This is a genomic window from Agromyces sp. NPDC056523, assembly GCF_042794545.1.
In the GTDB taxonomy this organism is placed as follows: Bacteria; Actinomycetota; Actinomycetes; order Actinomycetales; family Microbacteriaceae; genus Agromyces.
The window spans coordinates 111418-166112 of the sequence record NZ_JBHTTM010000006.1 but is presented as its reverse complement, the minus strand read 5'-3'; the positions used below and the strand labels follow the sequence as shown (position 1 = coordinate 166112).

The window sequence follows — 54695 nt, the reverse complement described above, 5'->3', positions numbered from 1 at the left end:
CCCGAAGGTGCGCACCTCGTAGGTGCGGGCCGCGGCCGGTTCGGCGGCGCCGCCTGCGGGCACGGCGGTCGCCTCGTGGATGATGGTCATGATCGGACCAGTCTACGAAACGATGCGCGGACTCCTGCCCGGCTCAGTCGATGGGATCGCTCGCGAGCGCGCTGGTCACGGCACGGCGGACGAGCTCGCTCCCGTACCCACGTCGCAGGAGGAACGCGCTCAGCCGACGCTCTGCGGTCACGCGATCGAGGCCGGCGAGCTGCCGCGCGCGCCGGGCCGCCACCTCGGTGGCGTGCTCGAGCTCGACCTCGGGATCGAGCGCGTCGAGCGCGTCCCGTGCGAGCTCGGCGTCGATGCCCCGACGGCCGAGTTCGTGCAGGAGCGCACCGCTCCCCCGCCCGCGCCGCACGCCGTGGCTGTGCACGAGGTGCTCGGCGAGCCGGCGATCGTCGAGGTACCCGAGTCGCTCGTATCGCTCGATCCACTCCTCGACCTCGTTATCGTCGAGCCCGTGCTCGACGAGCGCCGCACGGACCTCGGCGATCGAGAGGGAGGATCGCCGCAACCGGGACACGATGAGCCGATCGATGCGTTCGTCGCGCTCGATGCCGGTCTCTGCGGACTCATCATCGCCGTCGCGCTCACGACCCAGCGCGACGAGCCGCGCCGGCCGACCCTCGCCGAAGGCACGCCCCGCGGGGTGCCGGCTCGAGCCCCGCACCGGAGTGGCGGCGTCGTCGGTCTGCTCCGACGACGGCGCCACCCACGGCAGGTAGGCGACGGGCGCGAGGCGCTCGTTGGGCTGGTCGCTCATCTGGCGTGCCGCCGGCTCAGGCGCCCTTGCGCTTCGCAGCGAGGGACTCGACCGGCGCCACGACCGGCGCGGCGGTCGCACCGCCGACGGGCTGCCCGATGCCGAGCTTCGAGAGGATCTTCTGCTCGATGTCGGCCGCGATGTCGGGGTTCTGGATGAGGAAGTTGCGGGCGTTCTCCTTGCCCTGGCCGAGCTGGTCGCCGTCGTACGTGTACCACGCGCCCGACTTCTTCACGATGCCCTGGTCGACGCCGTAGTCGATGAGGCTGCCCTCGCGCGAGATGCCGACGCCGTAGAGGATGTCGAACTCGGCCTGCTTGAACGGCGGCGCCATCTTGTTCTTGACGACCTTGACGCGGGTGCGGTTGCCGACCGCCTCGGTGCCGTCTTTCAACGTCTCGATGCGGCGGATGTCGAGGCGGACCGAGGCGTAGAACTTCAGCGCCTTGCCGCCCGCCGTGGTCTCGGGGCTGCCGAAGAACACGCCGATCTTCTCGCGGAGCTGGTTGATGAAGATGGCCGTGGTCTTCGTCTGGTTCAGGCCGCCGGTGAGCTTGCGGAGCGCCTGCGACATGAGGCGCGCCTGCAGGCCGACGTGCGAGTCGCCCATCTCGCCCTCGATCTCGGCGCGGGGCACGAGCGCCGCGACGGAGTCGATGACGACGAGGTCGATCGAGCCCGAGCGGATGAGCATGTCGGCGATCTCGAGCGCCTGCTCGCCGGTGTCGGGCTGCGACACGAGCAGCGAGTCGATGTCGACGCCGAGCTTCTTGGCGTAGTCGGGGTCGAGCGCGTGCTCGGCGTCGATGAACGCCGCGATGCCGCCGGCGCGCTGCACGTTGGCGATCGCGTGCAGGGTCAGCGTGGTCTTGCCGGAGGACTCGGGACCGTAGATCTCGATGATGCGGCCGCGGGGGAGGCCGCCGACGCCGAGCGCCACGTCGAGCGCGATGGAACCGGTGGGGATGACCTCGACCGGGGCGCGTTCCTCGCTGCCGAGGCGCATCACCGACCCCTTGCCGAACTGTCGGTCGATCTGCGCGAGTGCGGTCTCGAGGGCCTTCTCGCGGTCTGCGGGTGATGGCATCGGTGCTCCTTCGTGGTGGGTTCGGCTGCCTCTAGGCTGTCGTTCCGCGTGCCAGGCCGTGACCCGGCACGTCTCGCGACAAGGCGGTGGCGGTGTGTTCCGACGCTCCGACCGTATGGCCGGCCACCGACATCCGGAGCCGGACGACCCGCGGATGTGGATGGATGCGACATCCCTCCCGTTGTTGAGGAGCCTACTCCGCGACCCGAACGGATGTTCGACGCGACACGCGGCGTGTCGAACGGATCTTCGGCGACCTCACGCCTCGCCCCGCGGTGTCCGCAGTCCGGCGCCGTGCCGTCGCGACGCGGGCACGTCGGTCGCCTCGCAGATCGCGAGCCACACCGCGCGGGGCGCCACGCCGGCGGCGAGCGCCTGCCGGGCGGTGCGCCCGTCGAGCGCGCCGAGCACGAGATCGTCGACGACGACGCTCGCGTATCCCGCGCCGAACTCCTCCTCGACCGCGAGGTCGAACTCACTGCGCTTCACGGCATTTCCTCCGGACATGCGAACGGCCGGTCCGAGGACCGGCCGAGCGCTGCGACGGGTGGGTCAGCGGACCATCATGTCCGCGTCGAACTCCGCGACGAGCTCGTCGGGCAGGCTGTCGGGCACCGACGGTGCCGAGAGCCCCTCGAGGACCGCGATGCGGTCGCCGACCTCGTGCATGATCACCGAGATGGGCGTGTCGAGGGCATCGGCCACCGAGGCGAGGATCTCGCTCGAGGCCTCCTTCTGCCCGCGCTCGACCTCGCTGAGGTAGCCCAGCGCGACACTGGCCTTGCTCGCGACCTGACGGAGCGTGCGACCCTTCTGCAGGCGGAAGTCCCTCAGCACGTCGCCGATCTCCTGTCGAACCAGAACCATCGGAACCTCCCTCTCTCTGCCTGCGACCACCTCGCGGTGGCCGGTTCGGGGACGTCAGTCTAGCGCCTCATCCCGTTCACCGAGCCTATCGATGGTCACTGGAGTTTTCTTGTGAACCCGACACCTGTAACAGGGTGTTCACGTTGCCTATTCCCCACCCCGTGCGCCCCGCGCCGGCGGCTCGGCGGGCTCGGGCTCGGGCACGTCGATCGCGGCGATCGCGGCCGTCGGCACGAGCGTCGGCGACGCCTCGAGCCGCGCCTTGCGGCGCTTCAGCCAGATGCCGGTCACCACGATCACCGCGAGTGTGCCGTACGCGGCGATCGCGAACGGGCTGTGCACGAGGTAGGCGAGGTCGCCCTGGCTGATGGCCATCGACTTGCGCAGCTGCTCCTCCGCCATCGGGCCGAGGATTCCGCCGACCACCATGGGCGCGACCGGATAGCCGTAGCGGCGCATGAGGAATCCGACGACACCCACCACGAGCAGCGTCAGCGTGTCGAACACGTTGAAGTGCAGCGCGTAGGCCCCGAGTCCCGCGAAGGCGAGGATGCCGGCGTAGAGGTACGGCCGTGGGATCCGCAGGACCTTCACCCACATGCCCACGAGTGGCAGGTTGAGCACCAGCAGCAGTACGTTGCCGATGTAGAGGCTCGCGATGAGGGCCCACACGAGTCCCGACTGGTTCTCGAAGAGCAGCGGGCCCGGGCGGATGCCGTACGACTGGAACGCCGAGATGATGATCGCCGCGGTCGCCGTCGTCGGAAGGCCGAGCGTGAGCAGCGGGACGAGCACGCCCGCCGCCGCGGCGTTGTTCGCGGCCTCGGGCCCCGCGACGCCCTCGATCGCGCCGCGGCCGAACTGCGCGCGGGCAGGACCCCTGGCGAGCCGGCGCTCGCTCGCGTACGACAGGAAGGTCGCGACATCCGCCCCGCCTGCCGGGATGGTGCCGATGGGGAAGCCGATCGCGGTGCCGCGCAGCCACGGCTTCCAGGAGCGGCGGAGGTCCTCGCGAGTGAGCCAGCTGCGCCATCCGCCGGAGACCGGGATCACGCGCACCGGGCCGTGCCGCAGCCGCGCGGCGACGTACAGGGTCTCGCCCAGTGCGAAGAGTCCGACCGCGATGAGCACGACGTCGATGCCGTCGGCGAGGCTCGGGATGCCGAGCGTGTACCGCTGCTGGCCCGAGAGCACTTCGGTGCCCACGAGCCCGAGGAGCAGTCCGAGGCCGAGGGAGACGAGCCCGCGCGGCACGCTCGAGCCGAGCAGGGCGCCGACCGTGAGGAACGCCACGACGATGAGGGCGAAGTAGTCGGCGGGGCCGAGCTGCACCGCGAGCTTCGCGATGCCCGGCGCCAGGAAGGTCAGCAGCACGGTCGCGACGGTGCCCGCCACGAACGACCCGATGGCCGCGGTCGCGAGCGCGGCCGCGCCCCGGCCCGCCTTCGCCATCCGGTTCCCCTCGAGGGCCGTGACGATCGAGGACGACTCCCCCGGCGTGTTCAGCAGGATCGACGTCGTCGAACCGCCGTACATGCCTCCGTAGTAGATGCCGGCGAACAGGATGAGCGCGCCGGTCGGGTCGAGCGAGTACGTGAGGGGCAGCAGCAGCGCGACCGTCATGGCCGGGCCGATGCCGGGCAGCACGCCGACGGCGGTGCCGATGAACACGCCGAAGAGGGCGTAGAGCAGGTACTGGGGCTGCAGCGCCGTGGCGAAGCCCTCGAGGAGTGCGGTGAGGCTATCCATGGAAGATCGGGATCCAGTCCAGGAGCGGGCCGGCGGGCAGCGAGAGCCCGAGCCAGGCGCCGAAGACGAGTTGGGTGACGAGCCCGAGACCGAGCCCGACGAGCAGTGCCATCCACCACCGCGTCGCGCCGAGCACGATCGCGGCGCCGCCGAACACGACCGCGACCGCGAACGGCCAGCCGGCCCACTCGATGAGCACGAGCTGCGAGAGGAAGATCGCGATGAGCTTCGCGACCGTGAGCCAGTCGGTCGGGGCGTCGGGGTCGACGTCCTCGCCGTCGTCGGGCACGCCGCGACGGCCGCGTGCGATCTGCACCATGACGGCGACGGATGCCGCGACGAGCAGGAGCCCGACGGCGTACGGGAACACGCGGGGCCCCAGCACGCTCGCCGAGCCCGGCGGGACCCGGATAAAGCCGGCGCCAACGATCGCGTACACGCCGAGCGCGGCGCACACGGCCGCGAAGGCGACCTCCCCGATCGGGGCGCGAGCGCCGGCGCGACCGTCGCCCGAGGCGGGGGTTCCCCCCGACGCGGAGGCGTCGAGGGGAACCGGGGTGGGCTCGGTCACGGTGCGACCAGGCCGATCGACTGCAGCGTGTCGGCGACCTCGGCGATGTTCCCGTCGAGGAAGGACGCGAACTCCTCGCCCGTGAGGAACGCGTCGGCCCAGCCCTTCTCCTCGAGCGTGTCGGTCCAGGCGTCCGACTCGTGCAGGTCGGTCACGAGCGTACGCAGCGCCTCGGCGTCGGCCTCGTCGAGGTCGCCAGGGGCGAGCAGGCCGCGCCAGTTCGTGAGCGTGACGTCGTAGCCCTCATCCACGAGCGTGGGAGTGTCGGGCAGGAGCTCCACCGGCTCGGGCGACGAGACCGCGAGCGCGCGCAGCTCGCCGGCCTCGATCTGCTCGACGAACTCGCCGACGCCCGAGATGCCGGCCTGCACGGTGTTGCCGAGCAGCATCGTGACGGCCTCGCCGCCGCCCGAGTTCGGGATGTAGTTGAGCGTCGACGGGATGTCAGCCGGGTCGACTCCGGCCTCGGTCAGCAGCATGCCCGCGAGGATGTGGTCGGCGCCGCCCGCCGAGCCGCCCGTGACCGAGATCGCCGCGCCCTCCTCCACGATCGCGTCGACGAGGTCCTCGGCGGTCTCGTACGGCGAGGACGCCGGGACCACGAGCACGAGCGCCTCCTCGGTGAGCTTGGCGATCGGGGTCATGTCCTCGATCCGCACCTGCGACGCGTTCGTCTCGACCGCACCGACCATGACCAGGCCGGTGACCATGAGGGTCGCGGGGTCCTTCTCGTTCGCGAGTGCGGCGAGGCCCACGGTGCCGCCCGCACCGCCGATGTTCTCGACGGGAGCCGAGCCGACGAGGTCCTCGTCGGTCAGCACCTGCGAGAGCGCGCGGGCGGTCTGATCCCAGCCGCCGCCCGGGTCGGCGGGGGCGATGAGGCTGACGGCGTCGAGGGATGCCGCGGCTCCCGCGTCATCCGAGTCGCCGCCCGCGCTGGCGGACGTGCTGCATCCGGCGAGGCCGACCAGGGCGGTGACGCCCAGGCCCGCGAGCGCGGTGCGAAGGACCGCGGTCCGCATCCGGTCAGGGGTGGCCGAGGGGGTCGGCCGGCTGTGTGATCGCAATGCTCCTCCTTGAGTGCCCGGCTCCGTCGCCGGGCCGACGATCGTCGGTGCGGATGACGCTAGGTCGCCGGCGTGGGCCGCCGGAACGTTGCGGTCGCAAGGGTCGTACTGGTCGTATCGGTCGATTCGGTCGTATTGGTCACGGCCTTCTCGGCGACGGCATCGAGCGCGTGGGGCACACTTGACGGGTGAGCCGGTCGAGGATGACGCTGGGCATGCAGTTGCTGCTGCTTCAGGTCGCCATCGTGCTCACGACCGTCGTCGGCACCGGCGTGACCGCGATGCTGATCCAGGAGCGCCAGCTGCGCGAGGGCTACCAGGACCGCATGATCGCGGTCGCGCAGTCCGTGGCCGGGCTCCCCGTCATCCTCGAGGCGTTCGACGACGCGGACCCGTCCGAGACGATCCAGCCGGTCGCCGAAGTGATCCGCAAGGCGTCCGACGTGACGTACGTGGTGGTCGCGAACGACCTCGGGATCCGGTACTCGCACCCGAATCCGGCCCGCATCGGCGAGCGCGTCTCGACCGATCCCGCGATCCCCCTGTCGGGCGAGATCTACGTCGGCACGCAGACCGGCACGCTCGGCGAGTCGTGGCGCGTGAAGGTGCCGATCTTCGATGCGGACGGCGACGTCGTGGGCCAGGTCTCGGTCGGCATCCTCGAGGCCGAGCTGCGCGCCGACTTCCTCGGCGGCCTCGGCGGCCTGCTCGCGGCCCTCGCGGTCGCGGCGCTCGTCGGCGTCGTGGGCTCGGCGTGGATCGGCCGGGTCATCCGGCGTCGGATCTACGGCCTCGAGCCCGACGAGATCCGCGCCATGCTCGAGACCCGCGAGGCGATGCTGCACGGCATCCGCGAGGGCATCGTCGCCGTCGACGAGCACGGTCGGATCGTGCTCATGAACGACGCCGCCGCGCGGCTGCTCGCAATCCACGACCCGGAACAGGTCCTCGGCCGACCGGTCGCCGACGTGTTGGACCGCGAGCTCGCGCGATTCATCGCCTCCGGCGAGGACGCCGAGACGCCCGTGCTCTCCGGCGAGCGCGTCCTCCTCGTGCACGGCGACCGCGTCCGCGTCCAGGGCCGCGAGATCGGTTCGATCGCCATCCTGCGCGACCGGACCGAGCTGGAGACCACGCTTCGCGAGTTGGAGGGCGCGCAGGGCCTCGCGGAAGGGCTGCGCGCGCAGTCGCACGAGTTCTCCAACAAGCTGCACGTCGTGAGCGGCCTGCTCGAGCTCGGGCACGTCGACGCGGCGATCGGGTTCATCCAGCGCGTCGGCAGCGGCGGCGCGCTCTCGACGCTCGACGAGCACGACGGCATCGCCGACGTCGAGACGGCCGCGCTCGTGCTCGCGAAGCGCTCGCGCGCCCACGAACTCGGACTCACGCTCGAGGTCGAACCCGACTCGCACCTCGACGCGGCAGTGGATGCCCGCGAGCGCACCGACCTCGTCACGGTCGTCGGCAACCTGCTCGACAACGCGGTCGAGGCCTGCGTGCTCGGGGGGCGGATCTCGATCTCGATCCGCGACGACCTCGAGCCGGGAAAGGTCGACGTGCGCGTCGACGACGACGGGCCCGGCGTCCCGCCGGAACGCCGGGCGGCGATCTTCGAACCCGACGTCAGCGGCAAGACTCCGGCGCCCGGGAAGGCGAGACGCGGCATCGGCCTGACGATCGTGCAGCGCGTCGCGGCTCGCCTCGACGGCAGCGTCGAGGTCCACGAGTCGCCGATGGGCGGCGCGCGGTTCCTCGTCCGCCTGCCGTGGCACGGGTCCGGACCCGACAGGGCCGCACGCGCGGTCGCCGAGGACGGGAGCGCGCTCGCCGGAGATCGCCGATGAGCGACATCCGCGTGGTGATCGTGGACGACGACTTCGCCGTGGCCCAGGTCAACCGGGCGTTCGTCGACGCCCGGCCCGGCTTCACGGTCGTCGCCGAGGCGCACACCGGCGAGGCGGCGCTCGCGGCCATCGAACGACACCGGCCGCAACTCGTGCTGCTCGACGTCTACCTGCCCGACCTCGGCGGCCTCGACGTGCTGCGTCGCCTCCGCGCCGCCGGCGACGACGTCGAGGTCATCGCCGTCACCGCGGCGCGCGACCTGGACACCGTGCGCAGCGCGCGCCTGCTCGGCGTGCGTCACTACCTCGTCAAGCCCTTCTCGGGCGCGAGCCTCGCCGAACGGCTCGACGACGTGCGCCGCGGCATCGTCGCCGACCGCGCCGTGCCCGCCTCGCCGCTCGACCAGCACGGCGTCGACCGCCTGCTCGGCACGGCGTCGCCGCGTCGGGTCACCCTCCCCAAGGGCCTCTCGCAGGCGAGTCTCGAGCGGGTCGCGGCCGGACTCGCCTCACGTCCGGGCGACGCGTCGGCGGCCGAGGTCGCCGAGACGCTCGGGATGTCCCGAGTCAGCGCACGCCGCTACCTCGAGCACCTCGTGTCGAGCGGCGCCGCCGAGGTCGCGCCGCGGTACGGCGGCGCGGGCCGTCCCGAGCACCGGTATCGGATGCCGCGGCCCTGACGGCTGTCACCCGAGCGCGTTCCCGCGTCCACCGCGGCGCACGCGCGCCAGCGCCGCATCGATCGCCGCGCGCACGGTCGCCCGTCGGATCGCGTCGCGATCGCCCGCGAGCGCGAGGGCGACCACGTCGGAGCCGGACTCGTCGGCCATCCCGACGTACACCGTGCCCACTGGCCTGCCGTCCTGCGGATCGGGGCCGGCGACACCCGTGGTGGCGAGGCCCAGGTCGGCCGGTCGCCCGTCCACCACGAGCGCCTGCCGCACGCCCTCCGCCATCCGGCGGGCGACCTCGGGATGCACGGCCCCCTCGGCCGCCAGCAGGTCGGCGGGCACGCCGAGCACGGAGTGCTTCACGCCGGTGTCGTACGCCACGACGCCGCCGTTCACCGCGAGCGAGGCCCCGGGGATCCGCGTCAGCTCGCCGACCACCAGCCCGCCCGTGAGCGACTCGGCGACCGCGATGCGCAGGCCGCGGCGGGTCAGTTCGGCGATCAGCGCGGCTGTCGGATCGTCGCCGGCTTCAGCCTCGGCACGAGCCATCCGCTCGTCGCTCACTGCCCCTCGCGGCGGTGCTGCCGGGCCAGCTGGATCGCCTCGCGCACGTACAGGAGCCCCGACCAGACGGTCAGCACGAGCGCGATGGCCATGGCGGTCCAGTTCACCCAGTAGATCCAGTCGCCCACGATCGTCCAGAGCGGCGTGAGCGCGAGCGTGATCGCGATCGACTGCATGAGCGTCTTCAGCTTGCCGCCGGATGACGCGGGCACGACCGTGCCGCGGCCGAGCTCGACGAAGCGCCACACCGTGATGCCGACCTCGCGCACCACGATGATGATCGTGACCCACCACCAGAGCTCGCCGAGGATCGACAGGCAGATGAGGGCGCCGCTCGTGAGGAGCTTGTCGGCGATCGGATCGAGGATCTTGCCGAGGTCGGTCACGAGTCCGCGCGAGCGGGCGAGCCATCCGTCGAGCCCATCGGTCGAGATCGCGACGACGAACACCACCGCGGCCCACCACCGCATCGGCCCGTCGGCGCCGGCGTCGGCGAGAAGCAGCCAGAAGAACAGCGGCGCCATCAGGATCCGCACGACCGTGATCGCGTTCGGCAGGTTCCAGTTGTTCGCCGAGCGCGTGCGGCCCGCGGGTGAGGTCATGGCCACAGCCTACCGACGGGCCGATCCGCCGGCGCGGTCGATGGTCCCGCCGGTCAGTCGCGGCCGGTGAGTCCCCAGGCGTCCTCGTCGGAGTCGGCCTCGACCTCCTCGAGGTCCTCGGGCATGCGGCCGACCGGATCGTCGTAGCGGTCGTCCGCGGCCGTGGCCGGTGCGGGGGGCGCAGCCGGCCCGGGCTGCGCCGGTGCGGCGGATGCCGCGGCAGGAGGCGGCGCGGCCGGGCCGGCCGGCTCCTCGCCGCGCAGCTTGGCGAGCACGCCCGGCAGTTGCTCGGGCGTGACGAGCACGTCGCGCGCCTTCGACCCCTCGGACGGACCCACGATCTCGCGGGACTCGAGGAGGTCCATCAGGCGGCCCGCCTTCGCGAAGCCCACACGCAGCTTGCGCTGCAGCATCGAGGTCGAGCCGAACTGGGTCGAGACGACGAGCTCGGCCGCAGCGAGCAGCAGCTCGAGGTCGTCGCCGATGTCGGAGTCGATCTCCTTCCTCTCGACGGCGGCCGCGACATCCTGCCGGTACTCGGGCCGGGCCTGCCGGGTGACGTGCTTGACGACCTTCTCGATCTCGGCCTCGCTCACCCACGCGCCCTGCACGCGGATCGGCTTCGACGCGCCCATCGGCAGGAACAGCGCGTCGCCCTGGCCGATGAGCTTGTCGGCGCCGGGCTGGTCGAGGATGACCCGGGAGTCCGTGACGCTCGTGACCGCGAACGCGAGGCGCGACGGCACGTTCGCCTTGATGAGTCCCGTCACGACGTCGACCGACGGGCGCTGCGTGGCGAGCACGAGGTGGATGCCCGAGGCGCGCGCGAGCTGCGTGATGCGCACGATCGAGTCCTCGACATCGCGCGGAGCGACCATCATGAGGTCGGCGAGCTCGTCGACCACGACGAGGAGGTACGGGTACGGCTTGAGCTTGCGCTCGCTCCCCGACGGCAGCACGATCTCGTCGTTCACGACGGCCTTGTTGAAGTCGTCGATGTGGCGGAATCCGAACGACGCGAGGTCGTCGTACCGCATGTCCATCTCCTTCACGACCCACTGCAGCGCCTCGGCGGCCTTCTTCGGGTTCGTGATGATGGGCGTGATGAGGTGGGGCACGCCGGCGTACGGCGCGAGCTCGACGCGCTTCGGGTCGATGAGCACCATCCGCACGTCGGAGGGCCTGGCCCGCATGAGGAGGCTCGTGATCATCGAGTTCACGAAGCTCGACTTGCCCGAGCCGGTCGAGCCGGCCACGAGCAGGTGCGGCATCTTGGCGAGGTTCGCGACGACGTGGCCGCCCCCGACATCCTTGCCGACGCCGATCGTCATGGGGTGCTTGGCGTTCACCGCGGCGCCCGAGCGAAGCACGTCGCCGAGCGTCACGATCTCGCGGTCGGCGTTCGGGATCTCGATGCCGATCGCGCTCTTGCCCGGGATCGGCGAGAGGATGCGCACCTCGTTGGAGGCGACGGCGTACGCGAGGTTCTTGGACAGCGCCGTCACGCGCTCGACCTTGACGCCGGGACCGAGCTCGATCTCGTACTGCGTCACGGTCGGGCCGCGCGAGAACCCGGTGACCTTCGCGTCGACGCCGAACTGCTCGAGCACGCCCGTGATCTGGCGCACGACGTCGTCGTTCACGGCCGAGCGGGTCTTCGCGGGCGCGCCCGCCGCGAGCGTCGACGATGCCGGCAGGTGGTATGGGCGCTCGGGCTCGGCGGGTGCGTCGCCGTCGACGGATGGCACGCCCGCTGCGGCGCCGCCGGCCACGCCGGCCGCGCCGCCCGCCGCAGCGACCCCGGCCGCGCCGAGCACGGTCGTGGCATCCGGATCGTCGCCCTGCAGGCCCGTGCCGCCGTGCGGCACCTCGCCCGTGAAGCGCTGGAGCGCGGACTCCGCACGCTCGAGCTCGCTGATGACGCCGGCCCCGTAGGCGTCGCCGGGGCGCGAACCTTCGAGCGGCGTGTCGAAGCTGCCGGCGGCGGAGCCCGGACCGAACACCTCGGTGATGCCCTCGGCGCCGCCGGCCGCGTACTCCGGATCCTCCTCGCGACTCGACGCGTTCCGGCGCCACCACGGGAGCAACCCGCCGCCCTGCGCGTCGTCGTCGACGCCGTCGAGCTCGACCTGCTCGGCGCGTTCACGCCGCGACCGTCGCTTGGGCTCCTCGTCGGCCGCGCCGTCCGCGCCGTCGCCAGGATCGAGCGCACCGAACAGCCACGTGTACAACTCCCGGAACCGCTGCGGGATCCGGTTCGGCGGCGTCTTGGTCAGGATGAGCAGCGACAGCAGCCCGAGCAGGACGAGCACGATCGCCGCGCCGACCTCGGTGATGAGCAGGATGAGCGGCTGAGCGAGCATCCAGCCGAGGATGCCGCCCGCCTCCGCGAGCACGGTCATGCCCTCGCTCGGCGACGGCTGGCCGCCGAAGAGGTGGCACAGCGCGGAGACCGTGACGAGCAGCATCCCGAGGCCGATGCCGATGCGCGTGTTGTCGTGCACCGAGCTCGGATGGCGGAACAGCCAGACCGCGAACACCAGCATCACGACCGGGAGGGCGAACGCGACGCGGCCGAAGAGGCCGCCGAACGTGTAGGCGTCGAGCGTCTGGGCCACGGGGTCGTTGATGAAGAACCACTCGACCACGGCGCCCGCGATCGACATGAGCACGAGGACGAACGGCAGGCCGTCGCGGCGCTCCTCCTTCGCCAGCGTCTCGGGGCCCAGCGCACGCGCGGCGCCCCCCGTGAGGTGCGCGAGACCCATCCACGCGCGGACGAGGAGGCCGGATCCCTGCTTCGAGGCGGGCGCGGCCTTCGACGTGCGAGCCGTGCCGCGCTGCGCCGGGAGCTTCTTCGTGGGCGCGGTGCGCGTCGACGAGCCACGCCGGGACGCGCCCGAGGCGCGCCCGTTCGACCTGGTGCCCGTAGCCATGCGTCCCACGTTACGGCCCACCGCCCACGTGAGCCCGGAGGCCGGGCGAGTGTCGGCACAGAGCTCAGCGCAACGCGCGGACCATCGTGTCGCGGTCGGCGACCGTCTCGACGACCGTGAAGCCCTCCGAGCGGTAGAGCTCGTGCGCGAAGTTCCCGTGCTCGACCGAGAGCGTGAGGCGCGCGTACCCCTCCGTGCGCGCCCGCTCGGCCAGCGCCCGCAGGAGTGCGCGCCCGATGCCCTGCGCCCGCCAGATCGGGCGCACGCCGATGATGAGCTCGGGCACGCCGGCGGCGACGAAGCCCAGGGAGCGCCGGTCGGCACCGAACAGGCGGAACCACGCGGCGCCGATCGAGCGGCCGTCGACGTCGAGCGCGACGACCCCGCGGTCGGCGGGTCGCTGCCAGCCGGCGACATAGGCGCCGTGCCGGGCGTCGGCGAGGATCGCCGGCCGCGGGCGGATGCTCCCCGCCCGCCAGTTCGCGGCTTCGACGACCATGTCGGCGAGGAAGCCGCCGTCCGCCGGATCGGCGGGTCGGATCGAGAAGTCCGCCATGCGCGGAGGGTACGCGCGCGGTGTTACGGCGGTGTTTCGGGTGAGCGGATGGCGCGCCATCCGCCCACCCGCCGCAGTGCGCGGCTAGGCCTCGATGACGAGCGGCACGAGCATCGGCCGCCGCCGCAGGCGCCGGTTCACCCAGCTGCCGAGGGTGCGCCGAACGGTCTGCTGGAGCGCGCGAGGATCGCGGACGCCGTGGTGCGCGGCATCCGCGAGCGCCGCGACGATCTTGGGCTTGACGTCCTCGAACACCGCGTCGTCCTCGGCGAAACCGCGCGCATGGATCTCGGGGCCGACGATCACCTTGCCAGTGGTCGCGTCGACCACGATGATCACCGAGATGAAGCCCTCTTCGGAGAGGATGCGGCGGTCCTTGAGGTCGGCGTCGGTGATCTCGCCCACGGTCGAGCCGTCGACGTAGACGAAGCCGAGGTCGAGCTGCCCGACGACGTCGACGCGGCCGTCCTTCAGGTCGAGCACCGTGCCGTTCTCGGCGAGGAACGTGCGCTCGGCGGCGATGCCCGTGTCCTGTGCGAGGCGGGCGTTGGCCACGAGGTGGCGGAACTCGCCGTGCACCGGCAGCACGTTACGCGGCTGCAGGATGTTGTAGCAGTACAGCAGCTCGCCCGCGGCGGCGTGGCCGGAGACGTGCACCTTCGCGTTGCCCTTGTGGATGACGTTCGCGCCGAGCTTGGTGAGCCCGTCGATCACCCGATACACGGCGTTCTCGTTGCCCGGGATCAGGCTCGACGCCAGGATGACCGTGTCACCCTCGCCGATCTCGATCTGGTGGTCGCGGTTGGCCATGCGGCTGAGCACCGCCATGGGCTCGCCCTGAGACCCCGTCGACATGTAGACGATGCGGTCGTCAGGGATGTCGCCGGCCTTCTTGAAGTCGACGAGCACGCCCTCGGGCACGTCGAGGTACCCGAGGTCGGCCGCGATGGTCATGTTGCGCACCATGCTGCGGCCGAGGAGCGCGACCCTCCGTCCGTTCTGGTGCGCGGCATGCAGCACCTGCTGCACGCGATGCACGTGGCTCGAGAAGCTCGCGACGATGACGCGCCGCGGCGAGCGCGCGATGACCTCGTCGAGGACGGGACCGATCGACCGTTCGAGCGGCGTGAAGCCCGGGACATCCGCGTTGGTGGAGTCGACGAGGAACAGGTCGACGCCCTCCTTGCCGAGCCGTGCGAACTCCCGCAGGTCGGTCAGCCGTCCGTCGAGCGGCAGCTGGTCCATCTTGAAGTCGCCCGTGGCGAGCACCGTGCCCGCGCTCGTGCGGATGGCGACCGCGAGCGCATCGGGGATCGAGTGGTTCACCGCGACGAACTCGAGCTCGAACGGGCCGAGGCGCTCGGTCTGCCCCTCCTTGACGGTGAGGCTGTACGGCTGGATGCGGTGCTCCTTGAGCTTCGCCTCGACGAGCGCGAGCGTGAGCTGCGAGCCCACGAGCGGGATGTCGGCGCGCAGCTTCAGCAGGTACGGCACGGCGCCGATGTGGTCCTCGTGGCCGTGCGTGAGCACCACGGCGACGATGTCGTCGAGCCGGTCGCGCAGGAAGCCGAAGTCGGGCAGGATCAGGTCGACTCCGGGCTGGTGCTCCTCGGGGAAGAGCACGCCGCAGTCGACGATGAGCAGCTTGCCGTCGATCTCGAAGCTCGTCATGTTGCGGCCGACCTCGCCGAGGCCGCCGATGGGGATGACTCGGAGCGTGCCCGGTGCGAGCGGCTCGGGGTCGATGACTTCGTCGGGCATGCGCCCTCCTCACGTTCAGTGTTCAGTTCGGTGCGACCCTCATGGCCGCGGATGTCTCGGGTCGGGCCGCCCTCAGGGGCCCGCGTGGCGCCCTGCCGGACGCCCCGGAACGGCGAGCGTCAGCGCGTCGTTCCGGCCACCTTCGGCAGCGCGCCGCCCGCGGCGGCGTTGCGGTCGGGGCGGAAGTTGTGGAAGTCGACGCCGGGGATGCCCTGCACGAGGTCGATCTCGTCCTCGATGCGCGCAGCCTCCCATTCCTCGGGGCCGACGAGCGGCAGCCGCACCCGCGGGCTGCCGATGCGACCGAGCCCGTGCAGGATGTACTTCGCCGCGACCGTGCCCGGCACATGGGTCATGACCGCGCGGACGAGCGGCTCGAGCCGCTGGTGCTCGGCCGTCGCCGTCTTCAGGTCGCCGGCGTTCACCGCGTCGACGATGGTGCGGTACGGCGCGGGCGCGATGTTCGCCGTCACGCCGATGAGTCCGGTGGCCCCGATCGAGAGGTGCGGCAGCACGTTGGCGTCGTCGCCGGAGAAGTACATGAGGTCGGTCTGGTTGAGCACGCGGCTGACCTCGGAGAAGTCGCCCTTGGCGTCCTTGACGGCGAGGATGTTCGGGTGCTTCGCGAGCCGCAGGATCGTCTCGTACATGATCGGCACGCCGGTGCGCCCCGGGATGTCGTAGAGGATGACCGGCAGGTCCGTGGCATCCGCCACCAGCCGGAAATGGGTCAGGATGCCCGCCTGCGTCGGCTTGTTGTAGTACGGCGTGACGATCATGATGCCGTCGGCGCCGGCCTGCTCGCTGTGCTTGTACAGCTCGATCGCGTGGGCCGTCTCGTTCGATCCGCCGCCGGTGATGATCTTGGCGCGGCCGCCCGCGACATCCTTGCCGACCTCGACGAGCCGGATCTTCTCGGGGTCGGTGAGCGTGCTCGTCTCGCCGGTGGTGCCCGTGACGACGATGCCGTCGGCGCCCGCGTTGATGACGTCGTCGATGTGCTTCTCGACCCCGGGCCAATCGACCTCGCCGTCCGCCGTCATGGGCGTGACGAGCGCGACCAGCACCTGTCCGAAGGGGTTCTCAGCACTCACGCACTACAGGGTATCGGGTCGAGCGGATGCGGAATCGTCCCGCTGATCGCATCGCTCCCACTGGCGCCTCGCCGCCCGCGCATCGACCACCGCCCGATTCCCCGCAGACGGATGCCGCGACCAATGAAGCCGAACCGTCCCCCACGAGCGCTCGGGCGCACGCGCCACCGCGTTCGCAGGCAGCTCGACGTGGAGGACTCCGTCGTCTGCAATCGGCTCGCCATGGAAGCGGAGTGCGCTCGCGCATGCGAGGCGCCCGCCCACTCGGCAGGCCCGCAGGGAGTCCTCCCGCGTGTCTGGCAGGGCGTACCAGGCCTGACGCACTCGAATCAACTTGCCGTATTCGACCAGGATGCGAACCGCCTGGTCGTCGAGCCCCATCCGCCGCAGGTCCGATCGTCTCGCGATCCCTCCGAGGTCGGCCACGTCCCGCGCGTACTTCATGGGGACGAGCCTGACTGAGGCGACCCGAACGGTTCCATGTGCGCACGGTCCCGGCCGCTCCCGACGTCGTGCGACACCTGTGGAGGACGGGCCCTTTCGAGCTCGAGGAGCGCTCCTGAAGCCTCCTGAAACCAAGGACACCCGCACGAGCCCGCACGCCCCCAGCCGCCCACTACTGGAGCCTCCTGAAACCAAGGACGCCCGAACGAGCAACCCAGTCCCGGAGCCTCCAGAACCAAGGACACGCGCTCGAGCCCGCCCCAGCCGCCCACTCCGGCGAACTCCCGAACCGAAGGACGCCCGCACGCGCCGCCCGCTCACCCAGCCGCGAGAAGCGGAGGACGCCCGGACGAAAGTGTCCTTGTTTTCAGGAGTGGCGCAACCGGAATTGTCAGCCCGCCGTCTGGAATCCCAGGTCGGTCGGCGATCAGGATGAGTCGCGGGCGAACGTGACGATGCGGTAGCGGATGCCGGTGCGGGAGGCGTGCCATCCGTCGGGCGGGTCGACGGCGACGACGTGCCAGCCGGTGCCGTGCCCAGGCGCGAAGGTGTCGCCGTCGACGTCGAGGTCGAGCTCGGTGACGACGAGCCGGTCGGCGCGGTCGATCGTGCGCGCGAACAGTTCGGCCCCGCCGATCACCCAGATCCAGTCGCCGGCGTCGGATGCCGCGAGCGCGAGCGCCTCGTCGACGGATCCGGCGCGCACGGCGCCGTCGCCCGCCCAGTCGGCCTGTCGCGTCACGACGATGTTCGCGCGACCCGGCAGTGGACGGAATCGCGGCGGCAGGGAGTCCCACGTACGGCGGCCCATGATCACGGGCGCGCCATCGGTCGTGCGCTTGAAGTGCGCCAGGTCCTCGGGGACGTGCCAGGGCATGCCCCCGCCCGCGCCGATCACGCCGCCGTGCGCCTCGGCCCAGACCAGCCCGATGCGCGGCGCCGCGTCATCGGCCCCGCCATCGAGGCTCATACGGCGACGGCCGCGCGGATCGAGGGGTGGTGCTCGTAGCCGACGACCTCGAAGTCCTCGAAGCGGTAGTCGTCGATCGAGTCGGGCCGGCGCGCCAGGCGCAGCGTCGGGGGCGCGTACGGCTCGCGCTCGAGCTGGAGGCGCACCTGCTCGACGTGGTTGTCGTAGATGTGGCAGTCGCCGCCGGTCCAGACGAAGTCGCCGACCTCGAGGCCGGCCTGCTGGGCGATGAGGTGGGTCAGCAGCGCGTACGAGGCGATGTTGAAGGGCACGCCGAGGAACAGGTCGGCGCTGCGCTGGTACAGCTGGCACGAGAGCCGCCCGTCGGCGACGTGGAACTGGAACAGCGCGTGGCACGGCGCGAGCGCCATGTCGGGGATGTCGGCCGGGTTCCACGCCGAGACGACGAGCCGGCGCGAGTCGGGGTTGGTGCGGATCTGCTCGATGACCTGCGCGATCTGGTCGATCTGCTCGCCCGAGGGCGTGGGCCACGAGCGCCACTGCACGCCGTAGACGGGCCCGAGCTCGCCGGCGCCATCCGCCCACTCGTCCCAGATCGTCACCCCGTGCTCTCGGAGCCACCGCACATTCGACTCGCCGCGCAGGAACCACAGGAGCTCGTACGCGATCGACTTGAAGTGCACGCGCTTGGTGGTGATGAGGGGGAAGCCCTGCGACAGGTCGAAGCGCAACTGCCGGCCGAACACGCTGCGCGTGCCGGTTCCGGTGCGGTCGGACTTCGGTGTGCCGTGCTCGAGCACGTCGCGGAGGAGGTCTTCGTACGGGGTGGGGATCGCGCTGGCCACGGCGTCAAGGCTACGCCCGGCCGCCGACGTCATCGGCAGGCGCGGCGGTCGAGCGGATGTCGCGACGCGCGCCGCTCGTCACCCGGCGTCACAACGGGGCGGGCGGATCCGGCGCGCGCGTAGCATCCGCAGCATGGATCTGGTGCCCGCGCTCGTGGCCGGACTGGGGCTGCCGCTCGCGGCGCTCGCGGCCGGGTTCGCGTGGAAGGCACGCGACGGACGCGTTCGATCGGTCGCGGCCGGGCACGTCACGACCGCTGGTGGCTCGCGCCGCGTCGCCGACGACCTCGGCCTCGGCGGCGATCGGCTCGGCGCCGATGCGACGCTCGTGCAGTTCTCGACGGAGTTCTGCAGCAAGTGCCCGGCGACGGCCCGCGCGCTCGTGGACCTCGCCGGCGGGTACGACGGCGTGCGCCACGTCGAGGTCGACCTCACGCGCGACCCGGCGCTCGCCGACCGGTTCCACGTGACGCAGACGCCGACCGTCCTGGTGCTCGACGCGGACGGCCGGGCCGCGGGACGGATCGCCGGCGTCCCGCGCACCCCCGAACTGCGCGCCCTCATCGACGACCTCACCGGGAGGAACCATGTCCCCCACCACGCCTGAGCGCGCCCGACCCGGGATCGATCCGCGCGGTCCGCGCTTCACGGCGGCGATCACCGCCGCGCTGCTCCTCGTCACGGCCGTGCTCGGCTTCGGCGGGCTCGACCTCGCCGCCCTCCTCCTGCTCACGGCGATCGCGGCCGTCTTCGCCTGGAGCGCGGTCGCGGGCGTGGCCCGCAATCCGTTCGGGCTCGTCTTCCGCGCGCTCGTCCGCCCGCGGCTCGCCCCGCCGTCCGAGCTCGAGGACCCGCGTCCGCCCACCTTCGCCCAGCTCGTCGGGTTCCTCGTGACCGGCGCGGGCGTGGTGCTGGGTCTCCTCGGCGTCACCGCCGCCGTGCCGATCGCGGCCGCGCTCGCCTTCATCGCCGCGTTCCTCAACGCCGCGTTCGGCTTCTGCCTGGGCTGCCAGCTCTACCTGCTGCTCGTCAGGGCCCGCGTCATCCGCGCCGCCTGATCGTCGAAGCCGAGGCGCGTGCCGCGTCGTCGACGTGCATCCTCGTGCGCCTGCCGTCCGCGACATCCGCTCGCTAGGCTGGAGGCCCCCGACTCGAAGAGGAGAAGCCGAATGGCACTGACGAGCGAATCGACCACCGTCTGGACCGGCACCCTGTTCGAAGGGTCGGGCCATACGCGCCTCGACTCGTCGAAGCTCGCCGAGTTCGACCTCGACTGGAAGGCTCGCGCCGAGGGCGAGTCCGGGGTCACGAACCCCGAGGAGCTGCTGGCCGCCGCGCATTCCGCATGCTTCTCGATGGCCTTCTCGCTCGTCCTGGCCGAGGCCGGGTACCCGCCCGAGAGCATCCAGGCGACGGCCGCCGTCACCTTCCAGCCGGGCGAGGGCGTGACCGGCAGCCACCTGCTCGTGAGCGGCCGCGTGCCGGGCATCAGCGAGGCCGACTTCGAGCGCCTCGCCGAGGAGGCGAAGACGAACTGCCCCATCTCGAAGGCCCTGGGCGGCACCCCGATCACGATCGAAGCCGAGCTCGCCTAGCGGTGCGCGTCCTCGTCGCCGGCGCGTCCGGGTTCATCGGCACCGCGGTCACCTCGCGACTCGTCGCGGAGGGGCACGAGGTGCTGCGGCTGGTGCGCCGTCGAGCGCACGCCGGCGACGAGGTGAGCTGGTCGCCCGCGTCGGGCATCATCGACTTCACCGTGATGGACCGCGTCGACGCGGTCGTGAACCTCTCCGGCGCCTCGCTCACGCGCCTGCCGTGGACGCGCCGGTACCGCGACGAGATCATGGAATCGCGTGTCACGGCCACACGCACCCTCGCCGACGCCATGCGGAAGGCGTCGTCGCCCCCGGCGGCATTCCTCAGCGGTTCGGCCGTGGGGATCTACGGCGACCGTCCGGGTGAGCTGCTCACCGAGCATTCGGTGCCCGGCGAGGGCTTCCTCGCCGACGTGGTCGGCCGCTGGGAGGCCGCCGCGCAGCTCGCACCCCGTGAGACCCGCACCGTGCTGCTGCGGACGGGCATCATCGTGGGGCACGGCGGCGCGTTCAAGCCGGTCATGCGGTTGACCCGGGCCGGCGCATCAGCCCGCCTGTCCACGGGCGGGCAGCACTGGCCGTGGATCGCGCTCGACGACGAGGTCGGCGCGATCGTGCACCTGCTGCACTCGTCGATCTCGGGTCCGGTCAATCTCGTCGGACCCACTCCGGCCACCGCCGACCGGATCATGTCGGCGGTCGCCGAGCGCCTGCATCGCCCGTACGCGTTCCAGGTCCCCGGAGCACTGCTCAAGCTCGGGCTCGGGTCGGCCGCGGAGGACCTGCTGCTGTCGAGCCAGAAGGTCCGCCCGCAGAAGCTCATCGACGACGGCTACCGCTTCCGGCACCCGACGGTCGAGGCCGGGATCGACGCGATGCTCAGCGTCGAGTCCGCTCCAGCTGGATAGCCGTCCGCACCGCGCGACGCGCGCGACGTCGGTCGCCGGCCGCGTCGTACGCGAGGCCCAGCCGCATCCACGCGCGCCAGGACTCCGGCTCGGCCTCGACGGCGTCGCGGAACGCCGGGAACGCGGCATCCGCCGCCGCCCGGTCGGCCCGACCGCTGGGTCGCAAGGGCACGCCGAGATCGAGCGCGCCCTCGCTGCCGAGTCGCTCCACCAGCCGCTGCGACCGCATCCCGAACTGCAACTCGCGCCAGATGCCCCATGCCGCGAGCACGGGCAGGACGATCAGCGCCACGCCCAGCACGACCGCGATCGGCTCGCCCGTCTGGACGAACTGCACCGCGCGCCATCCGACGAGCACGAGGTAGAGCGCGAGCAGCACCGCCATCACGACGGCGCCGAGCTTGGCGCCGCTCATCGCGTGCCGGGCAGGTGCAGCCCGAGGAGCGCATCGAGCCCGACCGTGACGCCCTCGGCACTCGCCGCGCGTCGCAGCGCGAGCAGGATGCCCTTCTCGTACGCGGTGGGCGCGATGGTCGTGTGCTGGATGGTGAGGGTCTCGCCCTCGCCGCCGAGCACCACGCGCTGGTCGGCCAGCAGCCCCGCCATCCGCATGCTGTGGATCGGCACGCCGGACACGAGCTGGCCGCGAGCGCGCTGGTCGGCGTGCGGCGCCGCCACGGGACCCTCCTCGCCGCGCGCCCCGGCGATGAGCTCGGCGGTGCGCACCGCGGTACCCGACGGCGAGTCGACCTTGCCGGCGTGGTGCCCCTCGACGATCTCGATGGAGTCGAAGTGGTCGGCCGCGAGCGCCGCGAACGCGGAGCCGAGCACGCTGCCGACGGAGAAGTTGGGGACGAAGATCACGCCGGGCGCATCGTCGAGATCGCGCACTCGACGCTCCACCTCGGCGATGCGCTCGCGCGACCAGCCCGACGTGCCGACGACCACCGAGACGCCCGCCTCGATCGCGGCCTCGACGATGGCGGGGCTCGCGGCCGGATGCGTCACGTCGAGTACGACGTCGGCGCCGGCGAGCTCGTCGAGGCTCGACCGCGAGTCGAGCGCGGCGTGCAGTTCGAGGTCGTCGGCCTCGTCGATCAACCGGCGGGCGAGCTGCCCCATCTTCCCCGTGGCTCCGGCCACCGCGACCCTGATCGTCACGACGCCAACCCTAGCAACCGGGCCGGATGGCGCCCCCCGCCGTCCCATCTACGCTGGAACGCATGCTGCGCTTCCGCGATGCCTCCGTGACCGACCTCGACGCGCACCGCCTGCTGAGCGACTACTTCACCGAGCGCGCCGCCGGGTTCCCTGCGGAACAGGGCGAGTACCGGCCGACCTGGCCGGATGCCGCGCAGTTCACGCCGCCGGCCGGCGTGTTCCTCGTGCTGGAGGACGACGAGGGGCGGGCGGTCGGCTGCGGCGGCGTCCGGCGCATCCAGCGCTCGCCCGAGCAGCGCATCCGGTTCGAGGTCAAGCACCTGTGGCTCGCGCCCGACGGGCGCGGGCACGGCGAGGGACGGCGACTGCTGCGGGAGCTCGAGCGACGCGCGGTCGAGTTCGGCGCCGAGGAGGTCGTGCTGGACACGAACGCGAGCCTCGAGGCCGCGGGCGGGCTCTACCGTTCCAGCGGCTACGTCGAGATCGAGCCGTACAACGCCAACCCGAACGCGACGCACTGGTACGGCAAGCAGGTCTGAGCCCTCAGAAGGCGAATGCCTCGGGCAGTCCCGTGCGGAGCTCGGGCGGCAGGTGCGCCAGGTCGTTGTGCACGAGCAGCGTCCACGGTCGTCCGGGCGCGCGCTGCGTCAGCACGGTGAGCCCGCAGTTCGCCTGGTTGATGGTGGCCCAGCGCCACTCCGGCGCGCCCAGCACCTCTCGGACGAACCATCCGATGACGAAGTTGTGCGTGATGAGCAGGTCGTGGCGGTCCTCGCGATGGGAGCGGAGGAACTCGGCGTTCGCATCGGCCATCTGCGCTCGGCCGGCCTCGAAGTCGAGCTCGGTGAACGACCCGAAGAACGGAGCGTAGGCCGAGGGCGTCTCGGGCGCAGGGCCAGAGGGCACGCAGTCGAACAGCAGGGCGGACGGCTCGGGCTCGAGCGCCGGCATCTTCGTCGCGATGATGTCGGCCGTCTCGGCCGCGCGCTGCAACGGCGAATGGTAGGCCGCGTCGAAGGGGATGCCGCCGAGGCGCTCACCGAGCAGCTCGGCCTGGCGCCTGCCGCGCGGTGAGAGCCCTCCGTCGCGCATTCCATGCTCGGCGTCGATCTGCTCGCCGTGGCGAACGAGGTAGAGGTGGTGGGGCACGTCGTGTCCTGGTCGGGGTCGGGCGTCGCTCAGGCGACGTCGGTGCGGGGTTCGGGTGCGTCGACGACCGAGCGGAAGGCGGTCTGCTCGACCGGGCCGACGGCCACGAGCGAGAACGGCCGGTCGGCGAGGTCGGCGGCGAGTGCCTGCACGTCGTCGACGGTGACGCGGGCGACGCGGCGGAGTGCCTCGTCGAGGTCGGCGAACTCGCCGAGGGCGAGCTCGGCGCGGCCGAGGCGCGACATCCGCGTGTCGCTGTCTTCGAGAGCCAGCGCCGATGCGCCGCCGAGGTAGCCGGCCGCGCGCGCGAGCTCGTCGGCGGTGACGCCGTGGTGGGCGAGTCGCTCGAGCTCGGTTCGAAGCAGCGCGGCGACGGTGGGCGCGTTCTTGGGCGCGCAGCCGGCGTACATGCCGAACACGCCTGCGTCGGAATAGCCGGGCGCGAACGAGTACACCGAGTAGGCCAGGCCGCGGCGCTCGCGGATCTGCTGGAACAGCCGCGAGGACATGCCGGCACCGAAGACGGTGTTCAGCACGCTCAGCACCGCGCGGCGCTCGTCGGTCGCCACGAGCCCGGGCACGCCGAGCATGAGGTTGACCTGCTCCCCCGGTCGCTCGACGACGTTCAGCGGCGAGGTGCCGTCGAGGAGCGGGGTCGCCGTCGAGCGCCGTTCCTCGGGTGCGGCGGGCTCGTCGAGCCGCCAGCCGGCCCCGCCGAGCGCGGCGGTCAGGCCCGCGACCAGGTCATCGTGGTCGACGGCGCCGGCCGCCGTGACCACGAGGTCGTTGGGGCGGTAGTTCGCACGGTAGTGCTCCCAGACCGCGTCGCGGGTCGCGGCGTCGATCGCGGCGGGGTCGCCGCCGATGGGCCGGGCGAGCGGATGGCTCCCCAGCACGGCCTCGAAGAAGCGCTCGTTCGCGACATCCGCCGGATCGTCGCCGGCCATCGCCAGCTCTTCGAGGATGACGCGACGCTCGCTCTCGAACTCCTCGGGATCGAGCACCGAGGACGTGAACATGTCGGCCAGCACCTCGACCGCCATCGTCAGGTCGCGGTCCTGCACCTTGGCGTAGTAGCAGGTGTACTCCTTGGCCGTGACGGCGTTGTGCTCACCGCCCACCGCGTCGAAGGAGACCGCGATGTCGAGTGCGCTGCGCGTGCCGGTGCCCTTGAAGAGCAGGTGCTCGAGGAAGTGCGTGGAACCGTGCGTGGCGGGATGGCCGCTGCCGGCCGCATGTTCATCGCGGGAGCCGACGGCGACCCAGAACCCGATGGTCGCGCTGCGGCTGCCCGGGACGCGCTCGGTGAGCACGCGGATGCCGGACGGCAGCACTGAGCGACGGACGAGGGTGTCGCCGGCGGCTCGGAACTCCAGCTCGGGTTGGCCCAAGGGCAGTTCGACGGCGCCGTTCACGCGCTCCAGCCTATGCCACCCGCCCGGGGGACGCCGGTCAGGCGGAGGCGCGGTCGAGCTCGACGATCTCGGAGCGGTGCAGCACCAGATTGGCGGCGGCGACGAGGGCGTCGACCTGTTCGGGACGGCTCGCGCTCGCGATCGGAGCGACGACGGTCGGCCGGGCCAGCAGCCACGCGATGGCGACTGCTGCCGGGCCCGCGTCGTGCGCGGCCGCGACCTCGTCGAGGGCCCGCAGCACCCGGAGGCCCCGACGCCCGAGGTGACGCGCCAGGCGTTCGCCCCGCGCGTCGCGACGGACGTCGGCGCGACGTCGCACGCCGCCGCCGAGGAATCCGTTCGCGAGCGCGACGTTCGGCAGCACGGCCAGGCCCTGCGCGTGTGCGACGAGCTCGGGCGCGCCCTCGAAGTCGCGTCGCTCCAGGAGGTTGTAGCGCGCGGTGAGCGCCTGGAAGCGGGGCAGCCCGTTCGCGGCGAGCACGCGGGCCTCGATGAGCCGCTCCGGCGAGAAGTCCGACGCTCCGATCGCCAGCACCTTGCCGGCTCCGATGAGCGCGTCGACCGCCCCGAGGCTCTCCTCGAGCGGCACGGCGGGGTCGTCGCCGTGGAAGCACAGCAGGTCGATGCGGTCGGTCCCGAGCCGGGCGAGCGAGTCGTCGACCGCCGCCGCGATCGTGCGGGGCGCCAGGCCACGATGGTCGGGGTGCCTTCCGACCTTCGTGATCACGCGCATGCGGTCGCGGGCACCGCGGGTGGTCATCCATTCGCCGAGGATGGACTCGCTGCGCCCGCCGGCGTAGCTGTCGGCCGTCTCGACGAGGTTGCCGCCCACGCCGGCGAATCGGTCGAGGATGTCGGCGGCCGCCTCCGCGCCGATCGTCCAGCCGAACGCGCCGGTGCCGAGGGCCAGGGGATGCACGCCGAAGCCGGCGTCGCCGAGCGGCTCCCGTCGCGGCACGGTGATCGGACCGGAGAATGAGTTGGTCTCGATCTCCTCGGTCGTCGGCGTGCGCGCGGCGAACGCCTCCGCCCGTTCCGCCTGCGCGGGCAGCTCGATCTCGACGGTCGTCGTTCGCGGGGCCACCATGGGCTCCACGACGCGCCGAACGCCGTACTGTGCATGCTTCCGTGCCACGCCTCCTCCTCCCCAGGATTGGCATCGAGCGTATGCGGGCGCCGGACCCGGCCAGCGCCAGATCGGGTGAAGCGTTACCGAATCGTTGGTGAACAATCCTCGGCGAGCGCGTGGCACGGCTCGACGTCACGGGACGAGCCTCTTCGTCCTCGATCGACCCGCGTCGGGCTGACCTCTATCGACCGACCTTGCCGAACAGGCCCGCGATCGGCGCCAGCACCGTCGGGCGGGCGGCGACCCACGCTGCCGCGACGACGACGATCGAGGCGACGAAGATCCAGAAGCCCAGCCAGTCGTCGGCGTCCCGCGCCGCGAACATGGCGTTCAGGTTGCGGAGCGCACCGGTGGTGAAGACGAGGACGACGTGCACGACGATGAAGGCGACGAAGTACAGCATGACCGGGAAATGCACGGCGCGCGCCCACTCCACCGGGTAGATCCGGCCCAGCGTCGCGGCGTTCTTCGGCCACAGCCCCGACATCCGCACCCCGGTGATCGCGGCGAGCGGCGCGGCGATGAAGATCGTCGCGAAGTACGCGAGCACCTGGAGGCTGTTGTAGTTGACCCAGGCGGCCTCGAGCGGCCAGTCCAGCGAGAGGTACTGCAGCCCGGCCGAGATCGCGTTCGGCACGACCTCCCAGCTGGTGGGCACGACACGCATCCACTGTCCGGTCGCGAACAGCAGCACGACGAAGACGAGTCCGTTGACCAGCCACAGGATGTCCAGGGACTGGTGGAACCACAGGGTGAGGCTGATCCTGCCCTGGCCGCCCTTCGACCAGCGCGGCGTCCAGTACGCCGGGGGCCGCCGTTCGGTGCGGACCTGCAGGCCCGAACGGATGATCAGCACGATGAGGAAGAGATTGAAGAAGTGCTGCCAGCCGAGCCAGGCCGGGAGCCCGACGGGCGCACCCTCGGGCAGGGGCGTCACGCCCGGGTAGGTCGTGAGGAAGTCCTGCATGAAGTCCAGGCCGAGGAACCATCTCGTGAACTGGACCACGATGGTGGCGGCGCCGATGATCGCGAGGATGCCGACGACGGATGCCCCGACCCACTGCTTGACGGTGAGTTGGCGGTATCGCTTCGGGCCCGGTTGCGAGGGTGCGCTCGGTGCGGCGGCGGGCTCGGCGAGTCGACTCGGCGCTGCGGGCACCGTCGCCGCGGATGCCTCGGGAGCGGTTCCCACGGATGCCGCGGGTGCCGTCGCGGCGGACGCCGCGGGAGCCGGAGCCGGGGTGGCGGGCGCGGGCGTAGCGGGCGCCGGCTCGACGGTCTCGGCGGTCGGTGCGGCTGCCGCGACCGACGCCGCCGCCGCGGGCTCGGCGAGCGGTGCGGGTGCCGCGACCGGCACCGCAGGCGCGGACTCGGTGATCGGTGCGACCGCCGATGCCGGCGGCCACGGGTCGCCGCCGGCGACCCTCGGGAGTCCGCGGCGGAGCACGCGGCCGCTCGCCACGGACGACTCGGCAGCAGCCGGCTGCGATACCCGCGGCGCCGGTTCGGCGGCGGTCACGATCGGCTCTGCGAGGGTAACGGGCTCCGGGACGACTACGGGCAGCGCGGCGGCCGCAGCATCCGTCATCTCGGCGCTCGCAGCGGTGGGCGCCTCGCCGGCCTCCGGCCACGGCCGGCCGCCGCGGACGCGCGGAAGCCCGCTTCGAAGCCTGCGACCCGACGCGGCGGCGGGCGCGACGGCCGGAGGCTCCGGCGACCCTTCGGCCGGAGCCGCCGCCGCAGGAGCCGCGGGCGCCGACGCGACTGGTGCCGCCTCGACAATCCCCTCGGGCGCCGCGGGCGCCGCAGGCTCGTCGACCGACGCGGCGACGACGCCGCCGGACGATTCCACGGCCGGCGGCCAGGGCTCACCGCCGCGTCGACGAGGCAGTCCCCTGCGCAGGTTCCGCACCGCGGCCACGGGTCAGCGCTTCCGTTCGGCGAGGGCGCTGATCAGCTGCGGGACCACGGTGAAGACGTCGCCGACGACGCCGAAGTCGGCGACGTCGAAGATCGGCGCATCGGGGTCCTTGTTGACCGCCACGATGTTCTTGGCCGTCTGCATGCCGGCTCGGTGCTGGATCGCACCCGAGATCCCGAGGGCGATGTAGAGCTGCGGCGAGACCGAGACGCCGGTCTGCCCGACCTGGGCGGTCGCCGGGATGTAGCCGGCGTCGACCGCCGCGCGCGACGCGCCGATGGCGGCACCGAGTGCGTCGGCGAGCTCCTCGACGAGCGCGAACTTCTCGGCCGAGCCGAGGCCGCGACCGCCCGAGACGACCCGCTTCGCCCCGCGCAGCTCGGGTCGGCTCGACGTCTCGGTGACAGCCTCGACCGACTCGATGGCGGCGGAGGCCGCCCCTGATGCCCCCACCTCGAGCGTCTCGAGGGCGACGGGCCGCGCTTCGACGCGGGCATCGACGGCACCCTGGCGCACGGTCACGACGAGCGGTCCGAACGTCGCAGCCGAGTCGACGTTGTACGCGCCCCCGTAGACGGAGTGACGCGCGACGACGCCCTCGTCGTCGCGCGAGACGCCGATCGCGTCGACGGCGATGGGAGCTCCGGTTCGTGCGGCGAACCGGCCCGCAATATCGCGGCCGTCGATCGAGTTCGAGATGAGCACCGCGTCGGGAGCGACCACCGCGGCAGCGGCGGTGAGCGCGTCGACGTGCGGGATCGTCAGCTCGGCCTCCACCGCGGTCGTCTCGACGGTGAGCACCCTCTCGGCACCGAGCGCGGCGGCCTGCTCGGCGAGCGACTGCGCCTGGCCGGGCGCGGTGACGGCGAGCGCCACGGGCGTGCCGATCCCGGAGGCGGCAGCGAGGAGGCCGGCGGCGCTCGTCGCGAGCTCACCGTTCGGCGTGGCCTCGAGCAGGACGAGGATCGAGTCTGCAGGGTAGTCGGTCATGATCGTCCTCTCAGACCAGCCGGTTCTCGATGAGGAACTCCGCGATCCTCGTGCCGCCGTCGCCCTCGTCGGTGATCTTGGTCCCCGCCGTGCGCGGGGGCTTCTCCGCGATGGCGGTCATGATCGACAGAGCGGAGGAGAGATCCTCGGGCTCGATGCCGAGATCGGCGGCGCTCACCGTCTCGAACGGCTTCTTCTTCGCGGCCATGATGCCCTTGAAGTTCGGGAAGCGGGCGTCGGGAAGCGCCTCGGTGATCGAGATGACCGCCGGGAGCGGGGCGCTCACGCGCATGGTCCCGCCGACGACGTTGCGCGTCCCCGACACCGAGCCGTCGGCGATCTCGACCGAGGAGAGGGCGGTCGCATTCGGCACCTCGAGCAGCTCGGCGAGCATCGCGGGGATCACGCCGCCGCTGCCGTCGGTCGAGAGATTGCCCGTGATGACGAGGTCGAACCCGGTGCGACGGATCGCCGCGGCGAGCGTGCGGGCAGTCAGGCCCAGGTCGGCGGCGGCCAGGCCGGGGTCGGCGATGTGCACGGCCGATGCCGCTCCCATCGCCAGGCCCTTGCGGATCGTCGTCGCGGCGCTCTCGGGCGCCATCGACATGACGACCACCTCGGCGTCGCCGTGCGCGTCGGCGTAGGCGAGTGCCACCTCGAGCGCCCGCTCGCTGATCTCGTCGAGCACCGCCTCGCTCGCGGCACGATCGGCGAGCCCGGTCTCGAGGTCGAGCTTGCGCTCCCCGTACGTGTCGGGGACCTCCTTCACGAGGACGATGATCTTCATCGGACCCGAGTCCTTTCCCTCGACGGCGAGCCGCGGTGCTCACCGGATCCCGTCACTGGAGTCCCGCCCGCCGCACGACTGCCTCAGCCTGCTGCAGGAGCGGCGCGTCGACCATCTGCCCGCGGAAGGCGAACACGCCGTCGCCCTCGCGGACGGCCGCCTCGGCGAGCAGCGCCTGCGCCCATTCCAGTCGCTCGGGACTCGGCGCATACGCCGCCCTGACGACCTCGACCTGGCGCGGGTGCACGCACGCCGTGGCGGCGAAGCCGAGCACGGCGGCATCCTCAGCCTCCGCGCGGAGGCCGTCCGCATCGGCGAGGTCGAGGTGCACCGCGTCGATCGCCGCCACGCCGTGAGCGCCCGCAGCGAGCAGCACCTGGGACCTGGCGTGCCGTGCGACGTCGCGATACCGCCCGTCGGGGTACCGGCTGGAGGAACCGCCGAGCGAGGCGACGAGGTCCTCGGCACCCCACATGAGCGCGGACACGATGGGAACCGAGGCGATCTCCGGTGCGGCGAGCACGCCCCGAGCGGTCTCGCAGAGCGCGATCACGTCGAAGTCCTCGAGGGCCACGAGGTCGGCCGTGCCCTCGCACTTGGCGAGCATGACCGTGCGGTACGCTGTCCGTCGCAGCGCCGCGAGGTCGTCGGCGAGATGCGGCGTGGACGCGGGGTTGACGCGCACGATGACGCGCGAGGGGTCGAGCGGGTTCGCGACGAGCGACTCCCGCGCCGCCGACTTCGCGACCTCGGCGACGGCGTCCTCGAGGTCGAGGATCACCGCATCGGCACGCTCGACGGCCTTGGCGTAGCGGTCGGGACGGTCGGCCGGGCAGAACAGCAGTGCCGGGCCGAAGGGGAATGGCGGGTGCGTCATCCGCTCGCCTCGCCGCTCGCGTGCGACTGCTGCTCGCCCGCCTCGCGCGTCCAGACGAGCATCGTGCGCGATGCGGTCGCGACCACGGCGCCGTCCTGGTTGCGCGCGGTATGGCCGAGCACCACGATGCCCTCTCCGGGACGCGACGACGACAGCCGCTTCGATTCGACCACGCTCTCACCGTAGAGCGTGTCGCCCACGAACACCGGGTTCGGGAACGCGACCGCCCCGAATCCGAGATTGGCGACGAGCGTGCCCTGCGTGAGCTGCCCCACCGACTGGCCGACGAGGGTCGACAGCGTGAAGAGCGAATTCACGAGGATGCGGCCGAACGGCTGGCGGGCCGACCACGCCGCGTCGAGGTGCAGCGGCTGCGGGTTCATGGTGAGCGTGGTGAAGAGGACGTTGTCGGCCTCCGTCACCGTGCGGCCCGGACGGTGCAGGTAGCGCACGCCCTCCTCGAATTCCTCGAACCAGAGCCCGCGCTGCACGACCTCGCGCATCGGCGCATCCGTCATGACGCTCCCTCTCTCCCCGGCGGCCCTGCCGCCCTAGCCCGCCAGCCCGAGCTCGCGGGCGATGACCATGAGCTGCACCTCGTTCGTGCCCTCGCCGATCTCGAGGATCTTCGAGTCACGGTAGTGCCGCGCGACGGTCGTCTCGTTCATGAAGCCCATGCCGCCGAAGATCTGGGTCGCGTCGCGGGCGTTCAGCATGGCCGCATCGCTCGAGACGAGCTTCGCGATCGCGGCCTCCTTCTTGAACGGGAGCCCGGCGTCGGCCCGTCGCGCGGCGTCGTGCCAGGCGAGGCGGGCGGTGTGCACGCGGGCCTGCATCCCGGCGATGGTGAACGCGATGTACTGGTGGCTCGCGATGGGCACGCCGAAGACGTTGCGGGTCTTCGCGTAGGCCAGGGCCTCGTCGAGGCATCCCTGGGCCGCGCCCGTCGCCAGGGCGGCGATCGCGATGCGGCCCTCGTCGAGCGCCTGGAGGAAGTTGGCGAAGCCGCGTCCGCGCTGGCCGAGCAGGTTGGCGGCCGGCACGCGGACGTCGTCGAACGTGAGCGGGTGCGTGTCGGACGCGCGCCAGCCGGACTTGTCGTAGCCCGGGCCGACCGTGAAACCGGGCGTGCCGTTCGGCACGATGATCGTGGAGAGCTCCTTCGAGGTGGAGCCGTCGGGGCGCGTGCGCTCGCCGGTGACCGCGGTGACGGTGACGAACGACGTGATCGGCGTGCCCGAATTGGTGATGAACTGCTTCGAGCCGTTGACGACCCACTCGTCGCCGTCGAGCACGGCCGTGGTGCGCGTGGCGCCGGCGTCGGATCCGGCCTCGGGCTCGGTGAGGCCGAAGCCGGCGAGCGCGCGGCCCGCCACGAGGTCGGGCAGGAACTGCGCCTTCTGCTCCTCGGTGCCGTGGCGGTAGATCGGCATGGCACCGAGTCCGACGCCGGCCTCGAGGGTGATCGCGATCGACTGGTCGACGCGTGCGAGCGCCTCGATCGCGAGGCACAGCGCCATGTAGTCGCCGCCCTGGCCGCCGACCTCCTCGGGGAACGGCAGGCCGAAGAGCCCGAGCTCGCCCATCTGCGCGACGACGTCCATCGAGAGCTCGTGCGTGCGGTCGGCCTCGTAGGCCTGCGGGGCGACGACGGTGTCGGCGAACTCGCAGACCATGTCGTACAGCTGCTGTTCCTCGTCGTTCAGGTCGTACATGGTGCTCCTCATTCCTGGTGGGATGCGTTCGGGACGGCGGCGTCATGGGCGCCCGCCCCGGGTTCGTCGTCGGATGCCGTGGGGTCGGGCTCGATTCGGGCGACCACCTGGTCACGCGCGACCTGCTCGCCCGCCGCGACGCGGAGGCGGACGATTCCCGCGACGGTCGCGGTGACGCGGTGCTCCATCTTCATGGCCTCGATGGCGAGCACGGCCTGTCCGGCCTCGACGCGGTCGCCATCGGTCAGGAGCAGCGTCGTGACGCTGCCCGGCATGGGGGCGCGGAGGTCGGGATCGACGCTGCCGCCCCGCTCGAGCTGTGCGAGGTGGGCCTCGAGCGCCGCCCGGCGGTCGACTCGCGGGACGGCGACCGTGCGGCCGTCGAGGTGCACCCACGCCGTGCCGTCGTCGGCGAGGCGCACGGTCGCGCGGTCGAGGTCGGCGGCGGCGCGCGCGTCGCGCTCGGCGACGTCGGCCGCGCCGCCGAGCCGCCAGCCGCGTTCGCGCTGCCACGCACGGTCGTGCACCGACCCGGCGCGCGCCGCACGATCGCGTGCCAGGCGAGCGACCTCGATGAGGCGGGCGTCCGCGCCATCCGCCAGCTCGTCGGACTGGTCGGCGGATGCGGCTGCAGCGCCCGCCGTCTCCTGCAGCCGGTCGATGAGGCCGGTGTCGAGCCGGCCGGCGCGAACGTCGTCGCGCGCCAGCAGGTCGCGCAGGAACGCGGTGTTCGTGTCGACGCCGAGCACGACCGTGTCGGCGAGCGCGGCGTCGAGCCGGTCGAGAGCCTCGGCGCGGTCGCGCCCGTGCGCGATGACCTTGGCGATCATGGGGTCGTAGTCGGCGGTGATGCGCTGGCCCTCGCGGATGCCCGCGTCGATGCGCACGCCTTCGCCCGCCGCAGGACGCCACGCGAGCACGTCGCCGGTCGATGGGAGGAACCCGCGCTCGGGGCTCTCGGCGTAGAGGCGCGCCTCGACGGCGTGGCCGTCCAGGTGCACGGCCTCCTGCGTGATCGCGAGCGGCTCGCCGGCGGCGATGCGCAGCTGCTGCTCGACGAGGTCGACACCTGTCACGAACTCGGTGACCGGGTGCTCGACCTGCAGGCGCGTGTTCATCTCGATGAAGAAGAACTCGTCGGGAGCGGCATCCGACACCAGGAATTCGACCGTGCCGGCGCCGAGGTACTCGACGCTCCGTGCGGCGTCGCAGGCCGCCCGGCCGATGCGCTCGCGCGTGGCGGCGTCGAGCAGCGGCGAGGGCGCCTCTTCGACGACCTTCTGGTGGCGTCGCTGCAGTGAGCACTCGCGCTCGCCGAGGTGGATGACGTTGCCGTGCGCGTCGGCGAGCACCTGCACCTCGATGTGGCGCGGTCGTTCGATGAACCGCTCGAGCAGCAGCGTGTCGTCGCCGAACGCGGCGCGTGCGACGCGCCGCGCGGCGGGGAGCGCGTGTTCGAGCTCGCCCTGGTCGCGTGCCACCTGCATGCCCTTGCCGCCGCCGCCGGCGGACGGCTTGACGAGGATCGGGAAGCCGACGAGGGGGGCGGCGTCGAGCAGCTCGTCGTCGTTCGCGTCGGGATCGCTCACGCCGGGCACCACCGGCACGGCGGACGCCTCGACGTGGCGCTTCGCCCGGATCTTGTCGCCCATGACCTCGAGCGCGAGCTCGCCCGGGCCGACGAACACGATGCCGGCGTCGGCGCAGGCTCGGGCGAAACCCGCATTCTCGCTGAGGAACCCGTAGCCCGGGTGGACTGCCTGCGCGCCCGTGTCGAGCGCGGCGCGCACGATCCGGGCGGGGTCGAGGTAGCTCTCGGCGGCCGGCGCCGGCCCGATCCGCACGGCCTCGTCGGCGAGGGCGACGTGCGGCGCCGTGGCGTCGGCCTCGGAGTAGACGGCGATCGCGTGGATGCCGAGGCGCTTGAGGGTGCGGATGACGCGCACGGCGATCTCGCCGCGGTTGGCGACGAGCACGCGATCGAACGGCCGCGTCGGGGTGGGGGTGGGCTGCGTCATCCGGGTCACATCCTGAAGAGGCCGAAGCGGGGCTCGGGCAGCGGGGTGCGGCTCGCGAGCTCGAGCGCGAGCGCGAGCACGGTGCGCGTGTCGCCGGGCTCGATGATGCCGTCGTCCCAGAGCCGGGACGTCGAGTGGTAGGGGCTGCCCTGCGACTCGTACTGCTCGCGAACGGGCGCCTTGAACGCCTCCTCGTCGTCGGTCGACCACTGCTCGCCGCGCACGGCCAACTGGTCGCGCTTGACCGTCGAGAGCACGGAGGCCGCCTGCTCGCCGCCCATCACGGAGATGCGCGCGTTCGGCCACATCCAGAGGAACCGCGGTGAGTAGGCCCGGCCGCACATCGAGTAGTTGCCGGCGCCGAACGAGCCGCCGATGACGACCGTGAACTTCGGGACCCGCGTCGTCGCCACGGCCGTCACCATCTTGGCGCCGTGCTTGGCGATGCCGCCCGCCTCGGCGTCGCGGCCCACCATGAAGCCCGAGATGTTCTGCAGGAACAGCAGCGGGATGCCGCGCTGGTCGCACAGCTCGATGAAGTGCGCGCCCTTCATGGCCGACTCGCTGAAGAGCACGCCATTGTTGGCGACGATGCCGACCGGGTGGCCGTCGATCCACGCGAACCCGGTCACCAGCGTGTCGCCGTACTCGCGCTTGAATTCGTGGAACTCGCTGCCGTCGACGAGACGGGCGATGACCTCGCGCACGTCGTACGGCTGTTGCACGTCGACCGGCACCGCCGCAGTGAGCGTCGACGGGTCGACCGCGGGATCGCGCGCCTCGCGCACCGCCCAGGCGCGCTCGAGCGGAGCGCGGAGCGTCGAGACGATGTCGCGCACGAGCTCGAGCGCATGTTCGTCGCCCTCGGCGAGGTGATCGGTGACGCCGGAGTGACGCGCGTGCAGGTCGCCGCCGCCGAGCTCCTCGGGCGTGACGACCTCGCCGATCGCGGCCTTCACGAGCGGCGGGCCGCCGAGGAAGATCGTGCCCTGGTTGCGGACGATCACGGTCTCGTCGCTCATCGCCGGCACGTACGCGCCGCCCGCCGTGCACGAGCCCATCACGGCGGCGATCTGCGGGATCCGCCGTGCGGAGAGGTTGGCCTGGTTGTAGAAGATGCGGCCGAAGTGGTCGCGGTCGGGGAACACCTCGTCCTGCTTCGGGAGGAACGCGCCGCCCGAGTCGACGAGATAGACGCACGGCAGGCGGTTCTCGAGCGCCACGTCCTGGGCCCGCAGGTGCTTCTTGACGGTCATCGGGTAGTACGTGCCGCCCTTGACGGTGGCATCGTTGCAGACGACCATCACGGCCCGGCCGTGCACGAGCCCCACCCCGGCGATCACGCCCGCGGCCGGCGTGTCGTCGTCGTAGAGGTCGTCGGCGGCGAGCGGCGAGAGCTCGAGGAACGGGCTGCCCTCGTCGAGCACGCGCTCGACGCGGTCGCGCGGCAGCAGCTTGCCGCGTGCGACGTGGCGGTCGCGGGATGCCTCGGGGCCGCCCAGGGCGGCCCGGGCGAGTTTCGCGCGCAACTCGTCGGCCAGCGCGGCATGCGCGTCGACGTTGGCGCGCGCAGCGTCGGATGACGCGTCCACTGCGCTCGTGAGGATGTGCATCCGCTCCCGTCCGCCTCTCCGTCGTGGCGTGCATGCGAGCGCCTCGGTGAACGCTCGCTAACCGGGATTCATGTTAGCGGCCATTCACCGAAATCCGCAACACGCGTCAGGCGGCGGATCCGTCGTCGTCGCCGGCCAGGCCGGCGACGACGCGCTCGAGGCCGTACGCCCACGCCGCGTCGACCTCGCCGCCGAGGCGGAACGCTCCCGCGAGCTCCATGCTCGTGAACCCGTGCATCCATGCGGTGAGCGTGCGCGCGGCGTCGAGGGCGTGCTCCTCGCCCGCCAAGCGCCGTGCGGCTTCGAGAACCGCCGAGGCGCCGTGGTCGAGCGCTGCGCGATCAGGTCCGGAGCCGCCGGGCAACGGGCCGAACACGAGCGCGTAGCCATGCGGATGCTCATGGGCGAAGTCGCGCGCGACCGCCGCGAGGGCCCGCGCCGCGTTCGCCGGATCGGCACCGGCGGCCGCGAGCGCCAGGTCGAGGCGGTCGCCGAGTTCGCGCGACACGTCGTCGACGACCACGCGGATGAGGTCGTCGCGGTCGCGCACGTGCTTGTACAACGATGGCGCCCGAACGCCGAGTGCGGTCGCCACGGCCTGCATGGTGAGCCCGTCGCGGCCGTCGCGTTCGAGCACCGTGCGGGCAGCGGCCCGGAGCGACCCGGGCGTGATCCTGGTCGGCGTCGGCATCGGATCCTCCTCATGGCTATTGACAGTAGCCATCATAGCTACGTATCATAGCCGACATGGAACTCCAGCCCGGACTGCGACGCGTCGGCAACGAGATCGTCGCCTGCTACCTCCTCATCGACGACCGCGGCGTCACCGTGGTCGACGCCGGACTCGCCGGCCAATACGACGAACTGCTCGACGAGCTCGCCGCCGCCGGCCGCACCGTCGACGACGTCCGCGCCGTGGTCCTCACCCACGGCGACACCGACCACATCGGGTTCGCCGAGCGACTCCGGCGCGATCACGGCGTGCCCGTGTACGTCCACGCCGCCGACGCGGCGCGGGCCCGCGGCGAGTCGAAGCCGTCCGCGTCGTTCGGCCGCGGCATCCGCCCCTGGCCGCTCGTGCGCTTCTTCGCCTACGCGATGTCGCGCGGCGGGATGCGCACGGAGTACCTCGGCGAGGTGCGCACGGTCGCCGACGGCGACCGGCTCGACCACCTGCCGGGTTCGCCCGTCATCGTCGGCCTGCCCGGCCACTCGCCCGGCAGCATCGCGGTCCACTCCCCCGAGCTCGACGCCGTGTGCGTCGGCGACGCGCTCACGACCCGCCACGTGCTCACCGGCCGGCGCGGTCCGGCACCGGCGCCCTTCACCGACGAGCCCGACGTCGCGCTCGAGTCGCTCGATCGCCTCGCCGCGCTCGATGCCACGTGGGTCCTGCCGGGGCACGGCACGCCCTGGAACCACGGCACCCGGGAGGCGGTGCGGCTGGTGCGGGAGGCCGCCGGCGCACGAGTGCACTGAGCGCGGCGCGGCCGGGGCCGCTTGCCGACGGCCGGCACGTCGGTTAGTGTGCATTCACCGAATGCCCCTGGAGGTGCCCCCTGAGCGAGACGCTCACCGAGCGAGGCCGCGCCAAGGCCGATCGTCGTGCCGCCCTGCTCGACGCCGCCGCGCGGCTGTTCGCCGACCGCGGCTACCCAGGCGTGACGCTCGAGGAGCTCGGGCAGGCTGCCGGGGTCTCCGGGCCCGCCGTCTACCGCCACTTCCCCGGGAAGTCGGCGGTGCTCGCCGCGATCCTCGCCGATGCGAGCGAGGGACTGCTCGACGGCGGACGGCGCACCGTCGCCGACGCCGACGACCCCGCGACCGCGCTGCGGGCGCTCATCCGCTTCCACGTCGACTTCGCGCTCGCGAACGCCGACGTGATCCGCGTGCAGGACCGCGACCTCACGAGCCTCGCCGAGGCCGACGCGCACGAGGTCCGGCGACTGCAGCGCGAGTACGTCGAACTCTGGGTGGGCGTCCTCGCCCGCCTGCGGCCCGACCGGGCCGAATCGGAGCATCGGATCCGGGCTCACGCGGCCTTCGGTCTGATCAACTCCACCCCCCACAGCGCCCGCATCCATGGGCGCCGACCGGCGGACAGAGTTGTCCGCAGCATCCTGGAGGACATGGCATGGTCGAGCCTCACGTCGTGACCCTGCGCGCGACCCGCGCGGGCGACCTCGATGAGCTGTTCCGCATCCAACTCGATCCCGAGGCGAATCGCATGGCCGCGTTCACGGCCGTCGATCCGACGGACCGGGCCGCGTTCGACGCGCAATGGGAGCGGCTGTTCGCGCGCGACGACTCCGACAATCGCACGGTACGCACGGACGGGAGGATCGTCGGCCGGGTTGCGAGGTGGACCGACGCGGAGACGGGCATGGCCGAGATCACGTACTGGATCGATCGAGAGTACTGGGGCCGCGGGATCGCCACGCGCGCCATGCGCCTGTTCCTGGACACCCAGCCGCGTCCGGTGCGTGCGCGAGCCGCGGCCGACAACGCGGCGTCGGTCGCGTTGCTCACGCGACTCGGCTTCGTCGAGGTCGGCCGCGATCGCGGCTATGCGAATGCGCGCGGCGAGGAGATCGAGGAGATCGAATTCGTGCTGCGCTGAGCGCGCCTCAGCGGTTGCGATAGAGCTCCATGAGCGGGGCGGGGACGCGCCCCCGGTCGGAGACCTGGTGGCCGTTCGCCCGCAACCACTCGCGTGCGTCCTTCGTGTCGCCGGCCGACGACGCGCTGCGGCGCGCCCGGCTCGAACCGGCTCGACCGGCACCAGTCTTGCGTGCGGCCTTCACGTATGGAGCGATCGCGGCCTGGAACTTCTCGGCATTCGCCGCGGAGAGGTCGATCGCGTATTCGGCACCCTCGATGGTGAAGGAGACCGTGCGATCGGCGTCGGATCCGTCGAGATCGTCGATGAGCGTCTCGACCACTCGCTTGGCCATTTGTCACGACCTTTCCGCGGCATTCGCCACTGAATTCTGGGGAGGGGTAACTTGCTGAATTCGAGCATATTCCTTCTCGAATTCGACCGCACGAATTCATGCACATGATGTGCAGCATTCCGCGACGCCGTTCCGCGTGTGATATCAGGCGAGTGCGGCACCGAGCCCATCGGCGAGCGCACGGATCCGCTTCGCCAGCGCGACGTCGCGGGTCGTGACCGCACCCACGTCGTGCGAGGAGAGATCGAATTCCACTCGGCCCCAGCCGAGTCGCACGTCGGGATGGTGGTTCGCGGCATCCGCCTCGATCGCGACCGCGTCGAGCAGTCGCACTGCGCTCGCGAAATCAGCGGTATGGAATTCCGCGGTCAGTCGTTCGCCGTCGTGCCGGAATCCGGTTCCCTCGAGTTCGGCCGCGACATCCTCGCGGGAGAGCGGCGTGTGATGGTCCATGCGGCCATCCTCGCGCCGCCGGGGGTGGCGCGCCACCCCCGGCGAATGCTCAGGCCATCGTCAGTGCGAGACCCGGGTCGCGCAGGATGCGCCCGATGTCGGCGAGGAATCGTGAACCCTGCTCGCCGTCGACCAGGCGGTGGTCGAACGAGAGCGAGAGCGTCATGACCTCGCGCAGCACGATCTCGCCGCGGTGCTCCCACGGCATGCGTCGCACGGCGCCCATCGCCAGGATCGCCGCCTCGCCGGGGTTCAGGATGGGGGTGCCCGCGTCGATCCCGAAGACGCCGATGTTCGTGATCGAGATCGTGCCGCCGGAGAGGTCGGCCGGCGCCGTCTTGCCGGAGCGAGCGGTGTCGGCGAGTGACGCGATCGCGTCGGCGAGCTCGATGAGCGTCATCCGCTCGGCGCCCTTGAGGTTCGGCACCACGAGCCCGCGTTCGGTCGCTGCGGCGATACCGAGGTTCACGTGGCCGAACCGCACGATCTCCTGCGCGTCCTCGTCCCAGCGCGAGTTCACCTCGGGCGTGCGTGCCGCCGCGATGCACAGCGCCTTCGCGACGACCGTGAGCGGCGTCACCTTGTGACCGGCGTACGCGCGGTCGGCGCGGATGGCGGCGAGGAGCTCCATCGTCGCGGTCACGTCGAGCGTGAGGAACTCGGTGACGTGCGGAGCGGTGAACGCGCTGCGCACCATCGCCGCGGCGGTGTGCTTGCGCACGCCCTTGATCGGGATGCGGATCTCGTCGGCCACCGCGTCGGTGCCGGCGCGAACCATCTCGGGCGTCGCCGCTGCGGCGGGCGCGCGGGTGCCGGATGCCGCGCCCTCGACGTCCGCACGCGTGATGAGCCCGCGCTCCCCCGTGCCGACGACCGCTTCGAGGTCGATGCCGAGGTCGCGGGCCAGCTTGCGCACGGGCGGCGTCGAGCGCGGACGCTCGGGGCGCTCGTCGGCGTCGTGCAGTCCGTTGACCGAGTGCGTCGCGGTGTCGGGTTCGATGCGGTCGTGCTCCGGCGGTGCCGGGACGAGGTCGTCGCTGAGTGAGGCGGCATCGCCGCCCCCGACCCGGCGTGCACGCCGCTTGGGTCCGCGTTCGGCGCCCGCCCCGTACCCGACGAGGGTCGGCTCCCGGGTCTCGGCGGCCTCGGCCGGCGCCGACGCGGGCGCCGATGCCTCGGCCGCGGCGGCTTCCGCCGGCGCGGCGGCATCCGCCCCGGCCCGCTCGCCCGTGTCGCACGAGAACAACTTCTCGCCGACGTTCACGGTCTCGCCCTCGGCCGCGTGGAGCGCGGTGACGGTGCCGGCGAACGGCGACGGCAGCTCGACGACCGCCTTGGCGGTCTCGACGTCGGCGATGATCTGGTTGAGCTCGACCTGGTCGCCGACCTTGACGCGCCACGCGACGATCTCGGACTCCGTGAGTCCCTCGCCGAGGTCGGGCAGTGCGAAGTCGCGGATCATGCTCACGCCTCCACCCCTGAGACATCCGACGCCTCGGACAGCGAGTTCGGCCGGCCCATCGCCCGGTCGACGCCGTCGAGGATGCGGTCGAGGTCGGGCAGGTGGAACTGCTCGAGCTTCGCGGGCGGGTACGGGATGTCGTGGCCGGTCACGCGCACGGGCGCGACCTCGAGGTACTCGAAGCAGCGCTCGGTGATCGACGCGGCGATCTCGGCGCCCACGCCGCCCTGCTCGCCCGCCTCGTGGGCGACGACGAGCCGGCCCGTGCGGCGCACGGAGGCCTCGATGGTGGCGTAGTCGACCGGCGAGAGCGAGCGCAGGTCGATGACCTCGATCGACACGCCCTCCTCTGCGGCGGCGGTCGCGGCATCCTTCGCCGTCTGCACGAGTGCGCCGTACGTGACGAGCGTCACGTCGCGGCCGGATGCCACGACCGTGGCCACGCCCATCGGGCGCGCGTCGGCGAGGCTGGCGCCCAGGTCGACCTCGCCCTTGACGTGGTACCGCCGCTTGGGCTCGAGGAAGATCACCGGGTCGTCGCTCGCGATGGCCTGGCGGATCATGACGTACGCGTCGGCCGGGTTCGAGCACGCGATCACGCGCAGCCCGGCGGTGTGCGTGAAGTACGCCTCGGGCGACTCCGAGTGGTGCTCGGCCGCTCCGATGCCTCCGCCGAACGGGATGCGGATGACCATGGGCATGCGCACCGTGCCGCGCGAGCGGTAGTGCAGCTTGGCGACCTGCGCGACGATCTGGTCGAAGGCCGGGTACACGAATCCGTCGAACTGGATCTCGACCACGGGCCGGAAGCCGCGGTAGGCGAGCCCGACGGCCGAACCCACGATGCCGGCCTCGGACAGCGGCGTGTCGACCACGCGCTGCTCGCCGAACTCGGCCTTGAGCCCGTCGGTGACGCGGAACACGCCGCCGAGCGTGCCGATGTCCTCGCCGAGCAGCACGACCTTGTCGTCGTCGGCGAGCGCACGGCGGAGGCCCTCGTTGATGGCCTTCCCGAAGGTGACCGTGGTCATCGGTTGCCTCCGTCCTCGTCGGAGAACATCGCGAGGTACCGGGCGTAGCGGTCCCTCTGGCGCTCGAGGTGCGAGTTCGGCTCGGCGTAGACGTGGTCGAGTACGCTCATCGGCTCGGGGTCGGGGATGGCCGTGATGCCGGCGCGCAGGTCGGCGGCCGCACGGTCGGCGGCGGCCTTGACGTCGGCGTCGACCGCGTCGGTGTCGGCACCGGATGCCGCGAGGAGCGCGTGCACGCGCGCGATCGGGTCGCGCTCGCGCCAGTGCGCGAGGTCGTCGTCGGTGCGGTAGCGCTTCGGGTCGTCGGCCGTCGTGTGCGGGCCCATGCGGTACGTGACGGCCTCGATGAAGGTCGGGCCCTCGCCGCGGCGGGCGCGCTCGAGCGCCCAGCGGGTGACGGCGAGCACGGCCAGCACGTCGTTGCCGTCGACGCGGATGCCAGGCATGCCGAAGCCGTCGGCACGCCGCGCGAGCGGCTGGTGCGACTGCAGGCCCACCGGCTCGGAGATGGCCCAGCCGTTGTTCTGGCAGAAGAACACGGTGGGCGCGGCGAAGCTCGCCGCGAACACGAGCGCCTCGTTGACGTCGCCCTCGCTCGTCGCGCCGTCGCCGAAGTACGCGATCGAGGCCGACTCGGAGCCCTCCCACTTCGCGCCCATGGCCCAGCCGACGGCGTGCAGCGACTGCGCCCCGATGATGATGTTCGGGATCGCCATCCGCTTCTCGAACGGGTTCCAACCGGATGACGCGGACCCGCGCCACACGCTCAGCAGCTCGTGCGGCTGCACGTCGCGCAGCCATGCCACGGCGTGCTCGCGGTAGCTCGAGAACACGAAGTCGTCGTCGTGGAGCGCGCGCGCCGAGCCGATCTGCGCGGCCTCCTGGCCGGCCAGCGGCGGCCACAGGCCGAGCTCGCCCTGGCGCTGCAGCGCCGTCGCCTCGGTGTCGAGGCGGCGCACGACGGCCATGTCACGGTGCAGGCCGACCAGCGCGTCGAGGTCGACGTCGGCGACCCAGGGATCGAACTCGGGATTCGCGTGGCGGGTGCCTGACGGGTCGAGGAGTTGGACGAAGTCGCCGGGGCGTGTGAGCAGCCCGGTCGCCTCTCGGTCGGAAGGGGTCATGGTCGAACCTCCGTGTCGGCTCGGCCGCCTTGTGGGCAGCGTCGCACCCGGCGCCGATGCCGGATACCGCCAGCGTACGACGATCTGGCAATCGGCTCAAGCAGACACGGACGAGTTGCGCAGATTGCATGGTGCAGGCCCCGATGACCGTGCTAACGTGTGGCGCAATGAACGGGTACGACGCAGTCGACCGGGCGCTGCTGAAGGCGCTCGCCGACGACCCGCGCGCGACCGTCGTCGCCCTCGCCGACCGGCTGAAGATGAGCCGCAACACGGTGCAGGCGCGGATGGCTCGGCTCGAGGCATCCGGCGCCTTCCTCTCGTTCGAGCGCAGCATCGACCCGTCGCCGCTCGGCTACCCGCTCGAGGCGTTCGTCTCGGTGCACGCGCGCCAGAAGGTGCTCGCCGACGTGGTGCGGCAGCTCGCCGAGATCCCCGAGGTGATCCAGGCGCACGGGCTCTCGGGCCAGGTCGACCTGCTCGTCCGGGTCGTGTGCCGCGATGCCCACGACCTCTTCCGCATCGACGAGGAGATCCTCGCGATCGACGGCGTCGAGCGCACCGAGACGTCGCTCGCGATGGGCGAGCTCATCCCCTACCGGCTGGCGCCGCTGCTCACGCGGTGAGATGGGTGCGACATGCGCGTCGCCGTCCTCCGCTGCGAACGGCTCCCGAGGTTCGTCACGTGGGAGATCCCCGACGTCGACGCGCTCTTCGATGACGACCGGCGGCTGATCGAGGGGCTCGCCCGCCGCGGTGTCGAGGCGGAGTCGGTGCCGTGGTCGGCGCAGGTCGACTGGTCGACGTTCGACCTCGCGGTGCTTCGGAGCACGTGGGACTACGTCGACCGACTGCCCGAGTTCCTCGCGGCGCTCGAGGCCATCGAGGGCCGCGGATGTCGCGTGCGGAACCCGGTCGCGGCCGTCCGGTGGAACAGCGACAAGGGGTACCTGGAAGACCTCGCACGGTGGGGCGTGTCCGTCGTGCCTCTGATCCGGGCGCGTCCGGATGACCCGGGGCCAGCGCTCCGGGCCGTCGCCGCGATCGGCTGGGACGAGCTGGTCGTGAAGCCCGTGGTCGGCGTCGGCGCGGCCGACGTGACGCGCCTGCCGGCGTCGCACCTCGAGCGGCACCTCGCGTCGGCCGCCGGCCCGGTGTTCGTGCAGCCGTTCGCGCCGTCCGTGATCGACGAGGGCGAGTACTCGTATGCCGTCATCGGCGGTGAGGTGAGCCACGTCGTCCGCAAGCGCCCGGCCACGGGCGACTTCCGGGCCCACGGGATCTACGGCGCAACCGTCGAGGCGCATGCTCCGGCGGCGGCCGATCTCGCCGCGGTTCACGACCTGTACGCGCAGCTGCCGTGGGAGCTCGACTACGCCCGGATCGACGTCGTGCGCTACCACGGGCGGCTCGCGGTGCTCGAGCTCGAGCTCATCGAGCCGATCCTGTACCTCTCGCTCGCGCCCGGCGCCGAGGACCGGCTCGCGCGGGCCGTGGCGCGTGATCTCCCCGGCTGAACGACCTGCATCGCTCCAGCCTTCGGCCTCCCAAGACATATTTGCAAAGAACTGCTTGCAACATTTTCTTTGCAGCGGTACCTTTGCATCCATGGCCACCACGAACGATGACGACGTCCAGGCCCAGCCGAGCAGCACCCGCCACCCCGGCATCGACCACGTGCTGCCGAGCGCCAGCCTGAAGTCCCTCGCGCACCCGCTGCGCGTGCGCATCTACGACGAGCTCTCCGCGTACGGCCCGCTCACGGCCAGCGGCCTCGCCGAACGGCTCGGCGAGTCCAGCGGGGCCACGAGCTACCACCTGCGCCACCTCGAACGCGCCGGGCTCGTGCGCGAGGACCCGACTCGCGGGAAGGGTCGCGAACGCTGGTGGGAGCGCACGCCGGGCTCGGTCGCGGTCCCCGATACGCGGTCGCTGCCTCCGGGCAGTGCCGAGCGGCTCGCCGCGAAGCTCGTCGAGGACGAGTGGTTCCGCTCCCGCGAGCAGAACTTCCGCGAGTTCGTCGCCGAGGGCGAGCAGGTGTTCGGGCCCGAGTGGCTCGACATCGCCACGAGTGACACCATCAACCTGCGTCTCACCCCCGAGCAGCTCGGCGCACTCGTCGCCGACCTCGACGTCGTGTTCAAGAAGTACCTCGACGCCTACAAGCGCACGCCCTCGCCGGGCTCCCGACCCGTCCAGATCCATGTCAACGCATTCCCGCTGGTCCGCGGGGAGCCCACCGACGAACCCTCACCGAAGGAGCACCGATGAACGCCGCCACACTCTCCCCCGGATCCGGCCTGATGGCGGGCTGGGCCGTCCGCACCGGGCTCGACCTGGCCGGCTGGGGACTCCGTCGAGCCACCCGCCGGACCGACCGGGATCGCATCCTGTCCCGCCTCGAGGCGCGCACCGTCGCCGAGTCGGCGCTGGCCGAGCGCGACGCGCTCATCCGCAGCGCCGGCCATCTTCCGCTCTGATCACCGCAGCCGAGACGACGGATGCCCGCCCCGACGAATCGGGACGGGCATCCGGTGCGAGATGGGTGGCTTACGCCTCCGCGTCGGCACCCTCGGCCGGAGCCTCGGTGTGCTCGCCGGTCGCACCGCGGCCGTTCGTGTCGGCGTCCTCGGCGATGACCGGGGCGAGCGACAGCTTGCCGCGGTCGTCGATCTTGGTGATCTCGACGAGGATCTTCTGGCCGACGCCGAGGACGTCCTCGACGTTCTCGACGCGCTTGCCGCCGGCGAGCTTGCGCACCTCGGAGATGTGCAGCAGGCCGTCCTTGCCCGGAAGCAGCGAGATGAACGCGCCGAACGCGGCGATCTTCACGACGGTGCCGAGGAACTGCTCGCCGATCTCGGGGTTGGTCGGGTTGGCGATCGCGTTCACCGCGGCGCGGGCAGCCTCGGCCGAGGGGCCGTCGGTCGCGCCGATGTAGACGGTGCCGTCCTCCTCGATCGAGATCTCGGCACCGGTCTCGTCCTGGATGCCGTTGATCGTCTTGCCCTTGGGCCCGATGAGCTCGCCGATCTTGTCGACCGGGATCTGCACCGAGATCACGCGAGGCGCGGTCGGGGCCATCTCGTCGGGGCCGTCGATGGCGGCGTTCAGCACCTGCAGGATGGTGCTGCGCGCCTCCTTGGCCTGGGTCAGCGCGCCCGCGAGCACCGAGGCGGGGATGCCGTCGAGCTTCGTGTCGAGCTGGATCGCGGTGACGAACTCGGACGTGCCGGCGACCTTGAAGTCCATGTCGCCGAGCGCGTCCTCGGCACCGAGGATGTCGGTGAGCGCCGCGTAGCGCGTCTCACCGTCGACGGTGTCGGAGATGAGGCCCATCGCGATGCCCGCGACCGGTGCGCGCAGCGGCACGCCCGCGTTCAGCAGGGACAGCGTGGACGCGCAGACGGAGCCCATCGAGGTCGAGCCGTTGGAGCCGAGCGCCTCGGACACCTGGCGGATCGCGTACGGGAACTCCTCGCGGGTCGGCAGCACGGGCACGAGCGCGCGCTCGGCGAGCGCGCCGTGGCCGATCTCGCGGCGCTTGGGCGAACCCACACGTCCCGTCTCACCCGTCGAGTAGGGCGGGAAGTTGTAGTTGTGCATGTAGCGCTTCTTGGTGACCGGGCTCAGCGAGTCGATCTGCTGCTCGAGCTTCAGCATGTTCAGCGTGGTGACGCCCAGGATCTGGGTCTCGCCGCGCTGGAAGATGGCGGAGCCGTGCACGCGCGGGATGACCTGCACCTCGGCGTCGAGCGGGCGGATGTCGGCGACGCCGCGACCGTCGATGCGCACGCCCTCGGTGAGGACGCGCGAGCGCACGACGAGCTTGGTGACCGACTTGTACGCGGCCGAGACCTCGGCGATCGCGGACTCGGGCAGCTCGCCGGCCTCGACCTTGGCGGCGACCTGCTCCTTGACGCGCGACTTGAGCGCGTCGTCGGCGTCCTGGCGCTCGACCTTGCCGGCGATCTGGTAGATGCCCTTGAGCTCGTCGTACGCGAGGCCCGCGACCACGTCGTACGTCTCGGGCTGGTACGGCGGGAACGTCGGGTAGTCGACGGTGGGCTTGGCCGCCGTCGCGGCGACCTTCTGCTGCGCCTCGACGAGCTGCTTGATGAACGGCTTCGACGCCTCGATGCCCTGCGCGATGACGGTCTCGTCGGGCTTCACGCCGCCGGCCTGGATGAGGTTCCACGCGTTGTCGGTGGCCTCGGCCTCGATCATCATGATCGCGACATCCTGTGAACCGTCGGCCTCGGTCACCACGCGACCGGCGACGACCATGCTGAAGACGGCCTCGTCGATCTGCGAGTACTTCGGGAAGCCGACCCACTGGCCGTCGATGAGCGCGACGCGCACGCCGCCGACCGGACCCGAGAAGGGCAGGCCCGAGAGCTGCGTCGAGAGGGACGCCGCGTTGATCGCGAGGACGTCGTAGTACTCGTCGGGCTCGATGGCGAGCACGGTCACGACGACCTGGACCTCGTTGCGCAGGCCCTCGACGAAGGAGGGGCGCAGGGGTCGGTCGATGAGACGGCAGGTGAGGATCGCCTCGGTCGACGGGCGGCCTTCACGACGGAAGAACGAGCCGGGGATGCGGCCCGCGGCGTACATACGCTCCTCGACGTCGATCGTGAGCGGGAAGAAGTCGAAGTGCTCCTTCGGCTGCTTCGAGACCGAGGTCGCCGACAGCAGCATGGTCTCCTCATCGAGGTAGGCGGCCGCAGAGCCCTGCGCCTGCTGGGCGAGGCGGCCCGTCTCGAATCGGATGGTTCGGGTGCCGAAGCGACCGTTGTCGATGACGGTCTCGGCGAACGTGATCTCAGGACCTTCCAAGAGGTCTGTCTCCTTTGTTCATGCGCGCCCGTCGTTCGGGCGCGGTTGATCAAGGAGCAGGGAACAGGCAGATATCAGCGCAATCGGGTGACCCGCCAGCGCTGGCCACCAGTAGAAGTCCACCAAGCTCTCGCTTGGTAAGCCACCACAGGGGACCAGCTTCCTGCCGGCCTGCTCCGTGCGCGCCCGTCGTCGGGCGCGAGCTCATGTTGATTTGAGCGGATGCCACGCGGGCATCCTCGTCGAGCCTACCAGTCTCGGCGTGTCGCGACCTAGCGAGGGGCGCGGGGCGGATGGCGCGGCGCCCCGGTCACGTGGCGGCCAGTCCCCGCGACCGCTCCCCGGGCCGGCCCGGCAGGCGCACGAGCGTGTCGTGCTTGGGCGCCAGCCCGTCACCCGCCATGCGGCCGCGCAGCCGCCGTCGGACCCAGGGCGCCGCGTGCCGACGGAGCCATGCTCCGGTCGACAGCGGCGGCGCGTCGGGCTCGTCGGCGTCGCCGTGCAGGACCGCGTCGAGCTCGGCGAGCGCCGCGGCATCCGGCACGCCCAGGATGTCGGCGGCGGCGTACGCCAGCGTGCGATGCCCCGAGGAGTTCAGGTGCACGCGGTCCTCGGCCCACACGCCGCGGCCGACGAGTACGGGATGCCGCGACGCGTCGAGCACGATCGCGCCGGCTTCTGCCGCGACGGGCAGGAGTCGTCCGCGGAACCGCTCGAAGCGCGTGCGAACCGATCCGAGGGGCACGTGGGCCGGAAGGAAGGGCGTGACGACGAGCACGTCGGATCCGTGCGACCGGACGCGGTGGATCGCCTCACCGAGGCGATCGGCGAGCGCGTCGGGACGAGCGCCGAAGCGGACGAGGTCGTTGCCACCGACCAGCACGGTCACGAGATCGGCGTCGAGCGCCGCGGCGCGCTCGAGCTGGTGGCTGACGACGTCGTCGATCCGGCGGCTTCGCACGGCGAGGTTGGCGTAGTCGATGCCGTCGCCGGCCGCGGCGAGCAGCATCGCCAGCCGGTCGGCCCAGCCGCGGTACTCCCCCGCCGCCATCCGAGACGAGTCGCAGAGCCCCTCGGTGAGCGAGTCGCCGACCGCGACGTACCGGCGCCACGCCGGAACCCGGGGCCGGGCCGGGACGCGCGCATGCGGCATCCGCTCGCCGCCGTCGCTCGAATCACCCGCGACCCTGCGCGACGGTGCGGGCCGATCGATGGCGACCGACGCCGGCGACGCGACGCCGGCAGGCGACGCGTTCAGCCGGCTCGCGAGCGTGTAGTGCCCGAGCAGCTCGTCGCCAAGCCGCGACCAGCTGCGCCCGGCGACGCCGTCGCGCGCGGCGCGGCCGAACGCGCGTCGCTTCGCACCGTCGCCGACGAGGTCGCGGACGCGCGCGGCGAGCTCGCCGAGGTCGCCGGGGCGGTAGAGCCATCCGTCGCGGCTGGAGGTCACGAGGTCGAGCGGACCGCCCCGACCCGTGGCGACGACCGGCACCCCGCTCGCGAGGGCCTCCTGCACGGTCTGGCAGAACGTCTCGCTCTCGCCGGGGTGCACGAAGACGTCGAGGCTGGCCATCGCCTCGGCGAGCGCGTCGCCGCCGAGGAAGCCCGTGAAGCGCGCCGTCGGGAGCAGGGCCTCGAGCGCGGCCCTCGACGGGCCATCGCCGATGATGACGAGCCGGATGCCCTCGATCGCGGCGAGCGCCCGGAGGTCCTCGACCTGCTTCTCGGGCGCGAGGCGACCGACGTAGCCGACGAGCACCTCGCCGTCGGCCGCGAAGCGCCGCCGCCAGGCGTGCGACCTGCGCTCGGGGCGGAATCGGTCGGTGTCCACGCCGCGCGCCCATCTCCGCAGCCTGTCGACGCCGTAGCCCTCGAGCTGGGCGATCGCCGCCGAGGATGGCGCGAGCGTGAGCGTCGCCCGGCGGTGCAGGCGCCCCACGTGGTTGGCGAGCGCCGGCGCCGCGCCGGGCAGCCGGTAGCGCTCGGCGTAGGCCGGCACGTCGGTCTGGTAGACCGCGACGCTGGGCACGTCGAGCCGCTCTGCGGCCAGCACGCCCTGCCAGCCGAGCACGAAGGGCGATGCGAGGTGCACGACGTCGGGATCGAAGTCGGCGAGCACGGCGGCGAGGCGTCGCGCACCCGCGAAGGTCACGCGCACCTCGGGATACCCGGGCAGCGGGACCGATCGGAGGAAGGCGGCCCTCGCGCCGTGGAGGCCGTGGTCGACGGGACCCGATCGCGGGGCGATCACGAGTGCCTCGTGGCCGCGGTGCTCCAGGTGACGGAGCACCTGGAGCAGGGAGTGGGTGACGCCGTTCATGTGCGGGAGGAACGACTCGGCGAGCAGTGCGACTCTCACGTGTCCAGCGTGCGGGCGAGGGCGCGCGCCGCGCACGCCGAGACGCCGGGCTTCGCCGACGGTTCACCGGATCGACGGACGTCGTTCGACGTCCGGCCCGGAACCGGTCACGGCATCCGCGCACGCCACCCCTCGCGGGATCGGCCGATCAGGAGTTACATGGCACTCGGGCGCATCGTCCGGTGCGTCCCGAATCGTTCGAGGAGGAACGCCATGTCATCGGTCGCACGCGTCACCACCATCACGGCATATTCCGAGACCAGCTTCGAGGACGCCATCTCGGTCGGAATCGCGCGCGCGGCGTCGACACTGCGCGGCGTCAAGGGCGCCTGGGTGAAGGAGCAGAAGGTCAAGGTCGACGGCGACCGCGTCATCGAATGGTCGGTCACGCTCGAGGTCACGTTCGTGCTCGAGGGCTGAGCGCCGAGTCGTCCGACAGGTCGAGCCGGGCGGGAGGTTCGTTCCTCCGGCCCGGCTCGATCCGTTTCGCGTCAGTGCATGATCACGAGCTGAACGTGCCCCTGATCGCGAGGAAGGCGCCACTGTCGAGATCCTCGATCGTCACGTTGGTGTAGACGACCGAGAACAGGGTCGCGGTCTGCCCGTTCGGGCAGTCGAGCGCCTCGTCAGCCGGAGTCGGCGAGATCGTGACGGAGCCCTGGATGTTGCCGTTCTGGCCGGCGGTGAACTCGCCGCTCCCGGAGACGCGGGAGTCGATCGTGGTCTTCTTCGGATCGGACGGAACGTTGTTGCCGCCGTTGACGCACGAGTAGGTGGCACGAAGGTCGGCGCTCGCGACGACGGTCTCGACGGCGCCGGACTCCAGGCCGGCCTCCTTGAAGTCGACGACGAGGTTGACGCCGCTCAGGTGGGCGGACGTCGCGTTCTTGATGAAGTGCGGGTTGCCTGCGAAGGCCGGCGATCCGCCGACGAGCACGAGTGCGGCGGTCGCTGCGAGCGCGGCGAGCGTTCGACGAATGGACATGGTGTTCCTCCGGGTTGCGATTCGGGTTGCAGCGGAGTGCAGCCGAGATCGCGCGCGTCCGTTGTCCCCTCCCGAACGGGGTCGCGCGGGCGTGCGCGGCCAGGGCCACGCTCCCGGCGCAGACGCTACTCCGCGCAGTTCGTGGCCGTGACCCCCAAATTGAGGGTTTCTCATGTCTTTCGATTCATCTGTCGTCCCACCGAATGCCGTCTGCTCGGTTCGCATCCCGTTCATCCGCGTCCGGTAGATCTGCCGCGTGCACGACGCGTGGCTCGACTCGGTGATCGCCTCGCCATGGCTCTTCCCTGCCCTCTTCGCCCTGGTGGTCGGCGATGCCTTCCTCGTGGTGCTGCCGAGCGAGACCGCCGTCGTGGCGCTCGGCGCCCTCGCCGGAGCGACCGGGGAACCGCCGCTCGCCGCCGTGGTGGCCACCGCCGCCGTCGGGGCGGTCGCCGGTGACCTCACGTGCTACGCCATCGGCCGGGGCGTCGGAACCGAGCGATGGGCGTGGCAGCGCCGCCCGCGCGTCGCCGCGGCGATCGCACGCGTGCGCGCGACGGTGGAGCGGCGCACGGCCGTGCTCGTCTTCACGGCGCGCTACATCCCGTTCGCGCGCATCGCCGTCAATCTCGCGGCCGGCGCGGCGCGCATCCCGCTCGGACGGTACGCGCTGCTCTCGCTCGCGGCCGGAATCGGATGGGCGCTGTACAACACCGCGGTCGGCAGCCTCGTCGGCGCGGCCATCGGCGACCGTCCGTTCGTGGCGATCGGTGTCTCGGTCGCGGTCGCGATCGCGCTCGGGCTGACCGTCGATGCCGCCTTCAGGCTGGCCACCCGACGTCGCGAATGAGGCGGATGGCTCAGCCGCAATGCGGCCTTCCGGCGGGCGCAATCCGGGCGTAGCGTGAGCGGCGCGGACGATCGGCAGGCCCGCCGATCCGCCGCACGAACGATCGGGGACGATGATGACCAAGTACCTCGTGCTCTACCACGCCGACGTCGGCGCCGAGGAGCAGATGCAGCAGTCCGAGGCCGACGCCCAGGCCGGCATGCAGGTCTGGATGGACTGGGCGCAGGGCGCCGGCGCGGCCCTGCTCGACTTCGGGACGCCGGTCGGCAACGCGCGGCGAGTCGACGCCGACGGCGCCGACGCCGCGACGACGACCGTGGGCGGGTACTCCCTCGTCGAGGCGGCGGATGCCGACGCGGCCGCCGCGCTCATGAAGGGCCACCCCCACCTCCGCATCGGCACCATCGAGGTGCTCGAGTCGATCGACCTGCCCGGGATGTGAGCCGTCGGGCCGCAGTCCGGCCCGGATCGCGACACACGGATGCCGCGGCGAACGGGTCGCCGCGGCATCCGTCGTGCCGTGCTCGGGTGTTACTCCCCCGCGAGGCCGCCGAGGAGGTGGCCCATCGGCCGGTCGAGCGCGAACGGGTCGCTCACGCGGTCGCTCCGGTCGGTGCGCTCGACGAGTTCGGCGAACTCGCTCGCGCCGCGGAAGATCCGGTCGGGAAGCGATCGGACGCCGTCGCCGCCGTCGCCCCAGTCGCCGGTCGCCGCGAACACGCCGGTCGTCACGGGGATCGCGTGCAGGTAGGTGAACAGCGGACGGATTGCGTAGTCGATCGCGAGCGAGTGGCGCGGCGTGCCGCCGGTCGCGCCGATCAGCACCGGCAGGTCGGTCAGGGACTGCGGGTCGATCACGTCGATGAACGACTTGAACAGCCCTGCGTAGCTCGTCGTGAAGATCGGCGTGACGGCGATGAGGCCATCGGCCGATGCGATCGCGTCGAGCGCCGCCTCGAGCTTCGGCGGGGCGAAGCCCAGCAGCAGGTGGTTCGTGATGTCGTGCGCGAGGTCGCGCAGCTCGACGACCTGGACCTCGACCTCGACGCCGCGCTCCCTGAGGAGCCCGACGGCGTCGGTCGCGAGGCGGTCGGCCAGCTGGCGGGTCGAGCTCGGGGTCGACAGGCCCGACGAGACGACGACGATCTTCTTGGCGGTCATCGCGCACCTGCCGTCCGGGTCGCCGCCGCGCCGAAGGACGAGCCGGTCGGGGCCGCGGGGGCCTCAGTCGGGGCGTCCTGGTACGGCGAGCCGACCGTCAGGTTGTCACCGCGGTTCGCGTTCGGCGTCGCCTGACGCGGCGCCGCATCGCCGTACCTCGCCGTCACGAGCGAGGCGTGCGTGGGCGCGTCCGGCACGTCGGCCGGGCGGTCCTTCGCGAACTCGCGGCGCAGCACCGGCACGACCTCCTCGCCGAGCAGGTCGAGCTGCTCGAGCACGGTCTTGAGCGGCAGGCCGGCGTGGTCGAGGAGCCAGAGCTGGCGCTGGTAGTCGCCGACGTAGTCGCGGAATCCGAGCGTACGGTCGATGACCTCCTGCGGGCTGCCGACCGTGAGCGGCGTCTGCTGCGTGAAGTCCTCCATGCTGGGGCCGTGGCCGTACACGGGCGCGTTGTCGAAGTACGGGCGGAACTCGTTCACGGCGTCCTGCGAGTTCTTCCGCATGAACACCTGGCCGCCGAGGCCGACGATCGCCTGCGCCGCCGTGCCGTGGCCGTGGTGCTCGAAGCGCTGGCGGTACAGCGCGATCATGCGCGCCGTGTGCGAGGCGGGCCAGAAGATGTGGTTGGCGAAGAAGCCGTCGCCGTAGAAGGCTGCCTGCTCGGCGACCTCGGGCGTGCGGATGGAACCGTGCCAGACGAACGGCGGCACGCCGTCGAGCGGGCGCGGGGTCGACGTGAACCCCTGCAGCGGGGTGCGGAACTTGCCCTCCCAGTCGACGACGTCCTCGCGCCACAGCCGGTGCAGCAGCTCGTACGCCTCGATGGCGATCGGCAGCCCCTGGCGGATGTCCTTGCCGAACCACGGGTAGACCGGGCCGGTGTTCCCGCGGCCCAGCATGAGGTCGGCGCGCCCGCCCGAGACGTGCTGGAGCATCGCGTAATCCTCGGCGATCTTCACCGGGTCGTTCGTCGTGATGAGCGTCGTGGCGGTCGAGAGCTGCAGCATGGAGGTCTGGCCCGCGATGTAGGCGAGCGTGGTGGTGGGCGACGACGACCAGAACGGCGGGTTGTGGTGCTCGCCGAGCGCGAAGACGTCGAGCCCGACCTCCTCGGCGTGCTTGGCGATGGTCACCGTCGCCTGGATCCGCTCGGCCTCGCTGGGCGTCCGGCCGGTGGTCGGGTCCTGCGTGATGTCGCTGACGGTGAAGATTCCGAACTGCATGTCGCCCTCCTGGGCTCCTCGTCTCACTCCATGCTTTTGCATGCAATTGGTCGAACGGATGGCTGCACAGAACTATTCCCGCCGACCGCATCCATGTCCAGCACCGCGCACGAGAAGGGCGGGGGTGCCGTCCGGCACCCCCGCCCGTGATTTCTCCTTCGACTCAGTCGACTTCGCCGTGCTCGTGTCCGCCGCCCGAACCCACGGTCATCTCGGGGCCGGCCGGGGTCGGGAAGGAGATGCCACCGGGCACGTTCTTCCCGGCGACCCCGTTGACCACCGAGGTGTCGTACGCGAACGCCAGGATGGCGAAGGCCATCGCGTCGATGTTCACGTCGAGCGCTTCCTCGCTGGGGTTGTCGATGGTGTCGCACGCGAGGTGGTAGCACTGGTCGTACTGCTCACCCGCGATGCCGCCCCAGATGGCCTCCTGCTCCTCGGTCTTCACGACCTCGGCGCCGGTGAACAGGCCACCGGCCGGGATGCCTGCGAGGATGAACGCCTCGTAGTCGCTCCGGCCGCTGAACTCGGCGTCGTCGTACGGGATGCCCTGGCTCGTGAAGTAGCTCTCGA

General features: G+C 71.9%; 58 protein-coding genes (2 of these 58 only partly in view). 17 read left to right on the top strand and 41 right to left on the bottom strand.

Going from position 1 to position 54695, the window contains the following annotated elements:
* The 8 genes from miaB to ACFQ58_RS17465 all read right to left on the bottom strand — a co-directional run.
* Window positions 1-90 carry the beginning of a tRNA (N6-isopentenyl adenosine(37)-C2)-methylthiotransferase MiaB gene (miaB, locus tag ACFQ58_RS17500; protein ID WP_376952465.1) on the bottom strand. Its footprint begins 1515 nt before the window's first position, so the window shows 90 of its 1605 coding nt (coding positions 1-90); it begins with the start codon at window positions 88-90; its stop codon lies off the left edge, out of view.
* A 43-nt stretch (window positions 91-133) separates the two neighbouring features.
* The gene (locus tag ACFQ58_RS17495) at window positions 134-814 is read right to left on the bottom strand and encodes a regulatory protein RecX (RefSeq protein ID WP_376952464.1); all 681 of its coding nucleotides are present in this window, start codon (window positions 812-814) and stop codon (window positions 134-136) included.
* A gap of 16 nt (window positions 815-830) precedes the next feature.
* Complete coding sequence (gene recA / locus ACFQ58_RS17490) at window positions 831-1901, bottom strand: recombinase RecA (RefSeq protein ID WP_376952462.1); 1071 nt, start codon at window positions 1899-1901, stop codon at window positions 831-833.
* 258 nt (window positions 1902-2159) lie between these two features.
* Window positions 2160-2390, bottom strand: coding sequence for a DUF3046 domain-containing protein (locus ACFQ58_RS17485; protein ID WP_376952461.1), 231 nt, complete (start codon window positions 2388-2390; stop codon window positions 2160-2162).
* A 63-nt stretch (window positions 2391-2453) separates the two neighbouring features.
* Window positions 2454-2768 carry a helix-turn-helix domain-containing protein gene (locus tag ACFQ58_RS17480; protein ID WP_092670580.1) on the bottom strand — a complete coding sequence of 105 codons (315 nt, stop codon included), beginning with the start codon at window positions 2766-2768 and terminating at the stop codon, window positions 2454-2456.
* A gap of 147 nt (window positions 2769-2915) precedes the next feature.
* Complete coding sequence (locus ACFQ58_RS17475; protein ID WP_376952460.1) at window positions 2916-4517, bottom strand: tripartite tricarboxylate transporter permease; 1602 nt, start codon at window positions 4515-4517, stop codon at window positions 2916-2918.
* Window positions 4510-5088 carry a tripartite tricarboxylate transporter TctB family protein gene (locus tag ACFQ58_RS17470; protein ID WP_376952459.1) on the bottom strand — a complete coding sequence of 193 codons (579 nt, stop codon included), beginning with the start codon at window positions 5086-5088 and terminating at the stop codon, window positions 4510-4512. The genes ACFQ58_RS17475 and ACFQ58_RS17470 overlap by 8 nt, the downstream gene beginning before the upstream one ends.
* Window positions 5085-6110: a Bug family tripartite tricarboxylate transporter substrate binding protein gene (locus tag ACFQ58_RS17465; protein WP_376952458.1), complete on the bottom strand. Its 1026-nt coding sequence runs from the start codon at window positions 6108-6110 to the stop codon at window positions 5085-5087. Before ACFQ58_RS17465 ends, ACFQ58_RS17470 begins: the two co-directional genes overlap by 4 nt.
* 233 nt (window positions 6111-6343) lie before the next feature.
* Here ACFQ58_RS17465 and ACFQ58_RS17460 point away from each other — a divergent pair, with 233 nt between their 5' ends.
* Window positions 6344-7999 carry an ATP-binding protein gene (locus tag ACFQ58_RS17460; RefSeq protein ID WP_376952457.1) on the top strand — a complete coding sequence of 552 codons (1656 nt, stop codon included), beginning with the start codon at window positions 6344-6346 and terminating at the stop codon, window positions 7997-7999.
* Window positions 7996-8679 carry a response regulator gene (locus ACFQ58_RS17455; RefSeq protein WP_376952456.1) on the top strand — a complete coding sequence of 228 codons (684 nt, stop codon included), beginning with the start codon at window positions 7996-7998 and terminating at the stop codon, window positions 8677-8679. The genes ACFQ58_RS17460 and ACFQ58_RS17455 overlap by 4 nt, the downstream gene beginning before the upstream one ends.
* Window positions 8680-8685: 6 nt before the next feature.
* Here ACFQ58_RS17455 and ACFQ58_RS17450 read toward each other — a convergent pair whose 3' ends face one another.
* The 8 genes from ACFQ58_RS17450 to ACFQ58_RS17415 all read right to left on the bottom strand — a co-directional run bounded on the left by ACFQ58_RS17450 (window position 8686) and on the right by ACFQ58_RS17415 (window position 18436).
* The gene (locus ACFQ58_RS17450; protein ID WP_376952454.1) at window positions 8686-9234 is read right to left on the bottom strand and encodes a CinA family protein; all 549 of its coding nucleotides are present in this window, start codon (window positions 9232-9234) and stop codon (window positions 8686-8688) included.
* Entirely contained in the window at window positions 9231-9836 is a 606-nt protein-coding gene (pgsA, locus tag ACFQ58_RS17445) for a CDP-diacylglycerol--glycerol-3-phosphate 3-phosphatidyltransferase (protein ID WP_376952453.1), read from the bottom strand. Before pgsA ends, ACFQ58_RS17450 begins: the two co-directional genes overlap by 4 nt.
* Before the next feature lie 53 nt (window positions 9837-9889).
* Window positions 9890-12772: a DNA translocase FtsK 4TM domain-containing protein gene (locus tag ACFQ58_RS17440; protein WP_376952452.1), complete on the bottom strand. Its 2883-nt coding sequence runs from the start codon at window positions 12770-12772 to the stop codon at window positions 9890-9892.
* A gap of 64 nt (window positions 12773-12836) precedes the next feature.
* On the bottom strand, window positions 12837-13328 hold the full coding sequence (locus ACFQ58_RS17435) for a GNAT family N-acetyltransferase (protein ID WP_376952451.1): 492 nt from the start codon (window positions 13326-13328) through the stop codon (window positions 12837-12839).
* Window positions 13329-13412: 84 nt separating this feature from the next.
* Window positions 13413-15089: a ribonuclease J gene (locus ACFQ58_RS17430; protein WP_376952450.1), complete on the bottom strand. Its 1677-nt coding sequence runs from the start codon at window positions 15087-15089 to the stop codon at window positions 13413-13415.
* A gap of 119 nt (window positions 15090-15208) precedes the next feature.
* A complete protein-coding gene (gene dapA / locus ACFQ58_RS17425; protein ID WP_376952449.1) occupies window positions 15209-16183 on the bottom strand; it encodes a 4-hydroxy-tetrahydrodipicolinate synthase in 975 nt (324 codons plus the stop codon).
* A gap of 871 nt (window positions 16184-17054) precedes the next feature.
* The gene (locus tag ACFQ58_RS17420; protein ID WP_376952447.1) at window positions 17055-17597 is read right to left on the bottom strand and encodes a dihydrofolate reductase; all 543 of its coding nucleotides are present in this window, start codon (window positions 17595-17597) and stop codon (window positions 17055-17057) included.
* Window positions 17594-18436, bottom strand: a complete 843-nt coding sequence (locus ACFQ58_RS17415; protein ID WP_376952446.1) for a thymidylate synthase — start codon at window positions 18434-18436, stop codon at window positions 17594-17596. The genes ACFQ58_RS17420 and ACFQ58_RS17415 overlap by 4 nt, the downstream gene beginning before the upstream one ends.
* A 100-nt stretch (window positions 18437-18536) precedes the next feature.
* Between ACFQ58_RS17415 and ACFQ58_RS17410 the strand changes: the two genes are divergently transcribed.
* The 4 genes from ACFQ58_RS17410 (at window position 18537) to ACFQ58_RS17395 (ending at window position 20906) form a co-directional block, all read left to right on the top strand.
* Window positions 18537-19010: a thioredoxin family protein gene (locus tag ACFQ58_RS17410; protein ID WP_376952445.1), complete on the top strand. Its 474-nt coding sequence runs from the start codon at window positions 18537-18539 to the stop codon at window positions 19008-19010.
* On the top strand, window positions 18991-19461 hold the full coding sequence (locus ACFQ58_RS17405; RefSeq protein ID WP_376952444.1) for a DUF4395 domain-containing protein: 471 nt from the start codon (window positions 18991-18993) through the stop codon (window positions 19459-19461). Before ACFQ58_RS17410 ends, ACFQ58_RS17405 begins: the two co-directional genes overlap by 20 nt.
* A gap of 111 nt (window positions 19462-19572) precedes the next feature.
* Window positions 19573-19998 (top strand): OsmC family peroxiredoxin, encoded by a 426-nt coding sequence (locus tag ACFQ58_RS17400; RefSeq protein ID WP_376952443.1) that lies wholly within the window; start codon window positions 19573-19575, stop codon window positions 19996-19998.
* A gap of 2 nt (window positions 19999-20000) precedes the next feature.
* The gene (locus ACFQ58_RS17395) at window positions 20001-20906 is read left to right on the top strand and encodes a TIGR01777 family oxidoreductase (protein WP_376952442.1); all 906 of its coding nucleotides are present in this window, start codon (window positions 20001-20003) and stop codon (window positions 20904-20906) included.
* On the opposite strand, the gene ACFQ58_RS17390 is transcribed toward ACFQ58_RS17395, so the two are convergent.
* Both ACFQ58_RS17390 and dapB read right to left on the bottom strand, forming a co-directional pair.
* Window positions 20878-21321, bottom strand: a complete 444-nt coding sequence (locus tag ACFQ58_RS17390) for a hypothetical protein (protein ID WP_376952441.1) — start codon at window positions 21319-21321, stop codon at window positions 20878-20880. The two genes, ACFQ58_RS17395 and ACFQ58_RS17390, sit on opposite strands and share 29 nt — an antisense overlap.
* Window positions 21318-22067, bottom strand: a complete 750-nt coding sequence (gene dapB / locus ACFQ58_RS17385) for a 4-hydroxy-tetrahydrodipicolinate reductase (protein ID WP_376952439.1) — start codon at window positions 22065-22067, stop codon at window positions 21318-21320. The genes ACFQ58_RS17390 and dapB overlap by 4 nt, the downstream gene beginning before the upstream one ends.
* A 62-nt stretch (window positions 22068-22129) precedes the next feature.
* Here dapB and ACFQ58_RS17380 point away from each other — a divergent pair, with 62 nt between their 5' ends.
* Window positions 22130-22606, top strand: coding sequence for a GNAT family N-acetyltransferase (locus ACFQ58_RS17380; RefSeq protein ID WP_376952437.1), 477 nt, complete (start codon window positions 22130-22132; stop codon window positions 22604-22606).
* Between the two features lie 4 nt (window positions 22607-22610).
* On the opposite strand, the gene ACFQ58_RS17375 is transcribed toward ACFQ58_RS17380, so the two are convergent.
* From ACFQ58_RS17375 to ACFQ58_RS17320, 12 genes are all read right to left on the bottom strand, one after another.
* On the bottom strand, window positions 22611-23216 hold the full coding sequence (locus ACFQ58_RS17375) for a histidine phosphatase family protein (protein WP_376952436.1): 606 nt from the start codon (window positions 23214-23216) through the stop codon (window positions 22611-22613).
* A 29-nt stretch (window positions 23217-23245) separates the two neighbouring features.
* Window positions 23246-24631, bottom strand: a complete 1386-nt coding sequence (locus tag ACFQ58_RS17370; RefSeq protein ID WP_376952435.1) for a M16 family metallopeptidase — start codon at window positions 24629-24631, stop codon at window positions 23246-23248.
* Between the two features lie 37 nt (window positions 24632-24668).
* Window positions 24669-25766, bottom strand: a complete 1098-nt coding sequence (locus ACFQ58_RS17365) for an aldo/keto reductase (RefSeq protein ID WP_376952434.1) — start codon at window positions 25764-25766, stop codon at window positions 24669-24671.
* Between the two features lie 175 nt (window positions 25767-25941).
* A complete protein-coding gene (locus ACFQ58_RS17360) occupies window positions 25942-27279 on the bottom strand; it encodes a cytochrome b/b6 domain-containing protein (RefSeq protein ID WP_376952432.1) in 1338 nt (445 codons plus the stop codon).
* Between the two features lie 405 nt (window positions 27280-27684).
* On the bottom strand, window positions 27685-28671 hold the full coding sequence (locus ACFQ58_RS17355; protein ID WP_376952430.1) for an electron transfer flavoprotein subunit alpha/FixB family protein: 987 nt from the start codon (window positions 28669-28671) through the stop codon (window positions 27685-27687).
* 10 nt (window positions 28672-28681) lie between these two features.
* On the bottom strand, window positions 28682-29458 hold the full coding sequence (locus ACFQ58_RS17350; RefSeq protein ID WP_376952429.1) for an electron transfer flavoprotein subunit beta/FixA family protein: 777 nt from the start codon (window positions 29456-29458) through the stop codon (window positions 28682-28684).
* A gap of 52 nt (window positions 29459-29510) precedes the next feature.
* Window positions 29511-30335, bottom strand: a complete 825-nt coding sequence (locus tag ACFQ58_RS17345; protein WP_376952428.1) for an HpcH/HpaI aldolase/citrate lyase family protein — start codon at window positions 30333-30335, stop codon at window positions 29511-29513.
* Window positions 30332-30853 carry a MaoC family dehydratase gene (locus ACFQ58_RS17340; RefSeq protein ID WP_376952427.1) on the bottom strand — a complete coding sequence of 174 codons (522 nt, stop codon included), beginning with the start codon at window positions 30851-30853 and terminating at the stop codon, window positions 30332-30334. Before ACFQ58_RS17340 ends, ACFQ58_RS17345 begins: the two co-directional genes overlap by 4 nt.
* Window positions 30854-30886: 33 nt before the next feature.
* The gene (locus tag ACFQ58_RS17335; RefSeq protein WP_376952426.1) at window positions 30887-32050 is read right to left on the bottom strand and encodes an acyl-CoA dehydrogenase family protein; all 1164 of its coding nucleotides are present in this window, start codon (window positions 32048-32050) and stop codon (window positions 30887-30889) included.
* An 8-nt stretch (window positions 32051-32058) separates the two neighbouring features.
* Entirely contained in the window at window positions 32059-34068 is a 2010-nt protein-coding gene (locus ACFQ58_RS17330) for an acetyl/propionyl/methylcrotonyl-CoA carboxylase subunit alpha (protein ID WP_376952425.1), read from the bottom strand.
* A 5-nt stretch (window positions 34069-34073) separates the two neighbouring features.
* Entirely contained in the window at window positions 34074-35681 is a 1608-nt protein-coding gene (locus ACFQ58_RS17325; RefSeq protein WP_376952424.1) for a carboxyl transferase domain-containing protein, read from the bottom strand.
* Window positions 35682-35787: 106 nt separating this feature from the next.
* Window positions 35788-36372, bottom strand: coding sequence for a TetR/AcrR family transcriptional regulator (locus ACFQ58_RS17320; RefSeq protein WP_376952423.1), 585 nt, complete (start codon window positions 36370-36372; stop codon window positions 35788-35790).
* Window positions 36373-36428: 56 nt separating this feature from the next.
* Between ACFQ58_RS17320 and ACFQ58_RS17315 the strand changes: the two genes are divergently transcribed.
* From ACFQ58_RS17315 to ACFQ58_RS17305, 3 genes are all read left to right on the top strand, one after another.
* Complete coding sequence (locus tag ACFQ58_RS17315; protein WP_376952422.1) at window positions 36429-37160, top strand: MBL fold metallo-hydrolase; 732 nt, start codon at window positions 36429-36431, stop codon at window positions 37158-37160.
* Between the two features lie 80 nt (window positions 37161-37240).
* Window positions 37241-37837, top strand: coding sequence for a TetR/AcrR family transcriptional regulator (locus ACFQ58_RS17310; protein WP_376952536.1), 597 nt, complete (start codon window positions 37241-37243; stop codon window positions 37835-37837).
* On the top strand, window positions 37816-38301 hold the full coding sequence (locus ACFQ58_RS17305) for a GNAT family N-acetyltransferase (protein ID WP_376952421.1): 486 nt from the start codon (window positions 37816-37818) through the stop codon (window positions 38299-38301). Before ACFQ58_RS17310 ends, ACFQ58_RS17305 begins: the two co-directional genes overlap by 22 nt.
* Before the next feature lie 7 nt (window positions 38302-38308).
* Here the strand turns inward: ACFQ58_RS17305 and ACFQ58_RS17300 are convergent, their stop codons facing one another.
* From ACFQ58_RS17300 to pdhA, 5 genes are all read right to left on the bottom strand, one after another.
* Window positions 38309-38635, bottom strand: a complete 327-nt coding sequence (locus ACFQ58_RS17300) for an Lsr2 family protein (RefSeq protein WP_376952420.1) — start codon at window positions 38633-38635, stop codon at window positions 38309-38311.
* A gap of 144 nt (window positions 38636-38779) precedes the next feature.
* Window positions 38780-39088 carry a 4a-hydroxytetrahydrobiopterin dehydratase gene (locus tag ACFQ58_RS17295; RefSeq protein ID WP_376952419.1) on the bottom strand — a complete coding sequence of 103 codons (309 nt, stop codon included), beginning with the start codon at window positions 39086-39088 and terminating at the stop codon, window positions 38780-38782.
* Between the two features lie 49 nt (window positions 39089-39137).
* A complete protein-coding gene (locus ACFQ58_RS17290) occupies window positions 39138-40550 on the bottom strand; it encodes a dihydrolipoamide acetyltransferase family protein (protein WP_376952535.1) in 1413 nt (470 codons plus the stop codon).
* 2 nt (window positions 40551-40552) lie between these two features.
* Window positions 40553-41581 (bottom strand): alpha-ketoacid dehydrogenase subunit beta, encoded by a 1029-nt coding sequence (locus tag ACFQ58_RS17285; protein ID WP_376952418.1) that lies wholly within the window; start codon window positions 41579-41581, stop codon window positions 40553-40555.
* Window positions 41578-42705: a pyruvate dehydrogenase (acetyl-transferring) E1 component subunit alpha gene (gene pdhA, locus ACFQ58_RS17280; RefSeq protein ID WP_376952417.1), complete on the bottom strand. Its 1128-nt coding sequence runs from the start codon at window positions 42703-42705 to the stop codon at window positions 41578-41580. Before pdhA ends, ACFQ58_RS17285 begins: the two co-directional genes overlap by 4 nt.
* Window positions 42706-42872: 167 nt before the next feature.
* On the opposite strand from pdhA, the gene ACFQ58_RS17275 reads away from it, so the two are divergent.
* The 4 genes from ACFQ58_RS17275 (at window position 42873) to ACFQ58_RS17260 (ending at window position 45185) form a co-directional block, all read left to right on the top strand.
* A complete protein-coding gene (locus ACFQ58_RS17275) occupies window positions 42873-43331 on the top strand; it encodes an Lrp/AsnC family transcriptional regulator (RefSeq protein WP_376952416.1) in 459 nt (152 codons plus the stop codon).
* 12 nt (window positions 43332-43343) lie between these two features.
* Entirely contained in the window at window positions 43344-44222 is an 879-nt protein-coding gene (locus ACFQ58_RS17270) for a RimK family alpha-L-glutamate ligase (protein ID WP_376952415.1), read from the top strand.
* A 91-nt stretch (window positions 44223-44313) separates the two neighbouring features.
* Window positions 44314-44976 (top strand): ArsR/SmtB family transcription factor, encoded by a 663-nt coding sequence (locus ACFQ58_RS17265; RefSeq protein WP_376952414.1) that lies wholly within the window; start codon window positions 44314-44316, stop codon window positions 44974-44976.
* Window positions 44973-45185 (top strand): hypothetical protein, encoded by a 213-nt coding sequence (locus tag ACFQ58_RS17260; RefSeq protein WP_376952413.1) that lies wholly within the window; start codon window positions 44973-44975, stop codon window positions 45183-45185. Before ACFQ58_RS17265 ends, ACFQ58_RS17260 begins: the two co-directional genes overlap by 4 nt.
* Before the next feature lie 70 nt (window positions 45186-45255).
* Here ACFQ58_RS17260 and ACFQ58_RS17255 read toward each other — a convergent pair whose 3' ends face one another.
* Both ACFQ58_RS17255 and ACFQ58_RS17250 read right to left on the bottom strand, forming a co-directional pair.
* The gene (locus ACFQ58_RS17255) at window positions 45256-47544 is read right to left on the bottom strand and encodes a polyribonucleotide nucleotidyltransferase (protein ID WP_376952412.1); all 2289 of its coding nucleotides are present in this window, start codon (window positions 47542-47544) and stop codon (window positions 45256-45258) included.
* A gap of 310 nt (window positions 47545-47854) precedes the next feature.
* Window positions 47855-49903 (bottom strand): glycosyltransferase, encoded by a 2049-nt coding sequence (locus ACFQ58_RS17250; RefSeq protein WP_376952411.1) that lies wholly within the window; start codon window positions 49901-49903, stop codon window positions 47855-47857.
* Window positions 49904-50116: 213 nt separating this feature from the next.
* On the opposite strand from ACFQ58_RS17250, the gene ACFQ58_RS17245 reads away from it, so the two are divergent.
* Entirely contained in the window at window positions 50117-50323 is a 207-nt protein-coding gene (locus ACFQ58_RS17245; protein ID WP_376952410.1) for a dodecin family protein, read from the top strand.
* An 82-nt stretch (window positions 50324-50405) separates the two neighbouring features.
* On the opposite strand, the gene ACFQ58_RS17240 is transcribed toward ACFQ58_RS17245, so the two are convergent.
* Entirely contained in the window at window positions 50406-50888 is a 483-nt protein-coding gene (locus ACFQ58_RS17240; RefSeq protein ID WP_376952409.1) for a hypothetical protein, read from the bottom strand.
* Between the two features lie 256 nt (window positions 50889-51144).
* On the opposite strand from ACFQ58_RS17240, the gene ACFQ58_RS17235 reads away from it, so the two are divergent.
* Together ACFQ58_RS17235 and ACFQ58_RS17230 are read left to right on the top strand one after the other, a co-directional pair.
* Window positions 51145-51738: a DedA family protein gene (locus ACFQ58_RS17235; protein WP_376952408.1), complete on the top strand. Its 594-nt coding sequence runs from the start codon at window positions 51145-51147 to the stop codon at window positions 51736-51738.
* Window positions 51739-51850: 112 nt separating this feature from the next.
* Window positions 51851-52180 (top strand): YciI family protein, encoded by a 330-nt coding sequence (locus tag ACFQ58_RS17230; RefSeq protein WP_376952407.1) that lies wholly within the window; start codon window positions 51851-51853, stop codon window positions 52178-52180.
* Window positions 52181-52269: 89 nt separating this feature from the next.
* On the opposite strand, the gene ACFQ58_RS17225 is transcribed toward ACFQ58_RS17230, so the two are convergent.
* The 3 genes from ACFQ58_RS17225 to ACFQ58_RS17215 form a co-directional block, all read right to left on the bottom strand.
* Window positions 52270-52899, bottom strand: coding sequence for a CE1759 family FMN reductase (locus ACFQ58_RS17225; RefSeq protein WP_376952406.1), 630 nt, complete (start codon window positions 52897-52899; stop codon window positions 52270-52272).
* Window positions 52896-54122 carry an LLM class flavin-dependent oxidoreductase gene (locus ACFQ58_RS17220; RefSeq protein ID WP_376952405.1) on the bottom strand — a complete coding sequence of 409 codons (1227 nt, stop codon included), beginning with the start codon at window positions 54120-54122 and terminating at the stop codon, window positions 52896-52898. Before ACFQ58_RS17220 ends, ACFQ58_RS17225 begins: the two co-directional genes overlap by 4 nt.
* Window positions 54123-54285: 163 nt before the next feature.
* Window positions 54286-54695, bottom strand: partial view of a M28 family metallopeptidase gene (locus ACFQ58_RS17215; RefSeq protein ID WP_376952404.1) — the 3' portion only. The gene runs 1195 nt beyond the window's last position; the window shows 410 of its 1605 coding nt (coding positions 1196-1605); the start codon falls outside the window, past its right edge; it ends in the stop codon at window positions 54286-54288.

Bases quoted from the DNA above. Each gene is read 5' to 3' on its own strand.
- ACFQ58_RS17495 (WP_376952464.1), bottom strand. From the start codon at position 814: ATGAGCGACCAGCCCAACGAGCGCCTCGCGCCCGTCGCCTACCTGCCG.
- recA (WP_376952462.1), bottom strand. From the start codon at position 1,901: ATGCCATCACCCGCAGACCGCGAGAAGGCCCTCGAGACCGCACTCGCG.
- ACFQ58_RS17480 (WP_092670580.1), bottom strand. From the start codon at position 2,768: ATGGTTCTGGTTCGACAGGAGATCGGCGACGTGCTGAGGGACTTCCGC.
- ACFQ58_RS17475 (WP_376952460.1), bottom strand. From the start codon at position 4,517: ATGGATAGCCTCACCGCACTCCTCGAGGGCTTCGCCACGGCGCTGCAG.
- ACFQ58_RS17465 (WP_376952458.1), bottom strand. From the start codon at position 6,110: ATGCGGACCGCGGTCCTTCGCACCGCGCTCGCGGGCCTGGGCGTCACC.
- ACFQ58_RS17455 (WP_376952456.1), top strand. From the start codon at position 7,996: ATGAGCGACATCCGCGTGGTGATCGTGGACGACGACTTCGCCGTGGCC.
- pgsA (WP_376952453.1), bottom strand. From the start codon at position 9,836: ATGACCTCACCCGCGGGCCGCACGCGCTCGGCGAACAACTGGAACCTG.
- ACFQ58_RS17440 (WP_376952452.1), bottom strand. From the start codon at position 12,772: ATGGCTACGGGCACCAGGTCGAACGGGCGCGCCTCGGGCGCGTCCCGG.
- ACFQ58_RS17435 (WP_376952451.1), bottom strand. From the start codon at position 13,328: ATGGCGGACTTCTCGATCCGACCCGCCGATCCGGCGGACGGCGGCTTC.
- ACFQ58_RS17430 (WP_376952450.1), bottom strand. From the start codon at position 15,089: ATGCCCGACGAAGTCATCGACCCCGAGCCGCTCGCACCGGGCACGCTC.
- ACFQ58_RS17420 (WP_376952447.1), bottom strand. From the start codon at position 17,597: ATGAGCCTCGATGGCGGGGCCGATGACGCGGCGCCGCGCATCGGGCTG.
- ACFQ58_RS17415 (WP_376952446.1), bottom strand. From the start codon at position 18,436: ATGACGTCGGCGGCCGGGCGTAGCCTTGACGCCGTGGCCAGCGCGATC.
- ACFQ58_RS17410 (WP_376952445.1), top strand. From the start codon at position 18,537: ATGGATCTGGTGCCCGCGCTCGTGGCCGGACTGGGGCTGCCGCTCGCG.
- ACFQ58_RS17405 (WP_376952444.1), top strand. From the start codon at position 18,991: ATGTCCCCCACCACGCCTGAGCGCGCCCGACCCGGGATCGATCCGCGC.
- ACFQ58_RS17400 (WP_376952443.1), top strand. From the start codon at position 19,573: ATGGCACTGACGAGCGAATCGACCACCGTCTGGACCGGCACCCTGTTC.
- ACFQ58_RS17390 (WP_376952441.1), bottom strand. From the start codon at position 21,321: ATGAGCGGCGCCAAGCTCGGCGCCGTCGTGATGGCGGTGCTGCTCGCG.
- ACFQ58_RS17380 (WP_376952437.1), top strand. From the start codon at position 22,130: ATGCTGCGCTTCCGCGATGCCTCCGTGACCGACCTCGACGCGCACCGC.
- ACFQ58_RS17355 (WP_376952430.1), bottom strand. From the start codon at position 28,671: ATGACCGACTACCCTGCAGACTCGATCCTCGTCCTGCTCGAGGCCACG.
- ACFQ58_RS17350 (WP_376952429.1), bottom strand. From the start codon at position 29,458: ATGAAGATCATCGTCCTCGTGAAGGAGGTCCCCGACACGTACGGGGAG.
- ACFQ58_RS17345 (WP_376952428.1), bottom strand. From the start codon at position 30,335: ATGACGCACCCGCCATTCCCCTTCGGCCCGGCACTGCTGTTCTGCCCG.
- ACFQ58_RS17340 (WP_376952427.1), bottom strand. From the start codon at position 30,853: ATGACGGATGCGCCGATGCGCGAGGTCGTGCAGCGCGGGCTCTGGTTC.
- ACFQ58_RS17335 (WP_376952426.1), bottom strand. From the start codon at position 32,050: ATGTACGACCTGAACGACGAGGAACAGCAGCTGTACGACATGGTCTGC.
- ACFQ58_RS17330 (WP_376952425.1), bottom strand. From the start codon at position 34,068: ATGACGCAGCCCACCCCCACCCCGACGCGGCCGTTCGATCGCGTGCTC.
- ACFQ58_RS17325 (WP_376952424.1), bottom strand. From the start codon at position 35,681: ATGCACATCCTCACGAGCGCAGTGGACGCGTCATCCGACGCTGCGCGC.
- ACFQ58_RS17320 (WP_376952423.1), bottom strand. From the start codon at position 36,372: ATGCCGACGCCGACCAGGATCACGCCCGGGTCGCTCCGGGCCGCTGCC.
- ACFQ58_RS17315 (WP_376952422.1), top strand. From the start codon at position 36,429: ATGGAACTCCAGCCCGGACTGCGACGCGTCGGCAACGAGATCGTCGCC.
- ACFQ58_RS17305 (WP_376952421.1), top strand. From the start codon at position 37,816: ATGGTCGAGCCTCACGTCGTGACCCTGCGCGCGACCCGCGCGGGCGAC.
- ACFQ58_RS17300 (WP_376952420.1), bottom strand. From the start codon at position 38,635: ATGGCCAAGCGAGTGGTCGAGACGCTCATCGACGATCTCGACGGATCC.
- ACFQ58_RS17295 (WP_376952419.1), bottom strand. From the start codon at position 39,088: ATGGACCATCACACGCCGCTCTCCCGCGAGGATGTCGCGGCCGAACTC.
- ACFQ58_RS17290 (WP_376952535.1), bottom strand. From the start codon at position 40,550: ATGATCCGCGACTTCGCACTGCCCGACCTCGGCGAGGGACTCACGGAG.
- ACFQ58_RS17285 (WP_376952418.1), bottom strand. From the start codon at position 41,581: ATGACCACGGTCACCTTCGGGAAGGCCATCAACGAGGGCCTCCGCCGT.
- pdhA (WP_376952417.1), bottom strand. From the start codon at position 42,705: ATGACCCCTTCCGACCGAGAGGCGACCGGGCTGCTCACACGCCCCGGC.
- ACFQ58_RS17275 (WP_376952416.1), top strand. From the start codon at position 42,873: ATGAACGGGTACGACGCAGTCGACCGGGCGCTGCTGAAGGCGCTCGCC.
- ACFQ58_RS17270 (WP_376952415.1), top strand. From the start codon at position 43,344: ATGCGCGTCGCCGTCCTCCGCTGCGAACGGCTCCCGAGGTTCGTCACG.
- ACFQ58_RS17265 (WP_376952414.1), top strand. From the start codon at position 44,314: ATGGCCACCACGAACGATGACGACGTCCAGGCCCAGCCGAGCAGCACC.
- ACFQ58_RS17260 (WP_376952413.1), top strand. From the start codon at position 44,973: ATGAACGCCGCCACACTCTCCCCCGGATCCGGCCTGATGGCGGGCTGG.
- ACFQ58_RS17245 (WP_376952410.1), top strand. From the start codon at position 50,117: ATGTCATCGGTCGCACGCGTCACCACCATCACGGCATATTCCGAGACC.
- ACFQ58_RS17240 (WP_376952409.1), bottom strand. From the start codon at position 50,888: ATGTCCATTCGTCGAACGCTCGCCGCGCTCGCAGCGACCGCCGCACTC.
- ACFQ58_RS17230 (WP_376952407.1), top strand. From the start codon at position 51,851: ATGATGACCAAGTACCTCGTGCTCTACCACGCCGACGTCGGCGCCGAG.
- ACFQ58_RS17225 (WP_376952406.1), bottom strand. From the start codon at position 52,899: ATGACCGCCAAGAAGATCGTCGTCGTCTCGTCGGGCCTGTCGACCCCG.
- ACFQ58_RS17220 (WP_376952405.1), bottom strand. From the start codon at position 54,122: ATGCAGTTCGGAATCTTCACCGTCAGCGACATCACGCAGGACCCGACC.